This is a genomic window from Faecalibacterium sp. An192 (genome assembly GCF_002160175.1).
In the GTDB taxonomy this organism is placed as follows: Bacteria; Bacillota; Clostridia; order Oscillospirales; family Ruminococcaceae; genus Faecalibacterium.
The window spans coordinates 1-43,030 of sequence record NZ_NFKB01000030.1 but is presented as its reverse complement, the minus strand read 5'-3'; the positions used below and the strand labels follow the sequence as shown (position 1 = coordinate 43,030).

Sequence of the window (43,030 nt, the reverse complement as noted above, 5' to 3'; positions counted from 1 at the left end):
TGGCAGACCGCACTTCCATTTTAAGCAAAGGGAGTTTTTCTGTCATCATCATCGACATAAGTCTTTTTTCGAACCACTCGCCTAGCGAGTGGTTTTCGTTATACAAAAATCCCGTCAGAGCGTGCTTTCACGCATCTGACGGGTTTGAACAAGTTACTCCACCGGATAGCCTTCCGAGTCCAAAGGCAGGTCGGTGTAGAGGGCGGTGCTCTCCTCGGTGTAGACGCCGGGTTCTCCGGAGGTCTGCTGGGCCGCGCCCTCCGGGATGGCCACCACTGTCGTGTCCTCCATGGCGGCCATGGCAGCCTGGGCGTCACCCATTCCGGTGACCACCCCCGACGGCTTTGACAGCAGATAGGCCCCGATGGCCTTTTTCTTGTACACCAGCAGCACGCCATAGCGGCTCTCCTCGCCGCTGGAGGCGGAGGGGATCAGGGCCTGCCATTTTTCCACCGTCTTGCCCTTGTAGCGGGACAGGTCCATCCCGCTCTGGCCCACCACCTCGTTGAAGGCCGCGAAACTGTCGTCCCACTTGCGGGGGATCTTGACCTTGTCGGCGGTGATGGACGCCCCGTCCACCTCGATGCCGTAGCCGGTGAACCAGGTCTGAATATCCTGGGCCGACTCAATTTTGCTGCTGGTACCGGCCGCTGTCTCCACGGTCTGGTTGCTGATGTACCGCCCCAGCAGGGCGCTGCACACCACCACCGCGCAGCACATGACGCCCACACCAATGTGGCGCAGCCGCGTCCGGTTCAATGTCACTACAAACATAGTTCCGCCTCCCCTACCCTCTGCCAGGGTGTATCTGACAAAATGCAACGTACTGAGATGCACCCTCAGTCTGGAACAGTGTATGCGCCAAACGGGGAACTTTATGCCACAGAAAAAGCCCCCGCCGGCCCAAAGGGCGGCGGGGGCGGAAGGCAGGGGAAAATTCAGGACTCGGTGGCGATGTCGCTGCCGAAATATTTCTCGGAAATTTCGGTCAGGGTGCCGTCGGCCCGCAGAGCCTCGATGGCCTCGTTGATGGCGGCCAGCAGGGTGTCGGACTCGCCGCCCTTCTTGACCGGGATGCAGACATGGCTGGCGTCCTCGGTCTGGGCCACAATCTTGAAATCGGCATCGGGATGGACGTTCAGATAGTCGTAGAAGGACACGTCGGCGTTGAGGGTAGCGTCCACACGGCCGGACACCAGCATCTGGATGGTCTCATCCAGGGTGTCCACGCCCAGGACCTCGGCGCCGTAGCTCTCGGCCAGGGTCATGTAGGTGCTGGCGATGGAGTTGGCCGTGGTCTTGCCATCTAGGTCCTCAAAGCTGGTAATGTCGGTGTTGTCCGACTTCACCGCCAGAGCGGTGTGGATGTAGGCGTAGGGCTCGGAGAAGTCATAGCTCTTGGCCCGCTCCTCGGTGACCTCCACGCCGTTGCAGACGATGTCGTAGCGGCCGGCGTCCAGGCCGGCGAACAGGCCGTCCCATTCGCCCTCCACATACTCGGGCTCCACCCCGATGTACTGGGCAATGGCCCGGGAGACCTCCACGTCATAGCCCACCAGGGTGTCGGTGTCATCGTGGTAGGTCCAGGGAGACCAGGCGCCCTCCATGGCCACAATCAGGGTGCCCCGCTGGCGGACCGCCTCCAGGCGGTCGGCTGCGCCCGAGGCGGCCCCGGAGGCAGCCCCCGAAGCGGCGGCGCTGCCGGCGGTGGAAGAAGCGTCCGAGCTGCAGCCGGACAGCTGCAGAACCCCTGCGGCGGCCATGACGGCCATCAGGGAAATAAAGGTTTTGCGTTTCATGAAAAAATCCTCTCTGTGTTTGGTTACCGGTTGGCAATGCGGCTCAGGAAGGCGCGGGTGCGCTCCTGCCGCGGGTTGGCAAAGAATGCGGCGGAGGGTGCGGTCTCCACCACCTGTCCGTCCTCCATAAAGACCACCTGGGTGGACACGTCCCGGGCAAAGCCCATCTCGTGGGTCACCACCAGCATGGTCATTCCCTCGGCGGCCAGCTGGCGCATGACGTCCAGTACCTCACCGGTGAGCTCAGGGTCCAGAGCCGAGGTGGGCTCATCGAAATAGATGATCTCGGGGCTGGTGGCCAGGGCCCGGGCAATGGCTACCCGCTGCTGCTGGCCGCCCGACAGCTGATGGGGGTAGTGGCTGCACCGGTCGGCCATTCCCACCTTTTCCAGCATCCGCACCGCGATCTCCTCGGCCTGGGCTTTGGGCATCTTCCGGGCCACGATCAGGCCCTCGGTGACGTTCTGCAGGACGGTCTTGTTGCGGAACAGGTTGTAGCTCTGAAAGACAAAGCCGGTTTTCCGGCGGATGCGGGCAATGTCGGCGTGGGACACCCGGGCCAGGTCAAAGGGCTCCCCGTCAAAGGTGAGACGGCCGCTGTCGGCTTTTTCCAAAAAGTTGATGCACCGCAGCAGGGTGGTTTTGCCCGAGCCGGAGGGGCCCAGAATGGCCACCACCTCGCCCTTTTCCACCGACAGGTCCACCCCTTTGAGGACCTGCAGGTCCCCAAAGGATTTGTGAATGTCATGTACTTCCAGCATCGGCATGGTATCCCCTCCTCAATTAAACCCGTGGGCGTTGAGGTATTTCTCGCCCTGTTTCTGCACCCAGGTCAGGACGGTGCAGAACATCAGATAGATGACGGCCAGCTCACAGTACACCGGCAGGAACTGGTAGGTATAGGACGCCACCCGCTGGGTGGCCATGAACATCTCGGCGACGGTGATATTGGCCGCCAGAGAGGTGTCCTTCACCATGCCGATGAGGGAGTTGGACAAGGGCGGGAAGGCGGTGCGCAGGGCCTGGGGCAGAACGATCCGCCGCATCACCTGCCACCAGGACATGCCCACGCAGTAGCCCGCCTCCAGCTGGCCCGACGGCACCGATTCCAGCGCCGCCCGGATGGTCTCGGCGCAGTAGGCGCCCTCGTTGATGGAGAAGGCGATGACCGCCGTGGGGAAGGCGTCCAGCACGATGCCCATGCTGGGCAGGCCGTAAAAGATGATGAACAGCTGCACCAGCAGCGGAGTGCCGCGGACCACCCAGATATACACCCGGGCCAGCTGGCGGAGCACCGGCACCTGGGCAAACTGCACCAGGGCCACCGCCGCCGCAATCACCAGGGCAAAGGCAAAGGACAGCACCGTCAGCGGGATGGTGACCGCCAGGCCCGGCAGCAGGATGCGGGGGAAGGATTCGATCAGCACCTGAACGGTGCGGTTTTGCAAAAGTGTCTCAAACATCATAGAAACCTTTTCTTTCACAGGACTTTCGGCCCGGCAGGTACAGTCGGGGGCTTACATACTATAGCACCAAACCGGCCGGAAGGCAAATACCTGTCCTGTATATCCTACCATACTTCTAGGGCATAGTCAAAGCCCCCCCGGGCGGGGCTTTTGGCCCTGCCGATCTCCCGCCTCTGTGCCGGGGCGGGAGACTTGGTCCAGGGACGGGCCGGTTGGGTTTCAAACGTTATCCCAGGCAGTTGCCGCAGGGGGTGTAGCCCGCCTGGACGGCCTCCTCATAGCTGGAGAACAGGACCTGGTTGGCGGGGTCCGGCAGATTGGAACAGCTGGGCAGGTGGAACTTCTTGGAGTTGGCGTTGCCGATATAGGCCTGAATGGTCTGGGTGGAGCTGCTCTGCTGGCCGCTGCCGTCGGTCAGGGTGGGGTTCTGCTGCTCGGGGGCGGCGTACTTCTCACTGGAAACGGTGTAGTTGGTCCCGTCGCTGGTGATGGTCACGGTGCCCGCCAGATCGGTGCGCCAGACGTCCACGCCGGCGTCGCGCAGGCGGCTGAGGGTGTTTTCACTGGGATGGCCGTAGCTGTTCCCCTCCCCCACCGAGATGACGCCCACCTCGGGCAGGACGCTGTTCAGAAAGACATAGCCGGTGGAGGTCTCGCTGCCGTGGTGGCCCACCTGGAGCACGTCCACGTCCAGATTGGCCCCCGAGTTCACCAGGTCGCTCTCGGCCTTCTGCTCCATGTCGCCGGTCAGCAGGAAACTGGTCTGGCCGTAGTCAATCCGCAGCACCAGGGAGGTGTCGTTGGTGTCGTCGTACTGGGCCACCGGGCCCAGCACCTGGACAGTGGCGCTGCCCAGCTGCCAGCTGGTGCCCACCGCCGGGATTTCCACATTCAGGCCCTGCTGCTGGGTGTACTTGACAAAATCCTGGAAGCACTGGGTGTCGTTCTGGGTCACGGGAGCATAGACGTGCCCCGCCGGGAACTTGGCCAGCACCGCCGCCAGGCCGCCCACATGGTCCTCATGGGCATGGCTGCAGATGACGTATTCCAGCCGGGTCACGCCGGCGCTCTCCAGATAGGAGACCACCAGGCTGCCGTCGGCCACGTTGCCGCCGTCATACAGCATGCTCTGGCCGTCGCAGGTCACCAGGACGCTGAGGGCCTGGCCCACGTCGATAAAGTTCACCGAAAAGCTGCTGCCCTCGGCCGGGGTCTGGGTCTGGACGGTGCTGGAGGCCGGATAGCCGCCCTCCCCCAGCAGGGCCAGAAGATCCTGGCATCCGGCCAGGCTCAGAGTCAGGGCCGCTGCAAGTGCCAGCGCGGTGAGGCGGCGCAGCAGCCGCCCGGTGATGGTGTTTGGTTTCTTCATTTCTTACCCTTGCGGGGCCCGGCCCCGCCCTCCTTTTTGGTGGTCTTTTTGGGGGCGGTGCGGGGTGCAAAGCGGGCCCCTGGCACCGGCTTGCGGCCGGCGGGCTTTTCCTCCCGGCCGGCGCCCTTGGGATGCACGGTATAGCTGCCGTCCGGGTGGATGGTGACGTCCCGGGCCTGGGTCTGTTTGGCGCTGCGCTGCACCGCACGGCGTCCCGCCGCCGGCACCAGCAGGGGGATCAGGTCCTCCCGATGGGTCATCTTGAGGGCCTTGATGACCTTCTCGGCGTTGCGGGGCTCATAGTACTGGAGCAGCGCCCGCTGGAGGGCCTTGCCCTCGGCGGTCTTTTCCACAAAGACCGGCTTGAGGGTGTAGGGGTCCAGGCCGGTATAGAACATGCAGGTGCTGACGGTGCCCGGGGTGGGGTAGAAATCCTGCACCTGTTCGGGCCGCATATGGTTCTTGTACAGGTACTCGGCCAGGTAGACCGCGTCCTTCAGGGTGCTGCCCGGGTGGCTGGACATCAGGTAGGGCACCAGGTACTGTTTCTTCCCTGCCCTGCGGCTCAGCTCATAGAACTTGTCCTTGAACTTGTTGAACACCTCGATGGGGGGCTTGCCCATATAGGCCAGGGTGTTGGGGGCGCAGTGCTCGGGGGCCACCTTCAGCTGGCCCGACACATGGTACTCCACCAGTTCCTTGAAGAAGGTGTCGTCGGGGTCGGCCATCAGGTAGTCAAACCGGATGCCGCTGCGGACAAAGACCTTCTTGACCCCCGGCAGCTCCCGCACCCGGCGCAGGATGTTCAGGTAGTCGCTGTGGTCCACAATCAGGTGGGGGCAGGTCTGGGGAGCCAGGCAGTGCTTGCCGCCGGTGCACATTCCCTTCTTCATCTGCTGGCCGCAGGAGGGGAAGCGGAAGTTGGCGGTGGGGCCGCCCACGTCGTGGATATAGCCCTTAAAGTCGGGCTCATGGGTCATCCGCTCGGCCTCGGCCACAATGCTGTCGGCGCTGCGGCTGGTGACCCGCCGGCCCTGATGGAGCTGGATGGCGCAGAAGTTGCATCCGCCGAAGCAGCCCCGGTTCTGGATGATGGAGAACTGCACCTCCCGGATGGCGGGCACCCCGCCCATGGGCTCGTAGATGGGGTGATAGCGGCGGGTATAGGGCAGGGCGTAGACCTTGTCCAGCTCCCAGCGGACCAGGGGTTTGGCGGGCAGGTTCTGGACCAGGTATTTCTCGCTCTGCTTCTGGACGATGATCTGGCCGCTGACCACATCCTGGTTGTCCATCTGGATGCGGCAGGCCTTGGCATAGGCCACCTTGTCCGAGGCCACCTTTTTGTAGCCGGCGCACTCCACATAGTGGGCGGGCAGGTGGTCAAAGTCGGTCATATAGCAGGTGCCGTCCACGTCGGTGATGGTGTCGATGGACTCCCCGGCCGCCAGGCGGCGGGCAATCTCCACCGTCTGGTGCTCGCCCATGCCGAAGCTGATGAGGTCGGCCCCCGAGTCCTCGGCGATGCTGGGCAGGACGGTGTCCAGCCAGTAGTCGTAGTGGGCGAACCGCCGCAGAGAGGCCTCCAGGCCGCCCAGAATCACCGGCAGGTCGGGGTAGGCCTCTTTGGCCAGGCGGGTGTAGACGGTGGCGCTGCGGTCGGGACGGCCGCCGGCCTTGCCGCCGGGAGAATATTCATCCTCGGCCCGGGGGATCTTGGCCACCGAATAGTGGCTGACCATGCTGTCCACGTTGCCGCCGCCGATGAAAAAGCCGTACTTGGGTTTGCCGAACCGCTTGAAGTCCTCACAGTCGGTGTAGCGGGGCTGGGCCAGCACGCCCACCCGGTAGCCCTCGGCCTCCAGCAGCCGGCTGATGATGGCGGTGCCAAAGCTGGGGTGGTCCACATAGGCGTCGCCGCCCACCACCACAAAGTCCAGCTGATCCCAGCCGCGCTTTTCCATGTCCTCCCGGCAGATGGGCAGGAACTCGGTGTATTCCGGATATCCGGCTGTCGTTGTATTGCTCATAGTTTTCCTCACTGGTTATGGGTGGATCTGAGAACGCAAACACGCCGGACCCTTCGTCCCAAAGATGCAGCTGCAAGGCGCAGGAGCGCCGCACTCCTTTGTGGAATGCAAGCGACTGCAACGCGGCAGATGCGCTTTGGGGCAGAATGAGACAGCGTGGAGGTGTTTTCAGATACACCTTAGGGGTTGTCGGGCTGGTTGAGATTCATTTCCAGCCACTGCTGCCGGCTGATGAGAACCGCACGGGGCTTGGCGCCCTCGTAGGGACCGATGATCCCCTTCTGTTCCATCTCGTCCATGATGCGGGCGGCCCGGGCATAGCCCAGTTTGCACCGCCGCTGCAGCAGGCTGGTGGAGGCCTGGCCGGCGTCGATGACCACCTCCACGGCGGCCTTCAGCATGGGATCGTCGGCCTCGCCGCCGTCCTCATCGTGGTCCTTGCCGTTCTTGTCCTGGATGGTGTGCTCCTCCATGGCCTGGATCATGGCCTCGTCGTACTGGACGGTGCCCGAGGCCTTGATGAAGGTCAGCACCCGGCTGATCTCCTCATCCTTGACGTAGGTGCCCTGGATGCGGATGGGCTTGGGTGCGCCCACCGGCATGAACAGCATATCGCCCATGCCCAGCAGTTTCTCGGCGCCGGCGCCGTCCAGAATGGTCCGGCTGTCCACCTGGCTGGACACCGCAAAGGCGATGCGGCTGGGGACGTTGGCCTTGATCAGGCCGGTGATGACGTCCACGCTGGGACGCTGGGTGGCCACAATCAGGTGCATGCCGGCGGCACGGGCCTTCTGGGCAATGCGGCAGATGGAGTCCTCCACGTCCTTGCCCACCACCATCATCAGGTCAGCCAGCTCGTCGATGATGATGGCAATGTAGGGCAGCTTCTCCAGCATGGGGTCCTCGGCCGCCAGCTTGTTGAAGGTCTTGATGTCGCGGACGTTGTTGTCCGCAAAGAGGCGGTACCGCCGCTCCATCTCGGCCACCGCCGAGCTCAGCGCGCCGGCGGCCTTCTTGGGCTCGGTGATGACCGGCATCAGCAGATGGGGGATGCCGTTGTACTCGGCCAGTTCCACCACCTTGGGGTCAATCAGGATCAGCTTCACGTCCTCCGGGCCCGAGCGGAACACCAGGCTCATGATGATGCTGTTGACACAGACCGACTTACCGCTGCCGGTGCTGCCTGCAATGAGCAGGTGGGGCATCTTGCACAGGTCGGCCACCTGGGCCACGCCGGCAATGTCCTTGCCCAGGGCGATGGTCAGGGGGCTGGTCATGTGGCGGAAGCTCTGGCTCTCGAAGATGCTGCGGATGCTGACCGCCGCCCGCTTGCGGTTGGGCACCTCAATGCCCACCGCCGGCTTGCCGGGGATGGGGGCCTCCATGCGGATGTCCGCCACCGCCAGGTTCAGGGCCAGGTCGTCGGCCAGGGAGGTGATGCGGCTGATTTTCACGCCGGCCATGGGCTGCACCTCATACCGGGTGACCGCCGGGCCGCGGGAAATATCCAGCACCCGGGTCTTGACGCCGAAGCTCTCCAGGGTATCCACCAGCTTCTGGGCGTTGGCCTGCAGCTCGCTCTGGGCGCCCTCGTTGGTCTCCTCGGCAGGCTTGTCAAACAGCTCGATGGGCGGATACTCATAGGCCGCCGGGACCGTGCTCTCCTCGGGAGCCGGGGCGGAAGCCGCCGCGGCCTGTTCCGCGTCGGCGGGCTTTTCCATGGCGGCCGCTGCCAGGGTGGCAATGTCGCCGGAGTCGCCGGCGGCATCCTCCTCCACCCGAATCCATCCGTCTTCCTCCTCAGCCGGGGCAGAGGCGGGAGCAGGAGCCGCCGGGGAAACTGCGGCGGGGGGCGGGGTTACCGGCGACACGGTGGACACCGGCGGAACCGGCGTCACAGGCGCTGCGGCGGGGGTCACATCGGCCTGGAAGGGCACATGCAGGCCCGCGGTTCCCTCGTCCTTGTCCTGGTCGTAGAAAGCCGCATGATGCGCCCGGACCGCAGGGTCCGTCGTGGACGGACGCAGGGGGTTGAGGCCAAAGGTTCCGCCCGGCCCGGTGATGATGGGCTCGATGGGCTCGCTGCCGCCGTCCGACACCGCCGCCGGGTCGGGGCCCAGGTCGATGTCGAAGGGGGCCCGGGGATGGCTCACCGCCGCCGACTGCAGGGGCGTCTCGGGCTTGGGGTCAGGCTCCTGGGTGTTGCCGTCCTCGTCGGGCAGACGGCCCTTGCCCAGAATGTTGGACAGCCAGGCCGGCATTCCCAGATGGAACCCCGGTTCGGGCTCCAGGTCATCGTCGGGGCCGGTGTCGTCGATGAGGTAGTCGTCCCCGTCCTCCAGGGCTTCCTCGGCCTCGGCGGCGGCTTCCGCCTCCGCCTTGGCCGCCAGGCGGGCGGCCCGGCGCTCCTCATGGGCGGCGCGGCCGTCGGCATAGACGGCCAGGCCCTTTTCCCGGGCTCCGCCCAGCGCCGCCGACAGCCACTGCCAAATGTCGGCGGGGGTCACGTCAAAGATATAGCAGCTGGCGCAGATGGCCAGCGCCGCCACAATCAGATTGGCCGCGGGACGTCCGCACAGCAGCAGCAGGGTGCCGCCCAGCAGCCCGCCCATGGAGCCGCCGCCAAACCATGCGTTGACGCCGTTGTCGTAGCAGGCAATCCCCATCTGCAGGACCGTCATGCCCTGGGTGGGGATGTCCGAAAAGACCACCGCCGCGCCGCTCAAAAACACCAGGCCCAGCAGCAGTTTGGCTATGCAGCCCAGCACCGGCTCGTCCCGGGCGGTCAGCACCGCCATATAACAGACCGCCGGACCCAGCACAAAGCTGCCGGCCCCAAACAGGCCAAACAGTATATCGTGGGCGGTGTGCCACACCGACTGTCCATCCACAAAGGCCAGCAATAAGAGCAGGATCCCTCCAAACAGGGTGATGCTGCTGGCCAGCAGGCGGCGCTGGGTCTCCTGCCTGGCCCGGGCATTTTTGCCCCGGGCGCCGGATTTTCGTTTCTTTCTCGCCATTGATTCCCTGTACCTCTCAGCAAAAAATCTCATAGGTCCTTTTATTGTATCACGGGCGGAACAAAATGGCAAACCTGCGGCGGCAGACGGCTTTTTTCGCGTCGGATTCCCAAAAGAAAATCCGGGCCCGCCCCGAAACAGGGCAAGTCCGGATTGGTCCGAACGTCATGGGGTTTTGTGCAGCCGGCGGGCCGCCAGGGCCCGCATTTCATCCAGCGGGCCGCGGTTGAACCGGGCGGACAGAACCCCATAGGACACCACCCCTACCCCCATCTGGACCCCCAGCAGGGGCAGCGGTTCCAGCGGCAGACGGCCCGCCAGTCCGGCCAGAACTCCCATCAGGGCCGAGACCGCCAGCGAGGGCAGGATATCCTCCATCTGCCGGCCCAGCCGGTACCCCACATACCGGCTGGAAGCCGCCATAAAGCCCGCCAGGCTCACCAGGGTCACCAGCAGGTTTCCCAGCGCCATCAGGAGGATGCTGTGGAACCAGAAAGCTGCCGCCAGCACCGTGGCCACCGCCGTCAGGTTCACCGCCCCAATGATCCGCAGCGGGGCTGCCTCCCGCCCCACCGCCAGCAGGATTTTGTGGCAGCAGGTTTCCAGGGGCCGGGTCAAACAGGATGCGCAGAAAATCTGCAGAAAGGGCACGCAGGGCAGCCACTTGTCGGTCAGGACCACCCGCACGAAATTTTCAGCCACCGCCGCAAATCCCACCAGCATCGGCCCCAGCAGAAACATCCCCATCCGGATGGACCGCCGCAGCATCCCCAGCAAAGCCTCCGGGTCATCCTGCACCCGGGCATAGGCGGGCAGCATGACGCTGTTGATGGAGCTGTTCACATTGTCCACCAGCAGGGCGGGATACTTGCTCCCCTGGTCGTAAAAGGCCAGCTCGGCCGAGCCGAAGACTTTTCCCACAATCAGGCTGCGGCCGTTCTGCTGCAGGCCGGGCACCAGATCGGCGGCCAGGACCTTCCAGCCAAAGGAGACGATGTACCGGGCCCGGGCCGGGCAGAACTGGAACCGGGGCCGCCACCGGCCCACCGCCAGCAAAACGCCTGCATGGACGGTGAGATTGGACAGAGATTGAATCACCAGTGCCCAGACGCCCAAACCGCCCAGCGCCGCCGCCACCCCCGCCACCCCGGACAGAACCGTCCCCAGAAGGGAGGCGGCAAAGTACCGGCGGAACACCATCTCCCGCTGGACGCCGGCCCGCTGGATGTTGTTGAGGGCGGCCAATATCAGCCGCAGGCCCATCACCCGCATCACCGCCGTCAGGGCGGGCAGGCCGTAAAACCGGCCGATGGCGGGGGCCGCCCAGAACAGCAGGCCGTACAGCACCGCCGCCAGGCCCAGGCTCAGCCAAAAGGCAGTGTTGAAATCGGCGGGGCCGGCGTCGGGTTTGCGCACCACGGCGGTGCCCAGGCCGCTGGTCACAAAGATATTGCACAGGCTGACAAACACCGTCACCACCGAGATCATCCCGTAGTCGGCGGGGTCCAGCAGCCGGGCCAGCAGCATGGCCACCAGCGTGGCCACCGCCTGGGCCGACATCCGCTCCCCAAAGGACCAGAACAGCCCGGACGCAATGCCGTCCCCGCGGCGGGGACTGTCTTTTGCCATGGCTGCCCCCTCCCTTACGCCTTGTTCCGCCAGCGGAACAGAAAGATCCGCCGCACCAGAGCGCAGGGCAGCAGGAACAGCAGCCCGGTGAGCAGCCAGTCCCCGGCCATCCCCGGGTCCGCATCCCGCCGGCAGAAAGCCGCCCAGGCCTCCCGGCGGCGCCCGTCGATGAGGTAATGGCGGACCCGCCGCACCTCAAACCAGGCCATCACCCGGGCTAGGCTGGCCCGGCGTTCCGGGGTCAGGGCCGGGTCCTCCGCCAGAGCTCTGGCCTCCTCAAAGAAATACCAGTCGGGGTCAAAGGACTGAACCCGGGTTGCAGTGCTCTGGGCCTTGTTGTACAGGACGGTCCGCCGGGCGCAGAGGACTGCCGGCGCGGCGGCAGCGATCCGGAGGGTGAGGCCCAGGTCCTCCCCTATGCGGCACCCCACCCGGAACCCGCCCGCCTGGCGGGCCATATCGGCCCGGACGCAGGTGGAGCTGAGAGCAAAGCATTTGGCCCGCTTGTCCGCCCTGTAGGCTTCCAGGAAGTTTTCCAGATACAGGGTCTTGGGCTTGCCCTCAAAAAATCCGGCGGTGTTTCCCGTCCGGCCATCGTGGAAGCGGATATCGCAGGCCGTCCCCAGCAGGCCCGCCTTTGGATAAATCCGGATCATCTGTTCCAGGGTGGTCAGATGGTCGGGATACCACCAATCGTCCGCATCCAGAAAGGCCAGATACTCCCCCCGGGCCGCCGCCATGGCGGCATTGCGGGCGGCGGAAACACCGGCATTCTCCTGGTGCAGAACCCGTATGCGGGGGTCCCGGGCGGCAAACTGTTCCAGAATGGCCCGGGTCCCGTCCCGGGAGCCGTCGTCCACGGCCACAATCTCCCACCGGGGGCTGGTCTGGTCCAGCACGCTCTGCACCGCCCGGGCGATAAACGCCTCCCCGTTATACACCGGCATCACCACCGAAATCATGGGCGTCTCCTCCTTCCCCACCCTGCTCCACCGCCCGGAGAATCCGGTCAAAGCAGGCTATGTCCTCCTGGTTGGAATAGCTGCGGCGGCGCAGCGCCTCCCGCGCCCGGTCAAGCTTTTCCGGGTGAAGCACCAGGTCCCGCAGGCCCTGATAAAGGGCCTGGTCCTGGTTTTCCAGTATAAACCCGTCCACCCCGTCTTCCACCTGCTCGGCGGCGGAGGCGTACCGGGTCACCACCGGCGGCAGGCCCAGAATCTGGGCCTCGGTCACCGCCACCGGCCGGCCCTCGTTGCGGGAGGGCAGCAAAAAGGCGTCAAACAGGGGCAGGTAAGGCAATGGATTTTCCAGGGCCCCCACCGGGTACACCACCTGTTCCAGGCCCCGGTCCGCGATCATCTGCCGGAACCGGGGCAGATCGTCCCCTTTGCCGATGACCAGCCACCGCACTCGCTCCAAAAGCCCTTCCTCCCGCAGACGGACCAAAGCGTCTAGCACCCGGTCCAGCCCTTTGGTGGCAAAATAAATCCGGGCCACCGTCACCAGGTTCAGACCCGGGCGCGCCAGCTCAAAGGGCAGCCGGGGCCGGTAGGCCCGGGCCCGGGCTTCCACCTGTTCCCGGGTCAGGATGTTGGGCATGAAAAAGCACCGGGATCGGTACGCCGGGTGCAGGGCGGCGAATTTCTTTTGGCATTCCCGGCTGACAAATATCAGGCCGTCCGCCCGGTCAAAGTACTTTTTGTCCCATTCAAAGCGGTAGCCGATGGCGTGGTAATCGTTGTGGTGCCATACCAGTTTTTTGTCCGCCCGGACATACCGCATGGTGTAATAAAAAGGGCCAGCCCAGCTCAAAGGCCAGGGCGGCGTCGTACTTCTGGTTCAGACGGCGGGCATAGCGGCACGACCGCCGGGAAAACAGCTGCCAGGCCATCAGCTCATTGTGTTTTGCCCGGATCAGGTACCGGGCTCCCAGATACCCGGCCAGATAGGCCGGGTCCAGAAACCGGGCCGGACAGAGCCGGTTTTCCCGGGCCGGGGGCAGAACCCGCACCTCGGGCCGGATGCCTTCCACCGGGCCCCGCAGCTCATAAAACAGCAGGTCCACCTGATACCGGCGGAGGTCCAGGCTGTTGACAAAGTTCACCAGGGCGGTCATGGCCCCGCCGATGTGGTTGTGAGAAAAGACCACCAGAAGCCTTTTCTTTTTGTGTTCGGGTCGCTCCATCCTCTCGCCTCCTGTCCCGGGTTTGAACGCTCTCTTTTTCGCTGGCGGCAGGGTCACAGATAGTCCCGATAGCTTTTCTCGGTGTCCCACACAATCTCCCCCAGTTTCAAGTCGTGGCCCTTCCGCTGGTCTTCCGGCGGGAGGAGCCAGTAATCCCCGAACATGGCCGCCAGAAAGGCGTCCGGGTCCGCCGGGAGGGGGTATTCCCGCCCTTCAAAGATGCCGCTGCACCGGGCTCCCTCGATCCAGCTGCGCTTTAAAAATTTCCCGCCCCGGCACAGGGCAAAGACGTCCTCGCCTTCCGCCTGATGCCGTTTCAGACCCTCCAGGAGCCACAGGGCCGCCCGCTGCCGCCATGCAACCGGCAGGCGGCGGATCAAACGGCTGAGCCATTTGACCTTTTTCTCACAGAAGGTCAGGGTGACCCCCAGCAGACGCTTGGCCCCCAGAAACCGGGCCCGGGCCAGCCCATGGGCCAGCCGGCCGTCCCCCACCCGGTAATAGGGAAACAGGTCGATGCCAATTTCCCAGTCCAGGGGGATTTCCCGATAGGCCAGGGGCATGGACGCCGTGCCCTGCCGTTTCAGCTTGACCCAGGGATAGGGCGTCCAGGGGTTTTGGCCGCAGTGTTCCAGAGACACGCCGGGAGGCGGGTCCTGCGCAAAGGCCGCCATGAACCGGTCCAGGTCGTCGGCCTGGAACAGCAGGTCGATGTCGTCGTCCCAGGGGATAAAGCCCCGGTGCCGCACCGCCCCCAGAAGGGTGCCCTGGGCCAGATAATAGGGAATCCCGTGGGCCTCGCAGATATGGCGGCAGTCCTCCAGCAGAGACAGCTGCACGGCATGAATTTCCTCCAGCGTGTTTCCCATGCGCACCCTCCTTTGCGGCCCTTAGAAAAAGCAGAAGAAGAGAAAGGTCCAGTCGATGAAAAAGTCAATGGTGAACCCAAACACAAAGAACAGAAACGCATACACCAGCTGCATGATTTTGATATCCTCCCTGCCGTACCCCGCCGGGCGCAGAAAGTGATTGGCCAGCCGGTAAAGGAACAGCAGCAGCAAAGGCCCGTAAATGCCCACGGTGCCCAGCATGCCGAAGTTCAGCAGTGCCTGCAGGTAGGACTGGTGACAGGCCATGTAGGAGGACAGAAGGGTGGTCTCCTGGATCATATAGGTGATGACGCTGCCCCCCAGCAGCCGGCCTGCCAGGCCCTTGCTGACAAACAGGCTCCAGGCCGCCGCCCACAGGACGGCGCGGTCGGTGGTGAGCATATCCCACCGGCCCAGCCGGATGTAATAGAGCTTCTCGGTCAGGCGGAGCACCAGGCCGTGGATGCCGGGCAGATTGCCCAGAAACGGCACATACATCACCAGCGCAATTCCCGCCGCACCGGCCAGCCCGGCGCACAGCAAAACCGGCACCGCCCGTCTCCGCATTTTCAGGATCAGCAGAAAGCACAGGGCCAGGCCCAGGGACGCAAGGGCCGACAGGCTGGCGGTGCGGACCACCAGCACCAGGCCCAGCCCCACAAAAAAGACCCGCAGCCACCGGGGAATCCCCTTCACCATCAGGGCAGTCAGCACGGCGGCGTCATAGAAAAAGCCGGCGTAATTGGCGTCGCCCAGGGCGCCGAAATTGCGGCTGACCGTCTCGGAGCCGGCGCCGGTGATGTGGATATCCTTGAAAGCGTCGGAGGCGGTGAAGCCGTAAATGCCAGACAGCACCATGCCCAGCAGAAAGGCCGTCAGGAGGCGGCGGGTCAGGGCGTCGTCCTGTTCCACCCGGGCCAGAATCAGATAGACCAGCACCACGTCCACAATGACGTTCAGGCCCATCCGCAGATTGTACCGGCCCGCCGCAAAGACGCAGTGCATGGCCAGCACAAACAGCACCGGCAGATAGGCGACCCGGATCTTGAGCCGGGGCAGTTCCCAGACGCATTTCAGCACCAGAAGATAGGAGTAAAAGCGATAGGCGGTGGTGTCTCCAATGACCATCTTGTTCCGCATGAACAGGAACAGGGCCGCATAGAGAAAAAAGTTGTCGCTGAACAAGCTGGTGCCAAAGCACAGCACCATCCCGCAGGACAAAAGCAAGCTGTACTGAGGGAACGCGCCCACCAGGCTGCAGCACAGCAGGCTGACCAGAAAGGCCGCGTCGTAATACAGCTCCAGCCGGGGCCGGTTTTTCAGCCGTCCCGGGCTCAGTGATGAAATCATCCGGACAGTCCCTCCTTACCGGCGCAGGGGGTGGATTCTGGCGGCCAGCACCGCCCCCATGGGACAGAGATAAAACAGGGTGAAGAGCAGTTTGCGCAGCGGGCGGATGGTGTCCAGCCCGATCATTTTGGGGTAAAAGGCGCGGTATTCCCGCACCATGGTGCCGTCGGCCGCCTCGGCGGCCCGGCGGTCCCGGGGCAGGTTCATCTGTTCGGCGTACCGGAGCATCAGCTCGATGCAGATCCGCTCATAGCAGCGCTGGACCTGCCGCTTCTCCCCCAGCGCGGTGAAAAAGGAGATTCGCTCCCCAAAGGCCTCCCGCCAGTCGCGGCGGCGGGGGTTGTCTTTGAGTCCGCGGGCCACCGTGTCCATGATGCTGCCCGGGCGCTGGAAGTAATAGTACATTTTGGCCCGGCTGACTCCAAAGCGGCGGCACTTCCACAGCAGGCGGTAAAAGAGAAATTCGTCCTCGTTCATCTTCCTCAGGGGAAAGGATTCGCCTCGGTAGAGTTCCAGCCGGTAGAGCTTGGTGCAGAAGGTGGTCTTGACGGCGGGGTCCAGCAGAGCCCCGGCCCCGGTCAGAATCCGCACCGGCCCCGGGTCCCGGGTTTCCGGGGGAAAGCGGCTGCCGGTCCCCCGGACCCAGTCCACCTGGACGCCGTCGCAGTTTTCTTTCTCACAGACGGAAAGCGCATAGGCGAGGAAATCGGGCCGGATGAAATCATCCGCGTCCAGCAGCAGCACATAGTCCCGGGCCGGGTCCTGCGACAGTGCAAAGCACCGGGCCAGCCCCGCATTCCGGGCGGCGGACAGGCCGCCATTGGGCTGGTGCACCGTCCACACCCGGCCGGGACAGGCTGCGGCGTACCGGTCGCAGAGGGCGCCGCTGCCGTCCCGGGAACCGTCGTCCACCAGGACTACCCGGATCTCCCGCAGGGTCTGGTTCAAAACCGAGTCCACGCACCGTTCCAGATAGGGTTCCATGTTGTACACCGGCACCACCACATAGACCATCTGCGGCCCCTCCTCTCCCAGCTCAGGACACATTGGCTTTCCCATGGCGGAGGGTCGCCGGAAGCAGCTCCAGCGGGTTGCTGCCGCAGCCGCCGCTGGCAATCGGGGACGTCCCCGGCTTCTGAAACCCGCCGCCACCGTACCGCGGGAAACAAGGCTCGTCATCGTTTCCCCATTCTCACGCCAACAGGGAAAGCCCCAGCTTCCGCATCATTCTGTGGTCTCCCGCAGCTCCTTCAGCAGGTCATCCATGGCGGCAGGATAGCCATAGTAGTACCCCTGTTTGTAATCAATGTCCAGGCTGTAAATCAGCAGGTCTTCCTCCTGGTTCTCGATGCCGCTGATACAGAAGCCTATGCCGTTTTCGTGGCAGGAGCGGATGGTGCTTTTCAGGTAGTCCAGGATGTCCCGCCGGTTCTGCAGGCCCGCACCGTCCGGGGCGGCCTCATCGGCCCGGAAGATCTTGCCCGACACCTTCACATAGTCGGGCCGGAAGATAGCCAGAATCTCCTCCGCCTGGGCCTTATCCTCAAAGTGGTCCACGCAGACCGGATACCCCATCTTCTGCATCAGCATCATCTCCCGGACGCAGGACATGATGTCCCGGCCGTCCATCTCCACGCACAGGCAGGAGGCCGCCACGCCCGATGCCTGACTGTTTTTGTGCAGGATATCGGTCATGCCGAAGTCGGCCACCTCCGAGAACATGCAGTTGATATGGATGACCGGCGCCACGCCCAGTTCGGCCTCAAACCGCCGGACATCCCGGCAGACGGTCTCCACAATCCAGTCGTTCAGCTCCATCATCAGGTTCAGGTCCCCGAAATACCGGAACATCTGCCGGACGGACACCGGGCCCAGCTGGGCGCTGTTCCAGCGCACATAGGCTTCGTACCGGGGCGCTCCGGCCCGGATGCCAGCCTGCATCTCCTGATAGACCAGGAAGAACTCGGGGAAGCCCTGTTTGTACTGCTCATAGGCCGCGGCGTGTTCCCGGTCCCGGGGCTGAGGCGTTTCGCTCTCCGGCTCGCCGGAGGCTGCCAGCTCGGGGTTATTTTTCAGGAGAACCTCCCGGATCATCCCCGCCAGCATCACCATGGCCCCCATCACCACCGCCGCAAAAGCCAGGGCAAAGGGGATGGAGATATCGCTGGTCACATTGGCCGAAATCAGATACTGGATATCCTCCGCCACGATCTGGTCAAACAGCTCGTCGATGCTCTCGTTTGCCCAGCCGCAGTAGCGGCCGGTGATCTCGGTCATGGTCTGGAGCAGGGCCTCATTCTTTTCGACCAGGCGGGTCTTGGTGTCCTCCGCCACCTGGTCGGCCTGGAGGGCCTGGATGATGTTCAGGTAATAGGTGCGGTCCAGCCGGGCCTCTGAGGCCAGGGCCGCCTGCTGGGTATAGGACAGAACGATATTGTCGTAGGTATTGATGAGGGTTTCAAAGTCGTGCTCATAGTCCCGCAGGACGTTCTGGTCCCGGTTGTTGGAGGAGTTTTGGGTCACCTGGGTGCCCGCCGCCTGGCTGTACAGACCGGTGGCCTTGTAGCTGTCGTAGAAGGTCTTGATCTGGGTTTTGTAGCTCTCGGCGATCTCGTTGTAGGTCTCCTCGCTGATCAGCAGGCTGCGGACGGTGGTGGTGTAGTTTTTGACCACCAGTTCCGGGTCCCTGGCCAGGTTTCCGGCCCGGATATTCCCCTCCAGCTGGGCGTAGAGGTCGTTCTCTGCGTTCTGGTACAGTTCGGCCAGCTCGGCAAAGCTGTAGCCGGTGCGGCTGGAGCGGTAGTTGGGATAGGCCGCCGCATAGTCGTTCAGGGTGGCGATGACGTCGTCAAAGTTTTTCTTGATGACGCTGGCCAGGTCCAGATAGTCCACATTGGAGCGGGCTATGTTCTGCATGAAATCGGGGATGACGTCTTTGTCGTAGTAATTCTCGATGAAAAAGTCATCGTAGGCGTTGATCAGGCCGTTGCAGATCAGTTTCCCATAGTTCTCCCCCAGCAGGGCGGAATAGGTATAGGTCAGCCGGTATTCCGAGGTTTTCAGGGCATAATTCTCCCCCAGGACGGCGGCCGCCTCGGCCACCTCCTGGTCCTGGGAGGTATAGACCTTGCTGATGGAGATGTTGTTGCGGATGTCCTCCACCTGGATGTCGCTGCCGGCGGTGGAAATCCCCATCCGGTCCAGAGCCGAGTGGATGACCGCCGGGTTCTGCATCTGGTATGGGTCCAGGGTGCCGGCCCCGTCGGGGGCCAGATTTTCCTCCGCCCCCTCATAGTTGTACTGAAAGGTCAGGGTGCAGGTGTAATCCCGCACCAGCAGCACCCCCAGATAGGCGGCCACCGCCCCCAGAAACGCCGCAGCCGCCGCAGGCAGGAGGTACTTTTTCATCATCAGAAACAGTTCGGTGATTGTGAGCATCTTCTCCGGCCTCCTTTCGCGCTGTGTTTCGGGGCAGGTCTGCCCTCGGCCTGGTCCTGCTGGTTCCGCTCCATCTCACGGCGGCGGCGCCGCAGCGTCCGGCGGTCTCCCAGCGGCGAGAGCACCACCCGCATCATCACCACCACCAGGCTGCCCATCCCGAACACCGCCAGTATCCGCAGCACAAAGCGCAGGCTGAACAGGCGGTCGGGCTCCACCTGACCTTCCAGGTAGCCGTTGTTGTGGAAGGAGAGGTAATCGGTCAGGGTGGTCATGGCCAGGGCGCACAGGTCCCGATAGTCGGCCTCATAGGCCTCCATCAGTTCGCTGCACCGGGCCGCCATCCGCTGATACTCGGCCGAGGTCTCGTCGGTCTGCTGATAGATGGCCAGCTCATCCTGCATATCCTGGATGCTGTTGGCATACTCGATGGACCGGTTGGTGGCGTCGTTGTACTGGTTGACCACCGTGTCAAACACCGTCTTGGGCCGGGCCTGGTACAGGCCGTTGTCCGCACTGGTGGCCACAATCAGCAGGTTTTCGGTGAAGGTGTGGTCGTAGGCGTTCATGGCGTAGCCGTTGATGGATGCCTCCTCCACCGCCTTGCCGCAGGCCAGGGCGGCGTTTTCGATCCGGACGTTGAGTTTGTTGAGGAAGCTCTCCCGGTCCCTGGTGAGGCCGGAATTTTTGATATAATTGGAGATCTCGGTCAGCCGCTCCTCCCCCATGGTGGTAAACATGCCGATCAGGTCCCCGATGGTTTTGCCGGTGGTGTCGGAGTGGAAATTCCCCGCCGACTGGTTGATGTTCCGCAGGAAGCTGCGGATGGCCCGGTTGTTGGCGTCAAAGGTGGTGACCCACTCGTCGTAGTCCAGCGTGTCGGGCACATCCGCCCGGGTCATCTCCTGAAAGGCGGTGAGTTTGCCGTAAAAGCAGGCGATTTCCTCCTGCTTGCAGGCGATGAGCCGCTGGAGAAATTCCTCGGTGTGATTGGCCTCCACGAGCTGGGAAAGCGAGAAGTTTTCCCCCGACCGGGGCTGCACAAAGGAGATCTCGTACCGGCTGGAATAGTAGGAATAGTCGTTGCCCTCCGACTGCATGGAAGCCACCGTCTCCCCCACCGAATCGTCGATGACGGCGGTCACGCGGATGCCCTGCATCAGGTCCGCCGCGGTAAAGGAGCTGTATTTTCCCTCGGCCTGCATCTCGTCCAGCACGGCCTGGACCGCTTCCTCATCGGCCAGACTGTACATGGTAAAGCGGCTGCCGTCGGGGTAGGTGCCGCCGGCAATCTCGGGGTAAACCACCGAGATGGAGGCTTTGGCCGCCGCATAGTCCCTGTAATAGTGATAGCTGGTGAAGAGCAGACTGCACACCAGGCCAAACGCCACCGCCCCGATCCAGGTGCCCCGCCAGTTGCCTGCCATCAGGCTGTAGCCTGCCCGCTTGACCCTCCATTTCAGATTGGGGCCCGGGCGGGGAGGTTTTTTCCTGCGCAGGTGAGAGGACGCGCCTCTTCCTGCCGTTCGCCGGTTTCGTTTCATGGGGTTCACCTGCTTCCTGTCTGGGTTATGGGTTTGGCCTTGAATTCGTCCTCCCCTTCCGCGGCGTTGGGGATAAACAGGGTTTTGCTGGTCAGCAGCAAAATCCGGATATCCAGCAGAAAAGAGTAGTTGAGGATGTACCGGAGGTCGTAATAGGTCCGGTCGCAGATATAGGTGGAGTAGCGCCCGTACACATGGGAGAGGGCGGTCAGACCGGCTTTCACCGCAAAGCGGCCGTCGTACTGGGGAACCTCCTTTTCAAACTTCTCGACGAAAAAGGGGCGCTCGGGCCGGGGGCCCACCAGGCTCATTTCCCCTTTCAGGATATTGAAAATCTGGGGCAGTTCATCCAGCCGGAACCGGCGCAAAACCTTCCCCGCCCGGGTGACGCGGGGATCGTTTTTCCGGGCGAACACCGGGCCGGTCTGCTTTTCGGCGTCCGCCGCCATGGTGCGGAATTTCATGATCCGGAAGGTCCGTTTGTCCCGGGTATACCGCTCCTGTCGGTAAATCACCGGCCCGGGGGAATCCAGCCGAATCCACAGGGCAATCACCGCCATGGGCAGGGCTGCCGCCGCCAGAGCCGCCAGGGCCACCGTCAGGTCCAGCGTCCGCTTCCAGAACCGCTGGCCCAGGGACAGGCGGCAGTCGTTCCGGTACAGCACCGGGATATCGTCAAAATGGGTCAGGCAGCTGTGATTGACGTTGGTCTCGGTCATACGGGGGATGGTGTAGACTTCTTTTCCCGCCTTCATGGCACAGTCCATCAGCCGGTCATAGACCGGGCCCCACACGTTGTCAAAGATGCAAAGGGCGTCTGAACGTTCCAGGCGTTCCCACAGCTCCGGCGGTCCCTCCTGGCCGGGCTGGCCGATGACCATATACCAGGCGTCAAAGTCGGACAGCACCCCGTATTTCAAGCGCCGGAGCCGGGCCTCACAGCCCTGGGCCGCCACCACCAGAAGGGACGGATTGCGGTAGATGCCGGGATGATGAAACCGCCGGTACAGTCCCCCGTTGCACAGCAGCATTCCCGCCATTTGCAGGCAGAAACCCGCCCCCTGAAGGGCCAGCAGCATCCGGGACCGGAACAGTCCGAACCCCGCCGCACAGCCCAACCCAAAGGCATAGACATTGGACAGGACCACGCAGATCAGGATTTCCCGCAGGCGGGCCGTAAAGTGGTCATAGGCCTCCATCCACCGCATGAACAGAAGGGTCAGGCCCGGCCCCATCCCCAGGCAGGCATACCAGAGCCAGCCCATCCAGCCCTCCCGGACCAAACAGGCCCCCAGCACGGCGCAGACCAGCGCCGTCACCCCGCAGTCGGCCCCCAGGCGTTTGCTCCGTTCGGCCCGCAGAGAGCGGGTCCGGCATGATTTCCTCGCATCATTCCTCATTCCAGAACACGATCCTTACTCTGATGGAATTGATCCCGCAAAAGCCGCACGGCCTTGGAAGCAAGGAGACGATAGGGGCGGGCCCATATCAGAAACCGGAACCGCACCGTGTCAAAGTCGGTTCCCCGGATGGCGGCCTGCATCATCCGGGCCACCGCACGGTTGGCCGCCCATTTCTGGCCAAAGCGCAGCCTGCGGCCGGTCAGCCCGCCGCCGTGGCGGTAATAGTGATAGAGGGGGTCGGGCACAAAGGCGATCCGCCGGGCCCGCATCAAAAGCTGAAAGCTCATGGCCAGATCTTCGGCCGTGTCCAGTTTGGTGGAGAAGGTCAGCCCCTCCAAAAGGGACCGCCGCACCAGTTTGCGGGCCACATGGTTCATGGAGATGCCCCGCAGCATTTCGGTCAGCGGCCCGGAGAAATTCTCCCGGTCAAAGACGCGAAAATCCGGATAGGTATTTTCCTCCGGGCGGCTTTTTCCATTGGGCCACTCCAGGGTCCAGCCGCACTGGACAAAATCCGCCTGAAAGTGCCGGGCCATGACCACCATCTCTTCCAGAAACTCGCAGTCCCACCAGTCGTCGCTGTCCAGAAACGCCACATACGTGCCCCGGGCCCGGCCCAGGCCCCGGTTGCGGGTGGCTGAGGGGCCAAAATGGCCGGGGTTGGCCAGACACTCAAACCGCGGGTCCAGCCTGGCGTATTTCTGGCAGATCTGCATGCTGTTGTCGGTGGAACCGTCGTCGATGAGGCAGGCCGTCCACCGGGGATAGGTCTGCCGCAGCAGACTGTCCAGGCATCTGGGAAGGGTGTCCGCCGCATTGTACACCGGAACAATCACCCATACCATTCCATTCGTCTGTTCCATTTCCCGTTCCCTTTCCTCTGGGGACAGGCGCTTGTGCGGGCATCCCGTCCCTACAGACTATGTACTCTTATCCAGACTATGCGCGCCGGCCCCCGCCTGCTACTCACCGGGGTGCTGTCCGCACCCGTTTTTGCAGCGCCGCCGGGCCGGTTTCTATGTATTCTGTTTTCATTTTATAGCCCCCACTCCAATGAAAAAGCGGTTATTCCAAATCCGAGGGGCTATGCGTAAAATTCGCCATCCGTCGAGAAAAAGAAAGGGCCCGGGCGCACCGCCCGGACCCAGCCGACAAAACAAAAAGCCCGGAATCCAACGGATTCCGGGCCTGCATCTGGTGCCGGTGGTGGGGGTCGAACCCACACGTGTGATTAGCACAAGGGATTTTGAGTCCCCCTCGTCTGCCATTCCGACACACCGGCTTATCTTCTACGTTATTATAGCGTATTTGGAGGTCAAAATCAAGCGGAAAGTTTCTCGCCCCGGATTTTGCGCCGGGCGTCCCGCCCATGCGGCCGGGTGTCTGCGCCGGGGCGGCGTCATTTGTCGCCTGTTCCGGCTCTGGGCCGGGGGCCGCGGAACGGCCGGGTTTCCCCCGGCGGCCCGGCTTTTGACCGCGCCGTAAAACACAGATCGGGGATTTTGTTTGTGGCCCGAAAGCAGTTTCCCGCCGCCGGCGGCGGGGCGATGGTTTATGGGGCGGAAATGGCAAAAGCAGGCAGCACAGGATCTTTTTCACAGCCAGGTATTTATGGGGTTATTTCTGGGCGCTGCGGGGCATCTTTTTTCAAAAAAGACTTTACAAATGAAGCACAACTTTATATTATATAAATAGTCAGTGTTTCTGCCCCGCAGCCCGGGTGCTGCGGCGGTTCCCCATAAAAAACGAAAGAAAGGTGGATGGAAATGTCCGCAAAGAAAGCTGCCGCATCCGTCGATACGCCCCTGCCCGAAGTTCCGGCGCAAGATGCTCCGGCTTCTGAGCCCAAGCGCAAAACCCAGAAATCCGCAAAATCGACCCCGCGCCGGGGCCGCCCGCCTCTTTCTCCCGAGATCTATATCGAAACGGGCGGTCACCAGTACAACGTGACCGATATTGTGGAGCGGGCCAAGGCCGACTACCGTCTGACCCACAAGGTGGGTGTCCAGTCCTGCAAGATTTATATCAAGCCCGAGGACGGCGCCGCCTACTATGTGGTCAACAAGGTGGAAGGCAAACTGGATCTGTAACTTTCCGCACCGGCCTGGCCGCTTTGGTCCATCCGGCGCTCTGCGCCCGTCCCGGCCAGGTCCCTGCTTGCCTCCGAAGGTCCCGGCGGTTTTGACCGCCGCCGCACAGCAAAAAACTCCCCGATGCTTTGCAGCACCGGGGAGTTTTTATTTGATTTTGTTTTGCCCCTGGGGGTCAGAAATTAGTAGTTCTTGACCTTCAGCTCAAAGTAAGCCTGGGGATGTGCGCAGACGGGGCACTTCAGAGGAGCGGACTTGCCGATATAGGTGTAGCCGCAGTTGGAGCACTGCCAAACCTGCTGCTCCTCACGAGCGAAGACCTGATTGTTGGCCAGGTTCTCGGCCAGAGCCAGGTAGCGCTCCTCGTGCTCCTTCTCGATGCCGGCCACCATGGTGAACAGGGCAGCGATCTGGTTGAAGCCCTCCTCCTTGGCCTCCTGAGCCATACGGGGGTACATCTCGGTCCACTCGTCGTGCTCGCCGCCAGCTGCCATCTTCAGGCAGGTAGCGGTATCGGGGATCTCGCCGCCGTTCAGCAGCTTGAACCAGATCTTGGCGTGCTCCTTCTCGTTGTTGGCGGTCTCCTCAAAGATCTTGGCCATCTGGACATAGCCTTCCTTCTTTGCCTGGCTGGCAAAGTAGGTGTACTTGTTGCGGGCCTGGCTCTCGCCGGCAAATGCTTCCATCAGGTTTTTCTCGGTCTTGCTGCCCTTCAGTTCCATAAGTTGTCTCTCCTTTGTCGTTGATAGATTTGTTGAACGCTTGGTTTGCGTTGGGTTCATTTACTCGCTGCCTGCATCCAGGCTGTGGCTTTATTATACTTCAACGATGTTCCGAATTCAAGGGGTTTCGGGAAGTTTTTAAGAATAATTCTCATTTATTTCACAATAGGGTTTCAGTTGTGCTGTTTCATAGCGGCGACGGCGATTCCCAGGCCGCTCCAGGCGGCCTGATACATCAGAACCACCAGCAGAGACAGGGTGCCCACGCTGCCGGAATAGCTCAGCAGCAGGCCGATCAGGGCCGAGAAGCCCGTCGAGACCAGCTGGATCATGACGCCGGCCGATTCCGCCGCCTGGGCCCGCTGGGCGGCCCGCAGGCCGCCGGTGAGGCTGGTGAAGCCCTTCAGGTGCAGCATGCAGCTGGGAGCGTCGCTCACCGGGCTGATGGCCGGGGTCAGAGCGCTGCTCTGGGTCTCGTCCAGCACCGTAATCAGGCCCTCGGGCAGGTGGTAGGCCGCCGCAATCTTATCCGCCGTCAGGGAGGGGTCCTGGCAGGTGACCAGCACCCGGATGTTCTCCTTCTGCAGGATGGACAGGCAGCGGGCGGCGTGCTTGCCGCCGATATACCGCAGCACAAACATGGCGTACATATTGCCCGACACCGCCAGATACAGAATCTGCAGCTCGCCGTCCCGGGAATGCTGGGCCTCGTAGCTGGCCTCAGGCAGGGCAATCCCTTCCTGTTCCATATAGGCACGGGTGCCGATGAGGATGCGGTTGTTTTCGCACCAGGCCGAGAAGCCCAGACCGGTGTGGCGTTCCAAATCCTTCACCGGGGGCAGGATGTCGGTGCGGTCGGCGATGATGTGGCGGAACAGCTGGCTGAGGGTATTGCATCCCTGGTTCAGGACGCTGGCGGTATACAGAATGGCCCGGTCGATGCGGCCGCCCTTGAAGATACGGATATCTTCCAGCTGGGCGCTCTCGGGGGTGAACAGTTCCCCGGCGTCCACCTGGACGGTGTCGATGCCGTTCAGCTCTTCCACGCCGGCCCAGCCCGGAATCACCGCGCCCACGGCGCCTGCGGTCCGTTCGGTCCGCAGGGCGGTCAGGCCCGCAATCAGGGTGGAGGACAAAGGCGCGCCCAGGCAGAGGATGGAGGCGATGGCCGCTGCCCCGCCGTTGAACCCCTTGCCGGTCAGCAGCATATAGACGCCGCCCACCGCAGCGCATCCCAGCAGGACGCGGGAGAAGGTCTGGATCTTCTTTTCCCCGGTATGGGGGCCGAAGCTCTGGGCCAGGAAGGAGCCGTCCCCTTCCACGGGGCGGCTGAGGAGAATCCAGGGGTCCCTTGCCTCCTGGGCCGGGTCCAGACTGTGGATCAGTTCCTTGTCCTGCACCCGGTAGGCGCCCTCGTGGGCCACCCCGCTGGTGGCTACCTTATAACCATCCCGGACCGACACCGCTAGCAGGCGGCTGCCCAGGTTGTTCAGGAACAGGGCCAGAGCGGCCGCGCCGCTCATGAGGGTCAGGGTGGTACCCTGGTAGGCGGCGGGGTTCAGCAGGGCCACCAGAGACTGGAGCAGTGCCGCCGCGCCGGCCAGCGCCGGCATGGTGTCATAGGAGGGAGCTTTCACCAGGCCCAGCAGGCCCTCCCGCATGGTGTTGCGGGACACTGCCAGCGCCGCCGCCAACAGCAGCAGGTTGGCGCCCATAAAGGCCGCCGGGGCAGTATCGGGGCTGAGGCCTGCCATCCCGGGCAGGAAGCCCTCGTAAATAAACCCGGCCCAGATCAGGGCGGCGGCCAGAATGCCGCTGAGGGCACAGCGCAGATTCATGGCGGCCACGGTCTGGTCCAGAGCCTGGGCCGCCTCCTCGCCGGTCTGGGGCAGCTCGGCCTCGGCGGCCGGCTCCGAAGCGGGTTCCTCTTTGGCGGAGGTCTCGGCGGCGTGTTCAGGAGCGGTATGGGCTGCGGCGTGCTCCGCAGGAGCTGCCTCAACCCGGGCCTTTTTGCCCTTGCGGCGGCCCTTTGCCTTGACGGCTTGCTCGGGGGCGGAGGCCTGCTCTCCGGCGGAGGCGGGTTCCTCGCTGTCCTCGTGGAGTTCCAGGCTCATGGTGTCTTCCATGCCCTGGCCAAAGGCATCGCCCCGGGGCGCTTCATCCTCCCCTACGCCGAAGAAGTGGAAGCCGCCCACCTGCTGGGTGATCTCCTTGTCCTCCTCCGGCTGGACAACCTTCTTTTTCCGGGATGTGGGAATCCCCTTGCCGCCGTCCAGCATCCACTGGAGTTTTTCCCGCTCACTGCTGGGCGGGGCGGAAACGGGTTCCGGCTGGGCCGCAGCTGCGGCGGGTTTGGCGGCGGCTTTGGGGGCAGCCTCGGGGGCCGCACTCTGGGCCGGAGCGGCGGAGACGGACGTCTGCACCGGCTTGGCCGCCGGTTTGACCTGGGCGGCGGCCTTCACCGCCGGCGCTGCCTTGACCGGCTGAGCCGGAGCAGCGGGCCGGACGGTGGTCTGCGGTGCTGCCGAAGCGGCCGGCCGGGCGGCTGCCCGCCGGGCCTCGGCCCGTGCGGCCGCCGAGAGCGGGGGCTTTTCCAGCTCGGCGGCCAGTTTGGCGGCGGCGGAACCGGCTTCCTCCCGCTTTTCCTCGGGGGCAGAGACGGCCGGTTTGACGGCGGGTGCTGCCTGGACCGGTGTCCGGGCGGGTTCGGCCTTGGAGGCCGGGCGGGGGGCTTCCGGAGCCCGGACCGGCTTCTCGTTCGCGCCCTCCAGTTCCAGGGTCAATTCCTCCAGAGAGGGGGTGACCACCGGCGGTTCTTTGGCGGGGGCCGAGCTGTCCAGCATGATCTCGCCGGTGGGGGCGGGAGCAATGGGCGTCTCGGCCCAGAACAGCTCTTCCTCGGGTTCATTCTCCGGGGACAGGCCGCCGGCTTTCTCCTTCTTGCCGAAGAACCGGGCCAGCAGGCCGTGTTTGCGGTCGGGCTGGCTGGCGGCCCGGGTGGGGTTGATCATCTCCTCCGGCACCTGGGCCACGCTGGTGGTGAAAAACGTGTTGAACTTTTCTTTTTCCTTCTGTTCCATCTCCTGCCGGGTCATCTCCCGGCGTTCGGAATCCTTTGGCATCCTTGTCCCTCCCATCCGGGGGCTGTCTGGCCCTCGGTTATTTCACCGCGCCGGCGCGCTGGGTCTGAATCTCGTACAGAATGATCCCGGCTGCCACCGAAACGTTATAGCTGTCCACGCCGGTGTTGGCGGCGGCCATGTCCAGCCGCAGCACCCCGTCGCACCGCTTTTTCACTAGCTGCGACACCCCGCTGCCTTCACTGCCCAGCACCAGGGCGATGGGCCCGGTCAGGTTGTTTTTGCGCAGGGACACGCCGTCCATATCGGCGCAGTAGACAAAGACACCTTCCTCTTTCAGGCGGCGGATGGTCTCGCTGATGTTGACCACCCGGGCCACCGGCAGCCGTTCGGCGGCGCCGGCGCTGGCCTTGATGACGGTGGGGGTCACCGACGCGCCGCCCCGCTTGGGAATGATGATGCCATGGGCCCCGCACAGCAGCGCCGAGCGCATCACCGCGCCCAGGTTGTGGGGGTCCTCCATTCCGTCGCTGATGACCAGGAAGGGGGGCTCGCCCTTGCTGCGGGCGGCCTCCAGCATTTCTTCCACCTCCACATAGGCGATCTCGCTGGCAAAGGCCGCCACACCCTGGTGGCTCTCGGTGCCGGTCAGCAGCCGGAGCTTGTTGGGGTGCACCCGCTTGATGGTGGCGCCGGCCTCTTTGGCCAGGGCGGTATAATAGGATGCAACGGCCGGGGCCATCCCCTCGGCCAGCATGACGGTGTCCACACCGGCGCCGCTCTTGAGCAGCTCGGCCACCGGATTTTTCCCATAGACCAGGCGCTCGTTCGGCTGCGACTCCTGACCCTGCTGGGTCTTGTCAGCCCTGCTGCCCGGGCGGAGGCTGCGCGGTCTGTTTTCTTGCATGATATGTCCTCCTGTATCTGCCGCATGGGCCAAAAGCCGCGGCAAAATGATAATCTATGGTAAAGTATAACATAAGCCGCGCGGTATTGCTAGGGTGTATCTGAGAATGCAAACATGCTGAATCGTTCGTCCCAAAGATACAGCTGCAAGGCGCAGGAGCGCCGCACTCCTTGGTGGAATGCAAGCGACTGCAACGCGGCAGATGCGCTTTGGGGCAGAATGAGACAGCGTGGAGGTGTTTTCAGATACGCCCAGGTGTATCTGCGATGTTAAGAAACGCCCGCCCGGCCCCCGGGCCGGGATTTTCCCGCCGGGTGCGGACGGGCAGAACCGGGGGTTTCTTCCTTTTTCAGGGAGTATGGGCCATCAGCCCTGCACCCATACCGCAGGCCGCCGGAAAGGCAAAAGTTTTCAACATTCGGGCCCATATACGAGTTGTAAACGGGTCCTGATTTTTCCACAAGTTGAAAACACGGTGGAAAAAGTGAAAAACTTTAGCCTCAAAGCCCCTTTCCGGTGTGGAATTCAACCCTTTCAACCAACTTTTCAACCATTCCACCGGAAAGCCCCCGCGACTGCGGGTTACGATTTGTATTTTTCAAGATGGAAAGCTGACTATTTTCGAGCCCGAAATTTGGCCCGCTTTGCAGAAAATGCCGACATCCCTTTGACGAATGTGATATACTGTTGAAAAGACTGTGAAAAATTCCGCCCCCTGCCCCGCCGCCTTTTTCCACCCGGGCGGTGCAAAACCGGCTCCGGGGGCGTTGGTCACACCAAAGGAGGACACCCATTTGGAATGGAACGCACAGGGCCTTTCCCTGGCCCAGACCCTGGACTGCGGGCAGTGTTTCCGCTGGCAGCCCCAGCCCGACGGCAGCTGGACCGGCATTGTGGAGGGCCGGGCGGTGCAGGTCCGGGAAACCGCCGGGGACCGGCTGGAAATCACCGGCCTGGCCGGGCCCGACCCCGCCGCCGAGCCGGAATTCTGGGCCGGATATTTCGCGCTGGACCTGGACTATCCCCGGCTGCTGGAACAGATGCGGGCCGCCCACCCGGGGCTGGCCGGCTGCATCGACTGCGCCCCGGGCATCCGGGTGCTGCGGCAGCCCTTTTTTGAGACGCTGATTACCTTTTTAATCAGCCAGAACAACAACATCCCCCGGATCAAGGGGATTGTGGACCGGCTCTGCCGAGGTCTGGGGGAACCGCTGGACGACAGCGGGGAGCGGTACGCCTTCCCCACCGCCCAGCGCCTGGCCCCGCTGGCCGAGGAAGACCTGGCCTTTCTGCGGGCCGGATGGCGCAGCGGCTACATTCTGGACGCCGCCCGCCGGGTGGCCGCCGGGGACCTGACCGAGGCCCAGCTGCGGGCCCTGCCTCTGGCCGAGGCCAAAGCCAAACTGATGGAGGTCCGCGGCGTGGGCCCCAAGGTGGCCGACTGCGTTTTGCTGTACGGGCTGGGGCGCTGGGAGGCCTACCCCATCGACGTGTGGATTCGCCGGGCGGACCAGACCCTGTTCACCGCCCGGGTCAAGGACCCCGCCGCCTACCTGAACCGGAAAACCGGCGGCTATGCCGGCATCGCCCAGCAGTATATCTTCGCCTGGGCCCGCACCACGGGTTTGACAAAAAAAACACATAAAAACCGGGCTTGTGATTGATTTTGGCTTCTGTTTCGGTTATACTGGAGAAGCAGGGGTCCGCCAGGACGGCGGACAAGCTGAGTCTATGTTTTTTCATAGGAAAATAGATGCTGGAGGTAAGAACAATGCTGGTAAATGCAACTGAAATGCTTCTGAAGGCTCGGGACGGCCACTATGGCGTGCCCCAGTTTAACATCAACAACCTGGAGTGGACCAAGGCAGTCCTGACTGCCTGCGAGGAGACCAAGAGCCCCGTCATCCTGGGTGTGTCCGAGGGCGCCGGCAAGTACATGACCGGCTTCAAGACCGTCGCTGCCATGGTCAAGGCCATGGTGGAGTCCATGAACATCACTGTCCCCGTGGCTCTGCACCTGGACCACGGCAGCTACGAGGGCTGCAAGGCCTGCGTTGAGGCCGGCTTCTCGTCCATCATGTTCGACGGCAGCCACTACCCCATCGAGGAGAACGTGGAGAAGACCAAGGAGCTGGTGGCTCTGGCTCACGCTCACGGCATGTCCATCGAGGCTGAGGTGGGTTCCATCGGCGGCGTCGAGGACGGCGTCGTGGGCACCGGCGAGATCGCTGACCCCGCTGAGTGCGCCCGCATCACCGAGCTGGGCGTCGACTTCCTGGCTGCCGGCATCGGCAACATCCACGGCGTCTACCCCGCCAACTGGAAGGGCCTGGACTTTGAGGCTCTGGACCGCATCCACAAGGCCACCAACAACATCCCCCTGGTCCTGCACGGCGGCACCGGCATCCCCGACGAGATGATCGCAAAGGCCATCAGCCTGGGCGTCTGCAAGATCAACATCAACACCGAGTGCCAGCTGGTCTTCGCTGAGGCTACCCGCAAGTATATCGAGGCTGGCAAGGATCAGCAGGGCAAGGGCTTCGACCCCCGCAAGCTGCTGGCTCCCGGCTCTCAGGCCATCATCGACAAGTGCAAGGAGAAGATCGAGCTGTTCGGCTGCGCCGGCAAGGGCTGATTTCTTCCTGAACTGAAAAGCACGTAAGCAGCCCCGCCGCAGGGAAGTTCCTCTGCGGCGGGGTTTTCGTTTTATCCGGGGGCGCGGACGGCGCAAAGAAAGACCCCGCCGGGCCGGGCTTGTCCGGTCGGCGGGGTCTTTTGGGTCATGCGCTGGTGCGGGGATCAGCCGGTGATGGTGAAGCTGCGGCTGATGTTGGCCGCCTTGTAGTTGCCCTCCACCACAGCGGTCTGGACGTATTCGCCCGGCTCGGTGGGAGGCTCGGTGGTGGTCGTGCTGCCCAGGCCCAGGAAACCGCCCTTCTTCTTATAGGTATAAGAGACCTTGGGGTTTTCCAGGACGGCGCCGTCCACTTCCACTACTACGGCGAAGTTGAAGTTCTGTGCCTCCGCAACGGTCATGGTGGCGGGAGTCTGCTGGGTCCAGTACTGCCGGACGCCCTCACTCTTGCGGGCCACCTTGAAGAAGGCCAGGCCGCCGGTGTTGACATCGCCCTTGTTCAGGGTGACCGCGCCGGCCACATAGTTGCCGGAATCCACAGGCTGCTCATCCACATAGATGTGGGTGACCAGGTCCTCGGGCAGGTAGCGGCGGATCAGTTCCAGCGCGCCGTTCATACCCGAGACCACGTCCTGCAGCGCCGGTACATAGTACTGCAGCACAGCCATCAGGGAGGTCAGCTCCTCGGCCACCCGGATCAGGACGCTGACGTCGTTGCCGTCAATCAGCTGTTTCAGGTAGCGGTAGAGGTTGAAGTTCTTGGTGTTGGCGGGGTCTGCCGACATGGAGGACGGCAGGGGGATCAGCTCGAGCAGGATGCGGACCTTCTCGGGCATAAGCAGGGTGACAAAGCCCTTTGCCTCGCCGCTGATGCCCAGGACCACAGCGATGTACTGCGTATCCTCGGGGGTGGCGCGGATGGTCACATTGATGGGCGAACCATAGACAGCGTTGTCTGTGGCCTCAATGCGGATGGCAACCAGTGCGTTGTCTTCCTTCAGGGCCTGGACGGCGGGCTGTTCGGTGTTGGAAGCCGCCGCCAGGGCCGGCACAGTCGCTGTACAGGCCATGACGGCTGCAAGCGCCAGTGCGGCGATCCGTTTTCTCAGCATAATGTCCCTCCTTACAAAAAGCAGGTGATATAGGGGCATGCCCCGCTTTTATTTTACAGCAAAGCGCAGTTTCGGTCAATGACGGGATTATACTGCCCTTGCTTTCCCTATTTTGGGAAGTTTTAGATCCGGCTCAGCTGGGGACCCTGGGCGGTGTCCTTGACGGCCCAGCCCTTGGCGGTGATCTCGGCCCGCAGGGCGTCGGCGGTGGCCCAGTCCTTGGCCTTCTTGGCGGCGGCCCGCTTTTCCACCAGCTCCATCACGTCGGCGGGGACCTCGTCCTTCTTCCGGTTGTACAGCAGGCCCAGCACCCCGGCCAGCTCGTCAAAGGCGGCGGCGGCGGTCTCCAGGGCCTCCTTGGTGGAGGAAGCCGACAGGGTGTTGATCTCCTTCACCAGGTCGAACAGAGCGGCCAGCGCGTCGGGGGTGTTCAGGTCGTCGTCCATGGCGGTGCAGAACTTCTGGCGGGCGGCGGCAGCCTTCTCCTTCAGGGTCTCGTCGGCGCCGAAGCTGCCCTGGCTCAGGACGAAGTCCAGGTTCTCCCGGCAGGTGTACAGCCGCTCCAGGCTGTTCTTGCAGCTCTCGATCAGGTCCACGGTGTAGTTCAGGGGCATCCGGTAGCCGGCGGTCAGCATGAAGTAGCGGATGGGCTCATAGCCGTAGATGTTGGCCACATCCCGCACCGTGAAGAAGTTGTGCAGGCTCTTGGACATCTTCTGATTGTCCACGTTGATGAAGCCGTTGTGCATCCAGTAGCGGGCAAAGGTGCAGCCGTTGGCGCACTCGCTCTGGGCGATCTCGTTCTCGTGGTGGGGGAAGATCAGATCCTGGCCGCCGCAGTGGAGGTCGATGGTCTTGCCCAGGTGGGTGCGGCTCATGGCGCTGCACTCAATGTGCCAGCCGGGACGGCCGGGGCCGTAGGGGCTGTCCCATGCGGGCTCGCCGGGCTTGGCGGCCTTCCAGACGGCGAAGTCGGCGGGATCTTCCTTCAGGTCGTCATCCATCTGGCTGCGCAGGGCGCGGTTGCCGCTCTCCAGGTCGTCCAGATTCAGGTGGCTCAGCTTGCCGTAGCCCTCGTCGCTGCGGACCCGGAAGTACACGTCCCCGTTGCGGGCCACATAGGCGTGGCCGCTGGCGATCAGGTCGGCCACGATGTCCAGAATCTGCTGGACGTGCTCGGTGGCACGGGGCTGGACGGTGGGAGGCAGGCAGTTCAGGCCGGCGGCATCCTTCTTGTACTCGGCCTCAAAGCGCTGGGCCACCTCCTGCATGGAGGTGCCTTCCTCTTTGGCGCGGGTAATCAGCTTGTCGTCGATGTCGGTGATGTTGGACACGTACAGCACCTTGTTGCCCCGGTACTCCAGGTAGCGGCGCAGGGTGTCAAAGACGATCAGGGGCCGGGCGTTGCCGATGTGGATGTAATTGTAAACGGTGGGGCCGCAGACATAAATGCGGTAGACTCCAGGCTCCTGGGGGATAAACTCTTCCTTTTGCCTGGTGAGGGTATTAAAAATCTGCATGGCAGCTCTCTCCTTTTTTCGTTGCACAAAATGTGTTGCCTTCATTATACCGCCGCGCGGCCTTTGTTGCAACCCTGCCCCTTTACAATCGTCCCTTCTTGTGCGATAATTTGTAATATCCATGGCGCGCCGGTGCGCGGCGTGCTCTGTGTGAAAAGGGGAAAGTATTATGAGCAACATCATCCTGCCTGCGGGCTACAAGCCCGCCCTCAACCTCTACGACACCCAAATGGCCATCGGCACCGTCAAGCGGCTGTTTGCCGATACCCTGTGTGCCACCCTGAACCTCCGCCGTGTGTCGGCCCCTCTGTTTGTGGAGGCGTCCACCGGCCTCAACGACGACCTGAACGGCGTGGAGCGGAAGGTATCCTTTGACATGAAGGACACCGGCGTCACCGCCGAGGTGGTCCAGTCCCTGGCCAAGTGGAAGCGCAAAGCCCTGAAGGACTACGATTTCCATGTGGGCAAGGGCCTGTACTGCGACATGAACGCCATCCGCCGGGACGAGGAGCTGGACAACCTCCACTCGGTCTATGTGGACCAGTGGGACTGGGAGAAGGTGATCCGTGAGGAGGACCGGAACCTGGACTACCTGAAGAACGTGGTGCGGGCCATCGTGTCGGCGGTGTGCGCCACCGAGATGAACCTCCACGCCATGTTCCCCCAGCTGCAGGAGCTGCCCCTCCACAACCCCAACGTGACCTTCATCACCAGCCAGGAGCTGGAGGACCTGTACCCCGACCTGACCCCCAAAGAGCGGGAAAACGCCTTTGTCAAGGAACACGGCACCACCTTCCTGATGCAGATTGGCCGCAAGCTGCGCAGCGGCAAGCCCCACGACGGCCGGGCCCCCGACTACGACGACTGGGACCTGAACGGCGACCTGCTGTTCTGGAACGACCCGCTGGAGTGCAGCTATGAGCTGAGCAGCATGGGCATCCGTGTCAGCCCCGAGAGCCTGGACCGCCAGCTCACCGAGGCCGGCTGCGACGACCGCCGCACCCTGCCCTTCCACAAGGCCCTGCTGGCCGGCGAGCTGCCCTACACCATCGGCGGCGGCATCGGCCAGAGCCGGCTGTGCATGCTGCTGCTGGGCAGCGCCCACATCGGCGAAGTCCAGGCCACCGTCTGGGACGCCCACACCCGGGAAGCCTGCGCCAAGGCCGGCATCCCCCTGCTGTAATCCTGTCTGAGCCAAAAGGGCCTGCCCCGTCTTTGCGGGAGCAGGCCCTTTTTCCGTGTTATTCTTCTGCCATGTTGCTGAACAGGCCCGGGATGCCGCACAGGGCGGCTGCACCCACCACCGTGAACACGATGCGGGACCACAGCGAGGTGCTGCCGCCCAGCAGCCAGCCAACCAGGTCGAACTGAAACAGTCCGATCAGACCCCAGTTGATGCCGCCGACGATCATCAGACACAAACAGATTTTATAAAAGGTCTGCACAAAAAGCCCCCCTTCCTGCCGGTATCTTGCCCGGGGGAAGGGGGTTTTATGCACAGACGGGGCCGAAAGCCCGGCTCCGTTTAGTTTTTCAGGGACTGCATGGGGGCGGGCAGGCGGCCGCCGCGGTTGATGAACACCGAGGGGTCTTTCTGGTTGATGGGCATGATGGGGCCATAGCCCAGCAGCCCGCCAAAGTCCAGCACCTCGCCGGCCTTGCGGCCGATGGCGGGGATGACGCGGACGGCGGTGGTCTTGGAGTTGACCATGCCGATGGCGGCCTCGTCGGCGATCAGGCCGCTGATGACCGAGGCGGGGGTGTCGCCGGGGATGATGACCATATCAATGCCCACGCTGCAGACCGCGGTCATGGCTTCCAGCTTCTCGATGGTCAGGCAGCCGGTCTCGGCGGCATGGATCATGCCGGCGTCCTCGCTGACCGGGATGAAGGCGCCCGACAGGCCGCCCACGTGGTTGGAGGCCATGACGCCGCCTTTCTTGACGGCATCGTTCAGCAGGGCCAGGCAGGCGGTGGTGCCGCAGCAGCCGCAGGTCTCCAGGCCCATCTCCTCCAGAATGTTGGCCACGCTGTCGCCGATGGCGGGGGTGGGGGCCAGGGACAGGTCGATGATGCCGGCGGGGACGCCCAGCTCACGGGAGACCAGGTTGGCCACCAGCTGGCCCACACGGGTGATCTTGAAGGCGGTGCGCTTGACCAGGTTGGCCACCTCGTCGATGGGGGCGTCCTTGGGCAGGCGGGCCAGGGCGGCGCGGACGGCGCCGGGGCCCGAAACGCCCACGTGAATCTCACAGTCGGGCTCGCCTGCGCCGTGGAAGGCGCCGGCCATAAAGGGGTTGTCCTCGGGCGCGTTGCAGAAGACCACCAGCTTGGCGGCGCCGATGCACTGGCGGTCGGCGGTCAGCTCGGCGGTCTTGCGGACGGCCTGGCCCATCAGCTTGACGGCGTCCATGTTCAGGCCGGCTTTGGTGGCGCCGATGTTCACCGAGCTGCACACAATGTCGGTCTGGGCCAGGGCCCGGGGAATGGACTCAATCAGCCGCTTGTCGCCGGCCGAAAAGCCCTTGTGCACCAGAGCGGTGTAGCCGCCCACAAAGTTGACGCCCACGGCCTTGCCGGCGGCGTCCAGGGTCTTGGCAAAGTCCACCGGATCGGCGTCGGGGCAGGCCCCCAGCAGCATGGCGATGGGGGTGACGCTGATCCGCTTGTTGATGATGGGAATGCCGTACTCCTCCGAGATGGCATCCACCGTGGACACCAGCTTGGCGGCACGGGTGGTGATCTTGCGGTAGATCTTCTCACAGGCCCGGGCCGGGTCGGGGTCGATGCAGTCCAGCAGGCTGATGCCCATGGTCACGGTGCGGACGTCCAGGTTCTCCTGGGTGAACATCTCAATGGTTTCGAGGATATCCCCCGTGTTGAACATACTCATTTGATGTACTCCCCTCCCGTCAGATGGTGTGCATGGCGTCAAAGACTTCCTGCCGGGTCAGGGTGATCTGCATATCCATCTCACCGGCCAGGGCGTCGATGCGGCGGCGCAGCTCCTCATGGCTCACATTGCAACCGCCCAGATCCACCAGCATAATCATGGCGAACATACCCTGCAGAATGCTCTGGGTGATGTCCTCGATGTTGATGCCCAGCTCGCTGCACAGGCTGGATACACGGGCGACAACGCCTACGGTGTCTTTGCCGACGACAGTAATAAACGCTTTCATATTCCGTCCCTCTTCTCACTTGCAGGCAAATGGCGGGGCCGGGCGGCCCCTCAACGTATTTAGTATAGCAGATTTGACGAATTTTGAACACTCCTTTTAGAAAAAAAGGCGAACCGCCCCTTTCACTCCCCCAAACCACCCAAAAAGCAGGTGCAATCCGGCCGGGGGTGTGCTATACTTGTTTTATTCTGTTAAAGAGAAGGAGTGTAAGGATATGGAACAGCTTTTGAAATTACTGGAAAACAACGCCCGCCTCCCCCTGGAGGACATTGCGGCCATGCTGGACAAACCGGTGGACGAGGTTGCCGCCCTGATGGACGAAGCCGCCGCCAAGGGCTATATCAAGGGCTACAAGACCCTGGTGGACTGGGAAAAAGTCGGGGTTGACCTGGTGGAAGCCGTCATCGAGCTCCACGTCTCCCCCAAGAAGAGCCGCGGCTTCGATGAGATTGCCACCACCATCGCCTCCTTCGACGAGGTGGAGAGCGTGCTGCTGATGAGCGGCGGCTACGATTTGCAGCTGGTGATCCGGGGCAAGACCTTCCAGGAGGTGGCCCTGTTTGTGGCCAAGCGCCTGTCCCCCCTGGACGACGTGCTGTCCACCGCCACCCATTTTGTCCTCCGCATCTACAAGCGGGAGGGCAAGCTCTACCAGCTGGAAGAGATCGACGAAAGAGAGTGCGTACTGTGATGGACTACGATAAGCTGATTGCGCCTGCTGCGGCGGCCATGCGTCCGTCCGGCATCCGCAAATTTTTCGACCTGGCCGCCGAGATGCCCGAGTGCATCAGCCTGGGCGTCGGCGAGCCCGACTTCAAGACCCCCTGGGCCATCCGGGAGGCCGGCATCGAATCCCTGGAGATGGGCCACACCAAGTACACCTCCAACGCCGGCCTGAAGGAGCTGCGGATCGAAATTTCCCGCTATCTGGAGCGGCGGATGGACCTGCGCTATGACCCCATGCGGGAAATCCTGGTGACGGTGGGCGGCAGCGAGGCCATCGACATGTGCATCCGGGCCCTCATCTCCCCGGGGGACGAGGTCATCATCCCCGAGCCCTGCTTTGTCTGCTATGACCCCATCACCACCCTGTCGGGGGGCGTGCCGGTGCATCTGCCCTGCCGCCGGGAGGACCAGTTCCGCCTGAACGCCGAGGCCCTGCGCCAGGCCATCACCCCCAAAACCAAGCTGCTGATCATGCCCTTCCCCAACAACCCCACCGGCGCAGTCATGAGCCGGGAGGACCTGGAAGCGGTGGCTGAGGTGCTGCAGGGCACCGACATCATCGTCCTGTCGGATGAGATTTACGCCGAGCTGACCTACGGCCCCCGCCACGTGTCCATCGCCTCCCTGCCGGGGATGCGGGAGCGGACCATCGTGGTCAACGGCTTCTCCAAGAGCTACGCCATGACCGGCTGGCGCCTGGGCTACGCCTGCGGCCCCGAGCCCATCATCAAGGTCATGACCAAGATTCATCAGAGCGCCATCATGAGCGCCCCCACCACCAGCCAGTACGCCGCCATCGTGGCCCTGCGGGAGTGCGACAACGAGATCGAGCGGATGCGCGAGGAGTACAACATGCGCCGCCGCCTGGTGGTCAAGGGCTTCAACGATCTGGGCCTGACCTGCTTTGAGCCCCAGGGCGCGTTCTACACCTTCCCCTGCATCCAGTCCACCGGCATGACCAGCCAGGAATTCTGCACCACCCTGCTGCAGGAAAAACATGTGGCTCTGGTGCCGGGCGACGCCTTTGGCGCGTCGGGCGAGGGCTTCTGCCGGGTGTCCTATGCCTATTCGGTGGACCATCTGCGGGAGGCTCTGCGCCGCATCGCCGCCTTTTTACAGGAACGGGCCAAGTAAGGAGGAACACCCATGGCAGCACCCCTTCAGAGCGTCAGCGTCCTGGCTCCGGCCAAGCTGAATCTCTCCCTGGACGTGGTGGGCATCCTGTCGGGCGGCTACCACGCCCTGGATATGGTCATGCAGGCGGTCAACCTGTACGAGCAGGTGACCCTCCGGCGCAGCGAGGACCTGGTCCTGCGGCTCCCCGGCACCCGGATTCCCACCGGGCCCAAAAACACCGCCTACAAGGCCGCTCTGGCCTTTTTCCACTACACCGGCCTGCTGGCCGGGGCTGACATCACCATCCGCAAGACCGTCCCGGTGCGGGCCGGCATGGCGGGCGGCTCCGCCGATGCCGCCGCCGTTCTGGTGGGCCTCAATGCCCTCTATGGCGCCCATCTGTCCATGACCGAACTGTGCGCCCTGGGGGCCTCGGTGGGGGCGGACGTTCCCTTTGCCCTGATGGGCGGCACCTGCCGGGTTCAGGGTCTGGGGGACCTCATCAAGGCCCTGCCCCCCTGCCCCGACTGCTGGTTTACGGTGGTGATGCCGGGCTACGGCATCTCGACCCCGGCTGCCTTCGCGGCCTACGACGAGATCGGTTCCCCCACCCATCCCGACTGTGCCGCCCAGGAGGAGGCCATCCGGGCCGGGGATCTGGGCGGGATCTGTGACGCCGCCGGCAACGCTTTGGAAGTCTGCGCCGGCGGAGCGGACACCGCCTCCCTCAAGGAGGCCCTCACCGCCCACGGTGCCCGGGCTGCCCTGATGACTGGCAGCGGCGCGGCGGTCTTTGGCATCTTTGACGCCGAGGAAACCGCCTGTCAGGCCGCCGCGGCTCTGGAGGCTCCCGGCCGCCAGGTCTATGTCCTTCGCCCCGACCGGGGCGGGGCACGGGTGGTCAAGGTCACCCGCTGAACACAATACACATCCGGGCGGCACAGGAAAAAATTTCCTGTGCCGCCTTTCTGCTGGCATAAAGCAGGGGCGGCGGGCCCATACTTCCGGCAAATCCACCGGAAAGGGGCCTGCCGCCTTATGTATTCCTCCCAAAACGTACTTACCCGCACCCAGATGCTGACCCTATGCCTGGCCCTGTTGGGCGGGCTGTTTCTGGCCTGGGCCGCCGGCTGGTGGGACACCCAGCAGCAGACCGGCGAGGCCCTCCGGGCCGACACCATCCGGCTCCACGTCCGGGCGGACAGCGATTCGGTTCTGGACCAGACCTGCAAGCTGGCGGTCCGGGACACCCTGCTGGAGCTGACCCAACATCTCTACCAGGACGCCTCCACCGCCGCCGAGGCCCGCACCCTGGCGGGCCGGCATCTGGTGGACATCCAGTGGACCGCCCAGCAGACCCTGGCCCGGCTGGGCGCCGCCCGGGCCGTCCGGGTGAGCCTGGTGAACATGTACTTTGACACCACCCATTACGGCAGCTTCTCCCTGCCCGCCGGCCGCTACGATGCGGTGCGGGTGGACATCGGCGTGCCGGACAGCTACGGCCGGAACTGGTGGTGCGTCCTCTACCCCGGCCTGTGCACCACCGCCTGCGGCAGTTACGACGACCCCGCCGAAAACGACCTGATCTGCGGAGACTACATCCTCCGGCTGCGGGTGGTGGAGCTGTGGCAGCAGCTCACCGCCGACCGCCGGGACAAAACGCTGGTCACTTTGATGTAGCACATCTCCATCCCGCCGCATACACTGGGACAGGAGGTGGAATCACACAATGGCTAAACCCGCATATTATTCTCTGTCTCAGACCGGCTCCAACGGCCCCGATGTTGCTCTGATCCAGATCTGGCTCAACGGGGTGCGGGGCAACTGCACCCAGTATCCTGTCCTGACGGTGGACGGAGCCTTCGGCTCCTCGACCGCCAACGCCGTCAAACAGTTTCAGGTCATGAACAACCTGACCGCCGACGGCAAGGTGGGCCAGCAGACCTGGAACGCCCTGTACGACAAATACGCCGCCATCCACGGCGGCCAGGAGCAGTATCCCGGCATCAACATGAAGAGCGGCCAGAAGGGCGCCACCGTCAAGAGCGCTCAGCAGCGGCTGAACGCCAAGGGCGCCAGCCTCACCGCCGACGGCAAATTTGGCAGCAAGACCTATTCCGCAGTGGTCAGCTTCCAGAAAGCCAGCAGCCTGACCGCCGACGGCGTCATCGGACGCACCACCTGGACCAAACTGTACAACTAAGCCGGTCCCGGCCCGCAGACCTCTCACGGCCTGCGGGCCCTTTTTGTTGGAGCACATAATCCCCCGCCGGGCCGGGCACACTGGCAGCGGAGGTGTAGCTTTATGGTTTATTTTGCAAAACAATCCCATCAGGACGGGGACGCCCCCGCTGTGACGCCCCCGGCCCAGCCCCGGGAACCCGGCATCCCGGTGCCGCCGCCCGCCACCCAGACGCCCCATCCCTCCCCTTCCTGCGCGCCCCAGGGCCGGGTCCCCACCACCGACGGAACCCCCGCCCCCTGCCGCCAGAAAAACGCCGCCGGCTTTCTGGCGGGGGACACCCCCGGCGTGATGGCCACCTATGGCTCCGGCGGGCGGGAGCCTGACTCCCCCATCCCCACCCTGGAGAACGAGGACACCGTCCGGGACCTGGTCCGCTGGCGGCAGGAAGCCCCCTACGGCTGACCTACCTGAAAAATTTTTGCGTAACCCGTTGCAATCCGGGCCCGCTTCCTTTATTATGGTTAGTACGAACACCATTTGAAAGAAAGCAGGTAATGGCAAAATGGCAGAAATCAAGTACGACATCATCCAGAAGATCGCAGTCCTGTCCCAGCGGCCCCGGGGCTGGGAGCGCCAGCTCAACCTCATCAGCTGGAACGACGGCGAGCCCAAATACGACATCCGGGACTGGTCCCCGGACGGCACCCGGATGGGCAAGGGCATTTCCCTCAGCGCCGAGGAAATGGGCATCCTGAAGGGCATCCTGGAGGATATGGAGGAGATCACCGTCCCCGACGAGCCCGAGCTGCCGGAGGAATAACATGACCCAGCGGGAAGAATTCCTGTCCCTCTTCCGCCAGCACGTGACCCGGCCGGGGGCCGAGCGCCTGCTGGACTGGATGGACAACAACACCGACTTTTTCACCTGCCCGGCCTCCACCCGGTTCCACGGCGCCTGTGAAGGGGGCCTGTGCATGCACAGCCTCAACGTCTACCACGCCCTTCACGACAGCTTTTTCCAGGAGGGCGAGAGCGAGGAGAGCTTTGCCATCTGCGCCCTGCTCCACGACCTGTGCAAGGCCAACTACTACAAAGTCTCCTCCCGCAACGTCAAGAACGACGCCACCGGCCAGTGGGAAAAGGTCCCCTACTACTCGGTGGAGGACCAGTTCCCCTACGGCCACGGCGAAAAGAGCGTCTTTCTCATCGAGCGGTTCATGCGGCTCAAGACCGAGGAGGCGGTGGCCATCCGCTGGCACATGGGTGGCTTTGACGACTCGGCCCGGGGCGGCAGCTTTGCCATCTCGGAGGCCTACGACCGCTACCCCCTGGCCATCAAGCTCCACATTGCCGACCTGACGGCCACCTATCTGATGGAGCACCGCACCAGCAGCGTCCGGTGACGCTTTGGCCGGGGCGGCGGACGGTTCGCCCGCAACTCTCCTAACACAGCACAAAACCCCATTTCTTCCCCTGTTTCGGGGCGGAAATGGGGTTTTTCCGGTTTTGGGGCCGGGTATCGGCGCAAAAGAAAAGCCCCGCCGGGGTTGAACCGGTCCAAATTGTGTGGACAGTACAAAAAAGCCCCAAGTGTAGGAGATTAGGATTCAGCAGGAGTGGCGGAGCGTTAGCGGAGCCACTCCTGCTTTCGTTTGG

39 protein-coding genes and 1 tRNA gene are annotated in these 43,030 nt (G+C 63.4%); 13 read left to right on the top strand and 27 right to left on the bottom strand.

Annotated elements, in window-relative coordinates; translation table 11 throughout:
• Window positions 1-153: 153 nt before the first annotated feature.
• From B5F27_RS10140 to B5F27_RS10050, 19 genes are all read right to left on the bottom strand, one after another.
• Complete coding sequence (locus tag B5F27_RS10140) at window positions 154-774, bottom strand: DUF4830 domain-containing protein (protein WP_087367199.1); 621 nt, start codon at window positions 772-774, stop codon at window positions 154-156.
• A 164-nt stretch (window positions 775-938) separates the two neighbouring features.
• On the bottom strand, window positions 939-1,799 hold the full coding sequence (locus B5F27_RS10135; RefSeq protein ID WP_087367196.1) for a transporter substrate-binding domain-containing protein: 861 nt from the start codon (window positions 1,797-1,799) through the stop codon (window positions 939-941).
• A gap of 23 nt (window positions 1,800-1,822) precedes the next feature.
• A complete protein-coding gene (locus tag B5F27_RS10130; protein ID WP_275533113.1) occupies window positions 1,823-2,566 on the bottom strand; it encodes an amino acid ABC transporter ATP-binding protein in 744 nt (247 codons plus the stop codon).
• A 12-nt stretch (window positions 2,567-2,578) separates the two neighbouring features.
• Window positions 2,579-3,262 (bottom strand): amino acid ABC transporter permease, encoded by a 684-nt coding sequence (locus tag B5F27_RS10125; RefSeq protein ID WP_087367215.1) that lies wholly within the window; start codon window positions 3,260-3,262, stop codon window positions 2,579-2,581.
• A gap of 229 nt (window positions 3,263-3,491) precedes the next feature.
• Complete coding sequence (locus B5F27_RS10120) at window positions 3,492-4,634, bottom strand: MBL fold metallo-hydrolase (RefSeq protein WP_087367190.1); 1,143 nt, start codon at window positions 4,632-4,634, stop codon at window positions 3,492-3,494.
• Window positions 4,631-6,661: a YgiQ family radical SAM protein gene (locus tag B5F27_RS10115; RefSeq protein ID WP_087367187.1), complete on the bottom strand. Its 2,031-nt coding sequence runs from the start codon at window positions 6,659-6,661 to the stop codon at window positions 4,631-4,633. Before B5F27_RS10115 ends, B5F27_RS10120 begins: the two co-directional genes overlap by 4 nt.
• A gap of 179 nt (window positions 6,662-6,840) precedes the next feature.
• Window positions 6,841-9,681: a DNA translocase FtsK gene (locus tag B5F27_RS10110; protein WP_087367184.1), complete on the bottom strand. Its 2,841-nt coding sequence runs from the start codon at window positions 9,679-9,681 to the stop codon at window positions 6,841-6,843.
• Window positions 9,682-9,846: 165 nt separating this feature from the next.
• Window positions 9,847-11,310 (bottom strand): lipopolysaccharide biosynthesis protein, encoded by a 1,464-nt coding sequence (locus B5F27_RS10105; RefSeq protein ID WP_087367181.1) that lies wholly within the window; start codon window positions 11,308-11,310, stop codon window positions 9,847-9,849.
• A gap of 14 nt (window positions 11,311-11,324) precedes the next feature.
• Entirely contained in the window at window positions 11,325-12,272 is a 948-nt protein-coding gene (locus tag B5F27_RS10100; RefSeq protein WP_087367178.1) for a glycosyltransferase family 2 protein, read from the bottom strand.
• Entirely contained in the window at window positions 12,244-13,122 is an 879-nt protein-coding gene (locus tag B5F27_RS10095; RefSeq protein WP_144066509.1) for a glycosyltransferase, read from the bottom strand. Before B5F27_RS10095 ends, B5F27_RS10100 begins: the two co-directional genes overlap by 29 nt.
• Window positions 13,019-13,495: a hypothetical protein gene (locus B5F27_RS10090; protein WP_087367172.1), complete on the bottom strand. Its 477-nt coding sequence runs from the start codon at window positions 13,493-13,495 to the stop codon at window positions 13,019-13,021. Before B5F27_RS10090 ends, B5F27_RS10095 begins: the two co-directional genes overlap by 104 nt.
• Window positions 13,496-13,548: 53 nt before the next feature.
• A complete protein-coding gene (locus tag B5F27_RS10085; RefSeq protein WP_087367169.1) occupies window positions 13,549-14,364 on the bottom strand; it encodes a LicD family protein in 816 nt (271 codons plus the stop codon).
• 21 nt (window positions 14,365-14,385) lie between these two features.
• Window positions 14,386-15,714 carry an O-antigen ligase family protein gene (locus tag B5F27_RS10080; protein WP_087367166.1) on the bottom strand — a complete coding sequence of 443 codons (1,329 nt, stop codon included), beginning with the start codon at window positions 15,712-15,714 and terminating at the stop codon, window positions 14,386-14,388.
• 15 nt (window positions 15,715-15,729) lie between these two features.
• Window positions 15,730-16,728 carry a glycosyltransferase family 2 protein gene (locus tag B5F27_RS10075; RefSeq protein WP_158098230.1) on the bottom strand — a complete coding sequence of 333 codons (999 nt, stop codon included), beginning with the start codon at window positions 16,726-16,728 and terminating at the stop codon, window positions 15,730-15,732.
• A 210-nt stretch (window positions 16,729-16,938) separates the two neighbouring features.
• Window positions 16,939-19,152, bottom strand: coding sequence for an EAL domain-containing protein (locus B5F27_RS10070; protein WP_087367159.1), 2,214 nt, complete (start codon window positions 19,150-19,152; stop codon window positions 16,939-16,941).
• Entirely contained in the window at window positions 19,125-20,696 is a 1,572-nt protein-coding gene (locus tag B5F27_RS10065; protein ID WP_144066508.1) for a hypothetical protein, read from the bottom strand. The genes B5F27_RS10070 and B5F27_RS10065 overlap by 28 nt, the downstream gene beginning before the upstream one ends.
• Window positions 20,697-20,701: 5 nt before the next feature.
• Window positions 20,702-22,096, bottom strand: a complete 1,395-nt coding sequence (locus B5F27_RS10060) for a sugar transferase (protein WP_087367153.1) — start codon at window positions 22,094-22,096, stop codon at window positions 20,702-20,704.
• Window positions 22,093-22,962: a glycosyltransferase family 2 protein gene (locus B5F27_RS10055; protein ID WP_087367150.1), complete on the bottom strand. Its 870-nt coding sequence runs from the start codon at window positions 22,960-22,962 to the stop codon at window positions 22,093-22,095. The genes B5F27_RS10060 and B5F27_RS10055 overlap by 4 nt, the downstream gene beginning before the upstream one ends.
• A gap of 332 nt (window positions 22,963-23,294) precedes the next feature.
• Window positions 23,295-23,381, bottom strand: a tRNA-Leu gene (locus B5F27_RS10050).
• A gap of 226 nt (window positions 23,382-23,607) precedes the next feature.
• On the opposite strand from B5F27_RS10050, the gene B5F27_RS16540 reads away from it, so the two are divergent.
• Complete coding sequence (locus tag B5F27_RS16540; RefSeq protein ID WP_144066507.1) at window positions 23,608-23,790, top strand: hypothetical protein; 183 nt, start codon at window positions 23,608-23,610, stop codon at window positions 23,788-23,790.
• 75 nt (window positions 23,791-23,865) lie between these two features.
• Window positions 23,866-24,189, top strand: coding sequence for a DUF6465 family protein (locus B5F27_RS10045; protein ID WP_087367212.1), 324 nt, complete (start codon window positions 23,866-23,868; stop codon window positions 24,187-24,189).
• Between the two features lie 182 nt (window positions 24,190-24,371).
• Here B5F27_RS10045 and rbr read toward each other — a convergent pair whose 3' ends face one another.
• From rbr to rlmB, 3 genes are all read right to left on the bottom strand, one after another.
• Window positions 24,372-24,911, bottom strand: a complete 540-nt coding sequence (gene rbr / locus B5F27_RS10040) for a rubrerythrin (protein ID WP_087247718.1) — start codon at window positions 24,909-24,911, stop codon at window positions 24,372-24,374.
• A gap of 173 nt (window positions 24,912-25,084) precedes the next feature.
• On the bottom strand, window positions 25,085-28,033 hold the full coding sequence (locus B5F27_RS10035; protein ID WP_087367147.1) for a hypothetical protein: 2,949 nt from the start codon (window positions 28,031-28,033) through the stop codon (window positions 25,085-25,087).
• Window positions 28,034-28,070: 37 nt separating this feature from the next.
• Window positions 28,071-28,898 carry a 23S rRNA (guanosine(2251)-2'-O)-methyltransferase RlmB gene (rlmB, locus tag B5F27_RS10030; RefSeq protein ID WP_087247722.1) on the bottom strand — a complete coding sequence of 276 codons (828 nt, stop codon included), beginning with the start codon at window positions 28,896-28,898 and terminating at the stop codon, window positions 28,071-28,073.
• Between the two features lie 794 nt (window positions 28,899-29,692).
• On the opposite strand from rlmB, the gene B5F27_RS10025 reads away from it, so the two are divergent.
• Together B5F27_RS10025 and fba are read left to right on the top strand one after the other, a co-directional pair.
• Window positions 29,693-30,562 (top strand): DNA glycosylase, encoded by an 870-nt coding sequence (locus B5F27_RS10025; RefSeq protein ID WP_242956794.1) that lies wholly within the window; start codon window positions 29,693-29,695, stop codon window positions 30,560-30,562.
• Window positions 30,563-30,669: 107 nt separating this feature from the next.
• Window positions 30,670-31,533 (top strand): class II fructose-1,6-bisphosphate aldolase, encoded by an 864-nt coding sequence (gene fba / locus B5F27_RS10020; RefSeq protein ID WP_087247726.1) that lies wholly within the window; start codon window positions 30,670-30,672, stop codon window positions 31,531-31,533.
• 164 nt (window positions 31,534-31,697) lie between these two features.
• Here fba and B5F27_RS10015 read toward each other — a convergent pair whose 3' ends face one another.
• Both B5F27_RS10015 and cysS read right to left on the bottom strand, forming a co-directional pair.
• Complete coding sequence (locus B5F27_RS10015; RefSeq protein WP_087367144.1) at window positions 31,698-32,645, bottom strand: hypothetical protein; 948 nt, start codon at window positions 32,643-32,645, stop codon at window positions 31,698-31,700.
• Between the two features lie 122 nt (window positions 32,646-32,767).
• Entirely contained in the window at window positions 32,768-34,165 is a 1,398-nt protein-coding gene (gene cysS, locus B5F27_RS10010) for a cysteine--tRNA ligase (protein ID WP_087247732.1), read from the bottom strand.
• Window positions 34,166-34,334: 169 nt separating this feature from the next.
• Between cysS and asnA the strand changes: the two genes are divergently transcribed.
• On the top strand, window positions 34,335-35,348 hold the full coding sequence (asnA, locus tag B5F27_RS10005) for an aspartate--ammonia ligase (protein ID WP_087367141.1): 1,014 nt from the start codon (window positions 34,335-34,337) through the stop codon (window positions 35,346-35,348).
• Between the two features lie 58 nt (window positions 35,349-35,406).
• On the opposite strand, the gene B5F27_RS10000 is transcribed toward asnA, so the two are convergent.
• From B5F27_RS10000 to B5F27_RS09990, 3 genes are all read right to left on the bottom strand, one after another.
• Window positions 35,407-35,610 carry a DUF378 domain-containing protein gene (locus B5F27_RS10000; RefSeq protein WP_087247736.1) on the bottom strand — a complete coding sequence of 68 codons (204 nt, stop codon included), beginning with the start codon at window positions 35,608-35,610 and terminating at the stop codon, window positions 35,407-35,409.
• A gap of 80 nt (window positions 35,611-35,690) precedes the next feature.
• The gene (locus B5F27_RS09995; RefSeq protein WP_242956792.1) at window positions 35,691-37,058 is read right to left on the bottom strand and encodes a PFL family protein; all 1,368 of its coding nucleotides are present in this window, start codon (window positions 37,056-37,058) and stop codon (window positions 35,691-35,693) included.
• Window positions 37,059-37,077: 19 nt separating this feature from the next.
• Window positions 37,078-37,347 (bottom strand): ACT domain-containing protein, encoded by a 270-nt coding sequence (locus B5F27_RS09990; RefSeq protein ID WP_087367138.1) that lies wholly within the window; start codon window positions 37,345-37,347, stop codon window positions 37,078-37,080.
• A gap of 214 nt (window positions 37,348-37,561) precedes the next feature.
• On the opposite strand from B5F27_RS09990, the gene B5F27_RS09985 reads away from it, so the two are divergent.
• The 8 genes from B5F27_RS09985 (at window position 37,562) to B5F27_RS09950 (ending at window position 42,777) form a co-directional block, all read left to right on the top strand.
• The gene (locus B5F27_RS09985) at window positions 37,562-38,038 is read left to right on the top strand and encodes an Lrp/AsnC family transcriptional regulator (RefSeq protein WP_087247742.1); all 477 of its coding nucleotides are present in this window, start codon (window positions 37,562-37,564) and stop codon (window positions 38,036-38,038) included.
• Complete coding sequence (locus B5F27_RS09980; RefSeq protein ID WP_087367135.1) at window positions 38,038-39,207, top strand: aminotransferase class I/II-fold pyridoxal phosphate-dependent enzyme; 1,170 nt, start codon at window positions 38,038-38,040, stop codon at window positions 39,205-39,207. Before B5F27_RS09985 ends, B5F27_RS09980 begins: the two co-directional genes overlap by 1 nt.
• 12 nt (window positions 39,208-39,219) lie before the next feature.
• Entirely contained in the window at window positions 39,220-40,107 is an 888-nt protein-coding gene (gene ispE, locus B5F27_RS09975; RefSeq protein ID WP_087367132.1) for a 4-(cytidine 5'-diphospho)-2-C-methyl-D-erythritol kinase, read from the top strand.
• A 120-nt stretch (window positions 40,108-40,227) separates the two neighbouring features.
• Window positions 40,228-40,869, top strand: coding sequence for a stage II sporulation protein R (locus B5F27_RS09970; protein WP_242962155.1), 642 nt, complete (start codon window positions 40,228-40,230; stop codon window positions 40,867-40,869).
• Window positions 40,870-40,918: 49 nt separating this feature from the next.
• Window positions 40,919-41,392 carry a peptidoglycan-binding protein gene (locus B5F27_RS17420; RefSeq protein ID WP_087367129.1) on the top strand — a complete coding sequence of 158 codons (474 nt, stop codon included), beginning with the start codon at window positions 40,919-40,921 and terminating at the stop codon, window positions 41,390-41,392.
• A gap of 102 nt (window positions 41,393-41,494) precedes the next feature.
• The gene (locus B5F27_RS09960) at window positions 41,495-41,836 is read left to right on the top strand and encodes a hypothetical protein (RefSeq protein WP_087367126.1); all 342 of its coding nucleotides are present in this window, start codon (window positions 41,495-41,497) and stop codon (window positions 41,834-41,836) included.
• A gap of 100 nt (window positions 41,837-41,936) precedes the next feature.
• On the top strand, window positions 41,937-42,194 hold the full coding sequence (locus tag B5F27_RS09955) for a PC4/YdbC family ssDNA-binding protein (RefSeq protein ID WP_087249678.1): 258 nt from the start codon (window positions 41,937-41,939) through the stop codon (window positions 42,192-42,194).
• A 1-nt stretch (window position 42,195) separates the two neighbouring features.
• Window positions 42,196-42,777, top strand: a complete 582-nt coding sequence (locus B5F27_RS09950; RefSeq protein WP_087367123.1) for a hydrolase — start codon at window positions 42,196-42,198, stop codon at window positions 42,775-42,777.
• Window positions 42,778-43,030 lie beyond the last annotated feature (253 nt).

What these genes read in the sequence shown, in the direction of transcription:
- B5F27_RS10120 (WP_087367190.1), bottom strand. Translation starts at nt 4,634, where the DNA reads ATGAAGAAACCAAACACCATCACCGGGCGGCTGCTGCGCCGCCTCACC.
- B5F27_RS10065 (WP_144066508.1), bottom strand. Translation starts at nt 20,696, where the DNA reads ATGAAACGAAACCGGCGAACGGCAGGAAGAGGCGCGTCCTCTCACCTG.
- B5F27_RS10130 (WP_275533113.1), bottom strand. Translation starts at nt 2,566, where the DNA reads ATGCCGATGCTGGAAGTACATGACATTCACAAATCCTTTGGGGACCTG.
- B5F27_RS09995 (WP_242956792.1), bottom strand. Translation starts at nt 37,058, where the DNA reads ATGAGTATGTTCAACACGGGGGATATCCTCGAAACCATTGAGATGTTC.
- B5F27_RS09980 (WP_087367135.1), top strand. Translation starts at nt 38,038, where the DNA reads ATGGACTACGATAAGCTGATTGCGCCTGCTGCGGCGGCCATGCGTCCG.
- B5F27_RS10070 (WP_087367159.1), bottom strand. Translation starts at nt 19,152, where the DNA reads ATGCTCACAATCACCGAACTGTTTCTGATGATGAAAAAGTACCTCCTG.
- B5F27_RS10080 (WP_087367166.1), bottom strand. Translation starts at nt 15,714, where the DNA reads ATGATTTCATCACTGAGCCCGGGACGGCTGAAAAACCGGCCCCGGCTG.
- B5F27_RS10110 (WP_087367184.1), bottom strand. Translation starts at nt 9,681, where the DNA reads ATGGCGAGAAAGAAACGAAAATCCGGCGCCCGGGGCAAAAATGCCCGG.
- B5F27_RS17420 (WP_087367129.1), top strand. Translation starts at nt 40,919, where the DNA reads ATGGCTAAACCCGCATATTATTCTCTGTCTCAGACCGGCTCCAACGGC.
- asnA (WP_087367141.1), top strand. Translation starts at nt 34,335, where the DNA reads ATGAGCAACATCATCCTGCCTGCGGGCTACAAGCCCGCCCTCAACCTC.
- B5F27_RS10075 (WP_158098230.1), bottom strand. Translation starts at nt 16,728, where the DNA reads ATGGTCTATGTGGTGGTGCCGGTGTACAACATGGAACCCTATCTGGAA.
- cysS (WP_087247732.1), bottom strand. Translation starts at nt 34,165, where the DNA reads ATGCAGATTTTTAATACCCTCACCAGGCAAAAGGAAGAGTTTATCCCC.
- B5F27_RS10085 (WP_087367169.1), bottom strand. Translation starts at nt 14,364, where the DNA reads ATGGGAAACACGCTGGAGGAAATTCATGCCGTGCAGCTGTCTCTGCTG.
- B5F27_RS10045 (WP_087367212.1), top strand. Translation starts at nt 23,866, where the DNA reads ATGTCCGCAAAGAAAGCTGCCGCATCCGTCGATACGCCCCTGCCCGAA.
- B5F27_RS09985 (WP_087247742.1), top strand. Translation starts at nt 37,562, where the DNA reads ATGGAACAGCTTTTGAAATTACTGGAAAACAACGCCCGCCTCCCCCTG.
- B5F27_RS10060 (WP_087367153.1), bottom strand. Translation starts at nt 22,096, where the DNA reads ATGAGGAATGATGCGAGGAAATCATGCCGGACCCGCTCTCTGCGGGCC.
- ispE (WP_087367132.1), top strand. Translation starts at nt 39,220, where the DNA reads ATGGCAGCACCCCTTCAGAGCGTCAGCGTCCTGGCTCCGGCCAAGCTG.
- B5F27_RS09960 (WP_087367126.1), top strand. Translation starts at nt 41,495, where the DNA reads ATGGTTTATTTTGCAAAACAATCCCATCAGGACGGGGACGCCCCCGCT.
- fba (WP_087247726.1), top strand. Translation starts at nt 30,670, where the DNA reads ATGCTGGTAAATGCAACTGAAATGCTTCTGAAGGCTCGGGACGGCCAC.
- B5F27_RS10015 (WP_087367144.1), bottom strand. Translation starts at nt 32,645, where the DNA reads ATGCTGAGAAAACGGATCGCCGCACTGGCGCTTGCAGCCGTCATGGCC.
- rlmB (WP_087247722.1), bottom strand. Translation starts at nt 28,898, where the DNA reads ATGCAAGAAAACAGACCGCGCAGCCTCCGCCCGGGCAGCAGGGCTGAC.
- B5F27_RS09955 (WP_087249678.1), top strand. Translation starts at nt 41,937, where the DNA reads ATGGCAGAAATCAAGTACGACATCATCCAGAAGATCGCAGTCCTGTCC.
- B5F27_RS10100 (WP_087367178.1), bottom strand. Translation starts at nt 12,272, where the DNA reads ATGATTTCGGTGGTGATGCCGGTGTATAACGGGGAGGCGTTTATCGCC.
- B5F27_RS10055 (WP_087367150.1), bottom strand. Translation starts at nt 22,962, where the DNA reads ATGGAACAGACGAATGGAATGGTATGGGTGATTGTTCCGGTGTACAAT.
- B5F27_RS10105 (WP_087367181.1), bottom strand. Translation starts at nt 11,310, where the DNA reads ATGGCAAAAGACAGTCCCCGCCGCGGGGACGGCATTGCGTCCGGGCTG.
- B5F27_RS10125 (WP_087367215.1), bottom strand. Translation starts at nt 3,262, where the DNA reads ATGTTTGAGACACTTTTGCAAAACCGCACCGTTCAGGTGCTGATCGAA.
- B5F27_RS09950 (WP_087367123.1), top strand. Translation starts at nt 42,196, where the DNA reads ATGACCCAGCGGGAAGAATTCCTGTCCCTCTTCCGCCAGCACGTGACC.
- B5F27_RS10140 (WP_087367199.1), bottom strand. Translation starts at nt 774, where the DNA reads ATGTTTGTAGTGACATTGAACCGGACGCGGCTGCGCCACATTGGTGTG.
- B5F27_RS09990 (WP_087367138.1), bottom strand. Translation starts at nt 37,347, where the DNA reads ATGAAAGCGTTTATTACTGTCGTCGGCAAAGACACCGTAGGCGTTGTC.
- B5F27_RS10035 (WP_087367147.1), bottom strand. Translation starts at nt 28,033, where the DNA reads ATGCCAAAGGATTCCGAACGCCGGGAGATGACCCGGCAGGAGATGGAA.
- B5F27_RS09970 (WP_242962155.1), top strand. Translation starts at nt 40,228, where the DNA reads ATGTATTCCTCCCAAAACGTACTTACCCGCACCCAGATGCTGACCCTA.
- B5F27_RS10090 (WP_087367172.1), bottom strand. Translation starts at nt 13,495, where the DNA reads ATGGAGCGACCCGAACACAAAAAGAAAAGGCTTCTGGTGGTCTTTTCT.
- rbr (WP_087247718.1), bottom strand. Translation starts at nt 24,911, where the DNA reads ATGGAACTGAAGGGCAGCAAGACCGAGAAAAACCTGATGGAAGCATTT.
- B5F27_RS10115 (WP_087367187.1), bottom strand. Translation starts at nt 6,661, where the DNA reads ATGAGCAATACAACGACAGCCGGATATCCGGAATACACCGAGTTCCTG.
- B5F27_RS10135 (WP_087367196.1), bottom strand. Translation starts at nt 1,799, where the DNA reads ATGAAACGCAAAACCTTTATTTCCCTGATGGCCGTCATGGCCGCCGCA.